Source organism: Streptomyces sp. NPDC050418, assembly GCF_044458745.1.
Lineage (GTDB): Bacteria > Actinomycetota > Actinomycetes > Streptomycetales > Streptomycetaceae > Streptomyces.
In genome coordinates this window covers 111,860-166,947 of the sequence record NZ_JBITIG010000012.1, presented here as the reverse complement: position 1 = coordinate 166,947, position 55,088 = coordinate 111,860, and the positions used below count along the sequence as shown (strand labels likewise).

Genomic DNA, 55,088 nt, shown 5'->3' with positions numbered 1-55,088 from the left:
CTCTGACGCAGGGAACCCTACCGGGGGCGCGGCGGGCGTCCGGGTGGGGAGGGTGGAGCGGTGCCACACCGTGATCTGGGGCATGGGCGGGGTCAGCTCCGCTCGGGGAACACGAGGAGCTTTCCCGTACGGGGGTGGGGCAGCACTTCGACGGGCTGGCGGTAGACGCGGCTGAGGAGTTCTCCGTCGAGGACGTCCTCGGGGGCACCCTCGGTGGCGATCGTGCCGTCGTGCAGGACGGCGACGCGGTCGGCGTACGCGGCGGCGAGGCCCAGGTCGTGCAGGACGACGACGACAGCGTCGCCCGCGGCGGCCCGCTCGCGGCAGACCCGGAGCACCAGTTCCTGGTGGCGCAGGTCGAGGGCCGCGGTGGGTTCGTCGAGGAGGAGCAGCGGGGCCTGTTGCGCGAGGACACGGGCGAGGGCGACGCGGGCGCGTTCGCCGCCGGACAGGGCGGAGAAGGGGCGGGCCGCGAACTCGGTGGCCTCGGTGGCGCGCAGCGCGGCGGCGATCACCTCGTCGTCGCGGTCGGCGAGCGGGGTGCCGGTCCAGGGCGCCCGCCCCATCCGTACGACCTCCTCGACGCGGAACGGGAAGGAGAGCGTCGCCGCCTGGGGCAGCACGGCCCGGCGCAGGGCGAGTTCGGCGGCGCTCCAGTCGGAGGCGTCCTTGCCGCAGATCCGCAGGGTGCCCGAGTCGGGGGTCAGGTCCGTGGCGAGGGCGGCCAACAGGGTCGACTTCCCGGCCCCGTTGGGTCCCACCAGCGCCAGGACCTCACCGGCCCGCGCCTCGATGTCCACGCCGCGCAGCACGTGGTGCGCACCGAGGGTGACGTGGAGGGCGTGCGCGGAGGCCAGGGTGGTGCCGGGCTCGACGGGCGCGGGCAGCTCCCGCCTGCGGACGGCGAACAGCGACCGGATCATGCCCAGCCTCCTTGCTTGCGGCGGGTGCGGCGGAGCAGCCAGAAGAAGAACGGGCTGCCGATCAGGCCGGTGAGGACGCCGAGCGGCAGTTCGGCGGGCGCGGCGATCGTGCGGGCGGTGAGATCGCAGACCGCGAGCACCAGGGCGCCGCCGAGCGCACTGCCCGGGATGAGGAAGCGGTGGCCGGGTCCGGCGAGCATCCGCAGGAGGTGCGGGACGACCAGGCCGACGAAGCTGATGATGCCGGAGACGGCGACGGCCGCGGCGGTGAGCAGCGCGGTCACGAACATCAGGACCACGCGCATCCGCTCCACGTCCACGCCGAGGTGGCGCGCGGGCCGTTCGCCGAGCGCGAGCAGGTCGAGCTTGCGGGAGTAGAACGGCGCGATCGCGAGACCGACGAGCGCCCACGGCAGGACGGCGAGCACCTTCGGCCAGGTGGCCTGGGCGAGGGAGCCGAGCTGCCAGAAGGTGATCTGGGTGACCTCGGCGTTGTCGGCGAAGAAGATGAACAGGCCGATCATCGCCATGCCGAAGGCGGTCACGGCGACACCCGTGAGGATCAGCGTCACGACTTCCGTGCGGCCGCCCGAGCGGGACATGGCGTACACGAGGAAGACCGTGATCAGGCCGCCGGTGAACGCGAACACCGGGAGCGTCCAGTTGCCGAAGAAGGTCAGGCCGAAGGCGATCGAGGCGACACCGCCGACGGCCGCGCCCGAGGAGATGCCGATGACGGCGGGCTCGGCGAGCGGATTGCCGAACACGCCCTGCATCAGGGCGCCCGCGCAGCCCAGCGAGGCGCCGACGACGAGGGCGAGGACGACGCGCGGGAAGCGCACGTTCCACAGCACGCTCTCGCCGACACGGTCGAGGGCGGCGCCGCCGAGTCCGATGCGGTGCTGCACGGAGGCGAGCACATCGCCGAGGGGTATCTCGTACGCGCCGATCCCGGCGGACAGCAGGCAGATGACGACGAGACCGGCCGCCATCACGGCGGTCAGGAGATACGGGACGCTCCGTCTGCCCTTCCGCGGCGGCGTCTTGGCCGGTGCGGGCCCGGCGGGCGAGGGGGCGGAGTCCTGGGACGGGGCCACGGTGGCGGTCACTTGGCGTCTCCGTAGAGCTGGTCGACGAGCGACGCGAGGACCTCGTCCGTGCGCGGACCGTAGTTGAGGAGCGTGCCGTCCGGGATGTCGACGACGCGGCGGTCCATGCCGGCGGGGGTCTCGGCGACGCCCGGGATCTTGACCAGGCCGTCCACGCCGCCGACCGATTCGAGTCCCTTGGTCATCACGAGGATCACGTCGGGCTGCGCCTTGGCGAGGGCCTCGGGGGTGATCGCGGTGAAGTCCTTCTTGAGGCCCGACGCGGCGCCCGCGTCGACCGCCCCGGCCGCGTCGAGCAGGGAGCCCGCCCCGGACTCGGCGCCGCCGATCAGGTAGACGGCGGCCGTGCCGCGCAGATAGAGGAACGCGACGCGCGGCTTCTTGCCGTCCTCGGGCTGCGGAATCCCCTTCTGCACGGCGGCGATCCGGTCCTCGGTGCGCCCGGTCAGCTCCTCGCCGGCCTTCTCCACGCCGAGCACTCCGGCCACTTCACCGATCCGCTTGCCCACGTCCTCCAGGCTCTTCGCGGTGTCGAGCAGCACGACGGGGATGCCCGCGTCACGTATCTGCTGCATGGCCTCGCCCGGCCCTGAGGTGGTGTCGCCGATCACGACGGTCGGCCGGAGCGAGAGCACGCTCTCCGCGGAGACGTCGTGGCCGCGGGTCACCGTCGGGAGCTTGGCGGCCTGTTCGAAGGTGGCGGTGATGTCCTTGGCCACCACGTTGTCGCCGAGCCCGAGGGTGAAGACGATCTCGTTGATGCTGCCGGTGAGCGGCACGATGCGGTCGGCCGATTTCACGGTGACCTTCTTGCCGTCGGCGGAGGTCACGGTGACGGGCAGCTTCGGCTTCGGCGTACCGGACAGCGGCTCGACCCGGTCCGGGGCCGCCTTTTGCTCCGCTTTTTCACCTTTTGCTGAAGGATTGTCCGTCTCGCCGCCGCAGCCCGTGAGGGCCAGGCAGGCGGCGGCGACGAGCGCGCCCGCCCATCTCAGGGGACGCCGCATGCGCACCGGGGTCACTCGAACTCCACCGTCCTGTCGTGCCGTTGAAAGGTCCTGCTGGGTCATCTGCGGTTTCCGGGCCGGGAGGGGTTCCGTACCAGGTCGCGCATAGTTTAGGTTAGCCTTACCTCATTGACCAGACCTTGAAGGGGGACCCGATGTCCTTGCCGAGACGCGCTGCCCACGTAGCCGCCGTAGCGGGCCTCGGTGCCCTGTTCGCCGCGCTGCTGCCGGCCACGGCGGCGCACGCGGAGGACCGCACGGTGCAGGGCGGCCGGCTCGACTGGGGCATCAAGGCCTCGTTCCAGAGCTATGTCACCGGCCCGATAGCCAAGGGCAGTTACACGCTGCAGAGCGGCGCCGCCACGGCCGGTTCGAGCCAGTTCCGCTTCCACTCGGCGAAGGGCTCGTACAACCCGGACACGGGCGCGCTGAACGCCGGCTTCTCCGGCGGCGTGCACTTCCTCGGGCACAAGAAGTCCGACGGCTCCCACGAGCTGGACCTCACCATCTCCCGGCCCACCGTGAAGATCTCCGGCGGCTCCGGGACGCTGTACGCGGACATGGTCAGCAAGGCCAAGGGCACCGGCAAGGTCACCACGGCCTCCCAGGTGCCGCTCGCCAGCCTCAGCCTGTCCGGCATCAACATGAAGGGCGGCGGCTCGCCGGTCGCCCTCAACAACGTGCCGGCGACGCTCACTTCGCAGGGCGCGAACGCCTTCGCCGGCTACTACGCGGCCGGCACCCCGCTCGACCCGGTCAGTCTGTCCACGGATGTCCTCAAGGGATCCGGCTCGTCCTCGGGCGGTTCGGACTCCGGTTCCGGCACCTCCGGTGACAAGGACAAGAAGAAGGACGACGGCAAGAAGGCGGACAAGGCGGGCCGGATCGAGGACGCCGCCGTCGACTGGGGCGTGCGCCGCACCTTCCGCGAGTACGTCGGCGGCTCGATCGCCAAGGGCGAGTGGAAGCTGTCCGACGGCGCCCAGGACGGCGGCGCACTGTTCCGCTTCCCCGAGGGCGAGGGCACGTACGACGAGAAGAAGCAGACCCTCGACGCGGAGTTCGACGGCAGTGTCCGGTTCACGGGCGAGCACGGCCTCGACATCGAACTGAGCGAGGTCGCCGTCAAGGCGAAGGACGGCGAGGCCACGCTGTACGCGGACGTCGAGAGCAAGGACTTCGACAAGAAGCAGGCCGCGCTCGTCACCTTCGCGGCCAAGGACCTGAAGGCCGCCGACGGTCTCGTCACGCTGACCGAGGTGCCCTCGAAGCTGACCGCCGACGGCGCGAAGACCTTCGACAACATGTACAAGGCCGGCACCGAGATGGACCCGGTGTCGCTCGCGGTCGCCCTCGACGACAAGGCCGAGCTGCCCGCGCTGCCCGATCTCGGCTCGGACCCGGAGCCGAGCGCCGGGGGCAAGGCCGGCAAGGAGGCCGAGCCCAAGACGCGCTCGGCCGCCGCAAGTTCCTCTTCGAGCTCGCCCGCCCTGCCGATCGGCATCGGCGCGGGAGTGCTCCTCCTCGCGGGCCTCGCGTTCGCGGTCGTACGCAAGCGGCGTACGGCTCCTGCGGCCGCCGCCGCACCCGGGGACTCGGACCCGTCCGACTCGTGAGTCCCGCCTCCCCCGTCACCTTCCCTTTCCCTCTAGGAGTACGTCCGACATGGCCCTGACCCACCGCCCCATAGCCCTGGCCGCAGCCGCGGCTACCGCGCTGACGCTTGGTGCGACCGCGCTGACCCTGCCCGCGCTCGCCGCCGACAGCGGCACCCAGGCGGCTGCCGCCCAGCAGATCAAGCTGAAGGACGGCACGCTGGACTGGGGCTTCAAGCAGTCGTTCCGGAACTACATCGCCGGCGGCGGCGAGATCAAGGTGTCCGACGGCGCCAAGCAGGCCGAGAACAACGGGGCGTTCACGTTCGTGGACGGCGTCGGCACCTACGCGATGGACGACACCCACGCCGTCGACACCACGTTCAAGGGCGGCGTCACCTTCGCGGGCGCCCACTTCACGATGGTCCTCTCCGACATCAAGGTGCAGACGTCGGGCACGTCCGGGGTCGTCAAGGCCGACATCGATCTGGACGGCGCCGTTCAGAACGACATCGATCTCGCCAAGCTGGACCTCACCGGCGTACAGCCCGGACGGGGCGCGGGCGGCTCGATGACCTACAAGGACATCCCCGCCACGCTCACCGCGGACGGCGCCAAGGCGTTCAACAACATGTACAAGGAGGGTGACGCCCTCGACCCGGCGACGCTCACCGTCACGCCGGACACCTCGGGCGGCTCCACCGGTGGCAGCACGGGTGGCTCGACGGGCGGTTCGACCGGGGGCAGCACCGGTGGGTCGACCGGCGGCAGCACCGGTGGATCGACGGGCGGTTCGACCGGCGGCGACACCGGTGGGTCGACCGGCGGCAGCACGGGCGGCTCGACCGGCGGTTCCACCGGTGGCGACACCGGCGGCAGCACCGGTGGGGACACCGAGCAGCCCGGCGACGGCATCGTCGACGGCAAGCTGACCTGGGGCGTCAAGGAGTCCTTCCGCCGCTACATCAGCGCCGGCGGCGAGGTGAAGACCGCGGGCGGCGCCAAGAAGGTCTCGTCCGGCTACGAGTTCCCGTACAAGAGCGCCGAGTTCGACGCGAAGGCGAAGAAGGTCGACGCGGCCTTCGGCGGCAGCGTGCAGTTCGCGTACAAGGCGCACGGCATCGACATGACGTTCAGCGACGTCAAGGTGAAGGCCGCCGGCGCCACGGGCACGCTGCTCGTGGACGTCAAGACGCCCGAAGGCACCCAGAACGACGTCGAGTTCGCGACCCTGGACCTGGCCAAGGCCACGTACAAGGTCAAGGACGATGTCCTGCTCCTCGACAAGATCCCGGCGAAGTTCACCGCCGCGGGCGCCGAGACCTTCGCCAACGACGAGGTCGGCTCGATCTACAAGCCCGGTGACGCCATCGACCCGGTCACGGTCGCCCTCTCCCTCGACGAGGACGCCACGCTGCCGGGCGGCAGCGGCGGCACGAACGGTTCGACCGGCGGTACGTCGACCACCGGCGGCGGGTCCGTCGGCGGCAGCGTGGGCGGTGGCGGCAACCTGGCCGCGACCGGTTCCGACGTCCCGGCCGGACCGCTGCTCGGCGCCGCGGCGGCGGTCGTCGCGGCGGGCGCGGGTGTGGTCTTCGCGGCCCGGCGCCGTCGCACGGCGGCGGACGGCTCGCAGGTCTGAACTGCCCTGTGGCACTGACGAAGACGGGCCCCGTCCGCGAAGGACGGGGCCCGTCTTCGGCGTTCACCGGGCGGTGCTTCAATGCGCGGGTGACTCAACAAGCATCGGACGTGCGCCCCGACGTGGTCCGCGTCTTCTGCGGGCCCGACGGGCGGCACGGGAACCTGCTCGGTGTCGTCCGCCGGGGTGCGGCGGTACGCGGTGAGCGGGAGCGCCTGGCGTACGCGGCCGGGCTCGGCTTCAGCGAGACGGTGTTCGTGGACGACGACGAGCGCGGTCTGATCGACATCTGGACCCCGAGCGTCCGGCTCCCGTTCGCGGGGCACCCCTGCGTCGGGGCGGCCTGGCTGCTCGATCTGCCCGAACTCGTCACGGCGGCCGGGGTCGTACCGGCGCGCCAGGACGGCGAGTTCACCTGGATCGCGGCCCGCCCGGAGTGGGCACCGCCGCGGACCCTGCGCCGGTACGGGTCCCCCGCGGAGGTCGAGGCCCTTCAGGTCCCGCCGCCGGGTGAGTGGATCTACGCGTGGGCCTGGGAGGACGAGGCGGCGGGCCGCGTCCGCGCGCGGGGGTTCCCCGGGCGGGGTGACGGGGTGGACGAGGACGAGGCCACGGGGGCGGCGGCCCTCCGGCTCACTGCCCACCTGGGCCGGGCCCTCAACGTGACCCAGGGATCGGGCTCCCAACTGCTGACGGCTCCTGGGCCGTCGGGGCTGGTGGAGGTGGGGGGCAGAGTGGCGCTGGTCGGGGGCTGATGTGGTGACGCCTGCGGCGGGCCTTCTTCCCCCACCCCGCCCCTTCCCGAAACCGGGGCTTCGCCCCGGACCCCGGATCCGAACTTCGTTCGGATGTCCTCAATCGCCAGACGGGCTGAATTAGCCCGGCCCGCGTTTGAGGCCGAGCGCGTTCAGCGCGATAAGGGGGTCTGGGGGCGAAGCCCCCAGTTTCGGGAAGGGGCGGGGTGGGGGAAAACCTACCGACCCGCCGGCCACGCCTCCGCAACATCCGCCGAAGCGTCCGCCACCCGACCACACTCATCCGTGAGGATCTCAAGCAACGTCAGCGGGTCCGGCAGGGCGAACTCCAGCCCACGGACCCAGACGACATCCACCTCACCCGGAAGGCGGGCCGGCGGAACCAGCACGTACGAGCCGCGGCAATGCCACCGCAGCCCCGGATGCTCATCCATCGTCTCCGGATGACAGTCCAGCTCGCACGGCCACCACTCGTCCTCGTCCTCCGGCGTCCCACGCGTGGCCGTGAAGAAGAGCATCCGGCCGTCGCCGGACGAGGCCACCGGACCGACCGCGATGCCCGCGGCGAGCAGCCGCTCCAGCGCGGCCTGCCCGGCGTCGAACGGGACGTCGAGGACGTCGTGGACCATGCCGGTCGCCGTGATGAAGTTCGCCTCGGGCTGGTGCCGCGCCCAGCGCTCGATCTGCGCCTTGTCGGTCGTGGACTGCGTCTGCCACGCGAACGAGACGGGGTGGCGCGCGGGTGTCGGACAGCCGATGCGGTCGCAGGAGCAGCGGTAGCCGACGGGGTGGGCGGCGGGCGCGAGCGGCAGGCCCGCCGCGGCCGCGGAGACGAGCAGGGCTTCCCGGCCGCCGTCGTCACCCGTGTCCTTCGGGCGTCGCGCACGCAGCCACTGCGAGAACCTGCTCTGTCCGCCGGAGCGGCGGCCGAACTCATCGCCCATCTGTCCCGTACCCTCGCATTCCCCTCGCCCCCGTGGCGTCCATGGTGCCACCATCCTGCTCCTCGGGTGGCCGCACCCCGCATCCGGGGCCTCCCCACCCCTTCCGGCACCCGGGTGTCGATGACGGGCAAGTCCGGATTTGTACACCTACCGTGTCGGCATGGTCACCCTCGCCGCACCGGTCACGCTCACCGCGGTCACCGCTCTCGCCGTCACGGGCCTGACCCCGGCCCCGGCGCCCGCCGCCCCCGTCTCGACCCCGGCGGGCCGCCCGCCGCTGACCGTCGACGCCCTGCCGCCGTTCGTCTACACCGCCCACCGCGGCGGCGCCCTCGAAGTGCCGGAGAACTCGATGGCGGGCCTGACCGCCGCCTACCAGCGGGGCACCGCGCAGGTGCTCGACGTGGACACACGGATGCTGCGCGACGGCACGCTCGTGGCGATGCACGACGCGACCCTGAACCGTACGACCGACGCGTCCGGACCGGTCCGCGGGCTCTCGCTCGACGAGTGGCGCAAGGTCCGCATCCGCCCGGCGACGCGGCTGCGCGCCGGCTGGCGCCCGGAGCGGCCGCCGACGATCGCGGAGGTGCTCGACAAGTTCGGCGGCCGGACCGTCCTGATGCTGGAGGCGAAGGACGCCCGGAGCCTGCGGACGCTCGCGCGGATGGTGCACCGCAGGGGCCTGTCCCGCTCGGTGTTCGTGAACTCCAACAAGCCCTCGGTCGCCCAGCGCGCCCACCAGCTGGGCCTGACAGCGCAGTTGTGGCGCTCGGCCAAGCAGATGCGCACGGACGACTTCACCCGCTTCAGGCGGTACGTGGACGTCCTCGACGTCGACTACCGGGCCAGGAACAAGGACCTGAGGCGCGCGGTGCGCTCGGGCATCCCGCGGGTGTGGGCGCACACGGTGAACACCCCGAAGCAGCGTGACCGCGTCGTACGGCTCGGCTGCAACGGCGTGATCACGGACGCGCCCGGCCTGCTCTCCCGTACGCCCGTGAAGGGCACGAAGAGGAGCAAGTCCCGCCCCCTGAGCGAGATTTAGGCCCGCGGGGCTCAGCCCTCGCGCGGGGCCAGCCCGTGCAGGGCGTAGTCGACGACCGTGTCGGTGTACGCGTGCGTGAGCGGGCCGGTCCTCTGCAGCCAGCGCTGCGCCAGCGGCGAGACGATCAGCTCCATCGCGATCCGCGGATCGAGCTCCGCCCGCACCTGCCCGGCCTTCTGCGCGGCCTCGATCCGGGCGACGTACAGCTGGAGGCCGGGTTCGAGCAGTTGCGCGACGAACTTGTCGCTCAGCTCGCGGTCGACCACGCCCTCCGCGGCGAGCGCGCGGTACGGGGCGTCGTACTTGGGGTCCATCAGCTCGTCGACGGTGAGGCGGAGCACGGTCTTGAGGTCGGCCGCGAGATCCCCCGTGTCGGGCAGCGCCTCGTACCCGGACTCTCCCCCGGCCGCCTCGGCGGCCTGTTCGCCCAGGTCGATGAAGGCTTCGAGCAGCACTTCGCCCTTGGAGGACCACCAGCGGTAGATCGTCTGCTTGCCGACCCCGGCGCGGGCGGCGATCCCCTCGATGGTGACCTTCCCGTAGCCCACCTCGCCGACCAGCGAGAGAGCGGCGTCGTAGATCGCGCGCCGCGACCGCTCGCTGCGGCGCTTGGCGTCGGGGGCGGGCTTGGCGTCGGAGGCGGGCTTGGCGGTGGACGGGGAGGACTTGGTGGCCATGGTCCGAATGTAGCAGCGAAGTGAGCCGATACGTATCGTCTCGCAAGCTCCGTCCGCCGGGCGGGAAAACACAACCCGTTCGCCACCGCGCGGAACACCACCCCACAGCGGACCATGGGCACCGACACAGCACCACCAGGCCACTCGTGAGGAGCCCTCTTTGCGTACTGCGCCCCGCAGCGCCCGACCCCGGCGCTACCTGATGTGCCCACCCGCACATTTCAAGGTGACCTACTCCATCAACCCGTGGATGGATCCCGCCAAGCCCGTCGACGTTCCCCTCGCCCTCGCCCAGTGGGAACAGCTCCGTGACCGCTACCGCGCCCTCGGCCACACCGTCGAGGAGCTCACCCCCCGCCCCGGCCTCCCCGACATGGTCTTCGCCGCGAACGGCGCCACCGTCGTCGACGGCCGGGTCCTCGGCGCACGGTTCGCGCACGCCGAACGCGCCGCCGAGGCCGCCGAGCACCTGGCCTGGTTCCGTGATCACGGCTTCGCGGACGCCGGCGTACCCACGCACATCAACGAGGGCGAGGGCGACTTCGCCGTCACCGGCGGCTGGATCCTCGCGGGCCGCGGCTTCCGCGCCAGCCCGCTCTCGCACGGCGAGGCCCAGGAGTTCTTCGGCCGCCCGGTGATCGGCCTCGACCTGGTCGACCCGCGCTACTACCACCTCGACACGGCGCTCGCGGTCCTCGACGATGCCGCGGACGACGTCATGTACTACCCGGGCGCCTTCTCGCCGGGCAGCCAGGAGGTGCTGCGCCGGCTGTTCCCCGACGCGCTCATCGCCCGCGAGGCGGACGCCGCCGCACTGGGCATGAACGCCGTCTCCGACGGACGCCATGTCCTGCTGCCGCAGGGCGCGGTGGGCCTCTTCGAGCCGCTTCGCGAGCGCGGCTACGAACCCATCGGCATGGATCTCGGGGAGCTCCTCAAGGGCGGCGGCAGCGTGAAGTGCTGCACGCAGGAACTGCGCCCGTGATCACCTGGAACTAGGCGGTGTGGGGCGGCCAGCCGTCGCCCCATTCCGCGTCGCGCGCCGCCTTGTAGAGCGCGCCGTGCCGCTTGGTGACGGTCTCGCGGCCGAGCGTCCCGTCCGCCGCGCACAGTTCGAGCAGCACCTGCCCCTTGCGGATCTGCGGCTTGCGCACGATGCGCGCCGCGACCGGATCCACGCCCGGCCCCTGCGGACCGCCGGACCGCACCGCCGCCACATAGCTGAACTTCTCGTCCTCGTACGGCAGTGACCCGCCCTTGACCTTGCGGTGCAGCGAGGACCGGCTGACCCGCGCGGAGAAATGGCACCAGTCGCGGCCCGGTTCGATGGGGCAGGCCGCGCTGTGCGGGCAGGGGGCGGCGATCTCGTATCCGGCCGCGACGAGGGCGTCGCGGGCCTCGATGATCCGGGTGTAGCCGTCGGGGGTCCCGGGTTCGACGATGACGACGACCTGGGCGGCGCGGGCGGCCGTGCTCACGACGGCGGTGCGGTCCTCGGGGGTGAGTTCCCCGAGCACGTACGAAAGGGTGACGAGGTCCGTCGCGTCCAGCGCGAGCGCCTCGCCGATCCTCGCCTTCCGCCAGTCGGCGGCGTCGAGCAGCGGGTGGGCGGCGGCGAGTTCGCGGCCGAGGGCGAGGGCGGGCTCGGCCCAGTCGAGGACAGTGACGGGGCGCTCCTGCGGCCAGGTGGCGCTCACCGCCCAGGTGGCCGCCCCGGTGCCGCCGCCGATGTCGGTGTGCCGGGCCGGTGCCCAGCCGGGGACCGCGTCGGCGAGTGCGGCAAGGGCGCCGCGTACCGCCTCGAACGTGGCCGGCATCCGGTACGCGGCGTACGCGGCGACGTCGGAGCGGTCGCGCAGGACGGGGGCGTCGGTGGGCGTGCGGCCCCGGTAGTTGGCGATCAGACGGTCGACGGCCTGGGCGGCCTGCTTGGGCGGAAGTCCGTCGAGCAGCGCCGCGAGGGCGGAGCGCAGGGCGTCGGCGGGGGTCGAGGGGGCGTTCACCCCGGGATTGTAGGCGGCGGGCCGGACACCTCTCAGCCGCGCCCGATGTACGGCATGTTCGTCGCCATCACCGTCGCGAACTGCACATTCGCCTCCAGCGGCAGCTCCGCCATGAACCGGACCTGACGCGCGACGTCCGCCACGTCCATCACCGGTTCGGGAGCCAGTTCCCCGTTCGCCTGGAGGATCCCGGACTCCATCCGCGCGGTCATGTCCGTCGCGGCGTTGCCGATGTCGATCTGCGAGGCGGCGATGCGGTACGGACGGCCGTCCAGGGAGAGGGACTTGGTCAGGCCCGTCATCGCGTGCTTCGTCGCGGTGTACGCCACCGAGTGCGGCCGCGGGACGTGCGCCGAGATCGAGCCGTTGTTGATGATCCGCCCGCCCTGCGGCGTCTGCTCCTTGAACCGGCGGAACGCCGCCTGCGCGCAGAGGAACGCACCGTTGAGGTTGGTGTCCACGACGTGCCGCCACGCGTCGTACGAGAGCTCGTCCAGCGGGACGCCGCCCGGGCCGAAGGTGCCGGCGTTGTTGAAGAGCAGGTCGATCCGGCCGAAGCGCTCGGCCGCGGCGGCGAACAGCGCGGCGACGCCCGCGGGGTCGGTGACGTCCGTCGGGACGCAGAGCACGTGCGCCGGCTCCGCCTGCGCGGCCGTCTCCTCCAGCGTCTCGTGGCGCCGTCCCGCCAGCGCGAGGGCCCAGCCGGACGCCGCCAGTTCGAGGGCCACCGCCCGGCCGATCCCGGAGCCCGCCCCGGTCACGACCGCAATCTTCGTGTGCGTCATGGCCCCGCACCCTACGTCAGCAGCCGTCATCCACCGCTCATCCATCCGCCATGTGGTTGTTCTGTACGTGACAGACGGCCGTCGTCCCCCGCCCCTCGAATTTCCCCTGACACACACGAGCCAGGGGAGGACGCGGATGACTTCCGCAGCACATCAGTCCCAGCACAGCGCCGAACTGCGCGCCGCGGCGCGCACGTTGGGCCGCCGCCGCTTCCTGACCGTCACGGGCGCCGCCGCCGCGCTCGCCTTCGCCACCAACCTGCCGGGCACCGGCGTCGCGCACGCCGCCGAACTCGACGCGCGGAAGATCACCGAGAACCCGTTCACGCTCGGTGTCGCCTCCGGCGATCCGCTGCCGGGCTCCGTCCTGCTGTGGACGAGACTCGCCCCGCAGCCGTACGCCGCCGACGGCGGGCTGCCCGCCGAGCGCGTGAGCGTCGAGTGGCAGCTCGCGCACGACGAGCGCTTCCGCCGCATCGCGCGGCGCGGCACCGCCCTCGCGCACCCCGAGTTCAACCACGCCGTGCACGTGGAGGCCGAGCATCTCGGCGAGGACCGCGTGTACTACTACCGCTTCCGCGTGGGCCGTTGGGTCAGCCCCACCGGACGGACCCGGACCGCGCCCGGCCGCGGCGCGAAGCTCACCGATCTGAGGATCGGCGCCGTGTCCTGCCAGGCGTACCACGACGGCTATTTCACGCCGTACAGGCATCTGGCCGAGGAGGACATCGATGTCGTCTTCCACCTCGGCGACTACCTCTACGAGTACGCGGTCAGCGCGGCCGGCGGGAACCGCAACTACACGGACCGCACCCTGCCCGCCCACTACAACCGTGAGACGGTCACGCTCGACGACTACCGGATGCGCTACGGCCTCTACAAGTCCGACCCGGACCTGATCGCCGCGCACGCCGCGCACCCCTTCGTCGTCACCTGGGACGACCACGAGACCGAGAACAACTACGCGGGCGAGAACCCCGAGAACTCCGTACCGCCGGAGGAGTTCCTGCTGCGCCGTGCCGCCGCCTACCGCGCGTACTTCGAGAACCAGCCGCTGCGCCGCCCGCAGCGCCCCGACGGCCCGGACATGAAGCTCTACCGCCGGCTGCACTTCGGCCGGCACGCCCAGTTCGACATCCTCGACACCCGCCAGTACCGCACCAACCAGGCGTACGGGGACGGCTGGCGCACCCCGGGACCCGAGTCCGACGACCCGGCCCGCACGCTCACCGGCGCCACCCAGGAGCGCTGGCTGATCGACGGCTGGAACGCCTCACGGGCCCGCTGGAACATCGTGCCGCAGCAGGTCGTCTTCGCCCGCCGCAACCACCCCACGGCGGGCAACACCACCGTCTCCATGGACGCCTGGGACGGCTACGCGGCCTCCCGCTCGCGGGTGCTGGCGGGTGTGGAGTCCTCCGGCATCGAGAACTTCATGGTCCTCACCGGTGACGTGCATGTCGCGTACGCCCTCGACATCCACCGCGACCCGGCCGACGCGAGCACGCCCGTCGTCGGCACGGAGATCGTCGCGACCTCGGTCTCCAGCGGCAAGGACGGCCTCGCGCAGCCCGCCAACTGGCAGGACTACCTGGCCCGCAACCCGCATCTGAAGCACTACAACGGGCAGCGCGGCTACGTCACGGTCGAACTGGCCGCCGACCATGCGCGCGCCGACTTCAAGACCGTGCCGTACGTGCTGCGGCCCGGCGCCCCGCTCACCACCTCCGCGTCGTTCGTGGTCGAGTCCGGCAACCCCGGGCTGCGTCCCGCCTGACCGGAAGGGGCCCCGGACGCGCTTCGTCCAGGGCCCCGCGGGCGGCAGCGGTCAGGGACCGACTGGTAACGAACGCCTGTTCATGACACCGTTCGCAGCCAGGGGATCTCGACGGCCCGGGAGATACGGTCCGGAAGACGACGGCCGGGGAGACGGCGGCCGGGAGATCCGGACATCGCACGGGTCGTGAAAGGGGCGGAGCGCTGAGAGCACCACGTCTGCGCGAGGGCTCCGCCGAGCGTGCCGGTCTCGATCCGGCCGGGATCGCGCGCCTGAGCGCCGAAGTCGCCGCCCTGCCCGGCACATGGTGCGCGGGCGCGGTGCTCGCCGTGGGGCGCGGCCCGTACCTCGTCGTCGAGGAGGCCTTCGGCTGGGCGGTGGCCCACCGCACCCACGACGAGGAACTCCCCGCGTACCGCAAGGTCCCGATGCACACCGGGACCCCCTTCGACCTGGCCTCGCTCACCAAGCTGTTCACGACGATCGCGGCCGTGCAGCAGATGGAGCGCGGCCGGCTCGGCCTCGACGCGCGCGTCGGCTCCTACCTGCCGGAGTTCACCGGGGCGGCCCGGCACGGCACCACGGTCCGCCAGCTGCTCACGCACACCTCGGGCCTGCGTCCCGAACTCCCGCTGTACGACTGCGAGTCCGACGCCGAGCGTCTCGATCTGCTGCGCCGCGAGGAGCCGAGCTCCGACCCCGGCTCGTATCTCTACTCCGACCTCAACATGCTGCTCGTCCAGCACGTCCTCGAACGCATCACGGGCGAGCGGCTCGACAAGCTGATCCGCGACGGCATCACGCGCCCGCTCGGCATGGCACAGACCGGCTTCGGGCCCTGCGCGTTCGCCGCGGCCACCGAGGACCAGCGCAAGCCGTGGGCCAAGGCGGACCGCGGGATGGTGCGTGGCACCGTGCACGACGAGAACGCGTTCGCGCTCGGCGGCGTGGCCGGGCACGCCGGGCTGTTCTCCACGGCGGGCGACCTCGCGGTCCTGTGCCGCGCGCTGCTCGGCGGCGGCGGATACGGGGCGGCGCGGATCCTCGGCCCCGACTACGTCGACCTCATGCTGACCCCGCCCGGCCTGGGCTTCCGGCTCGACGAGCCGTGGTTCATGGGCGAGCTGGCGGGACGGGGTGCGGCGGGGCACACCGGGTTCACCGGCACGTCCCTGGTGATCGACCCGGCGACGGACACGTTCGTCGTCCTGCTCGCCAACACGGTCCACCCGCGGCGCCCCGAGAAGCCGTCGAGCGAGCCGCGGGCGCGGGCGGCGACGCGGCTGGCACAAGCGGTGCGCTGAACTCCCTCACCGTCAGGGCTTCTTCGCGTACCCGATGAGATGGTGCACATCCCGGCTGTCGGTCCAGCGGAAGATCCCGACGTCGCCGAGATCGTGCACCGGGAGCCGTGACGCCCCGGAGAACGCGTGCGGTTCGGGCACCGCGATCCGTACGGACACGGGGGTGCCGCCGCCGTCGATCGCGTCGTCCGCGGACCGCGCGCCCGTCGCCCCGTACGCGACACCGCCGTCCGTGACCGTCGCCAGGGTCAGCGGCTTGCTGCCGCCGTCGGCCTCGAAGCAGTGCCCCGTGCCCTCCCGCAGATCGAAGGCGAGGTTCCCGGCGACCAGGTAGCGGCCGTCGGGTGAGGGGGTCGCCGCCGGGTGACGCCCGGGCCTCAGCGCCGGCTTGGGGCACTCGGCGGACGCGAGCACCTTGCCGGTGGCCCCGTCGTGCACCGCCCAGATCTCGGTCGTGGCGGGCTTCTTCTTCGCCGGCTTGCGGTCCCAGCGGGCCAGCACGTGGTCACCGGACACGGAGGTCGCGATGCCCGTACCGGTCGATTTCTTCGGGGCGGCCTTGCGCCCGTACCAGGCCCCGCGCACCCAGAACTCCCCGGCCCCGTTGACCAGCGGACCCTTGCTGGTGACGCCGACGACCTCGGTGAGCCTGCGGCAGTTCTTGCACCCCTTGGGGAACTTGAGGTCCTTCGTCCGGTACGTGGCCGTGCGCGTGGTGGCCGGATCGAGCACCGCGGCCGTGTCCGTGCCGACACCGATCACAAGGCCCGGACCCGCGGCGCTCACCGAGGCGGACCCGTCCCACGGCACGTCGACCCGCTGCCGGGCGCCGCCCGCCGCCGCGTACACATCGACCGAGACCACCCGGTCCGCCTCGCTGAGCGGGTCGTCGCCGAGGGTGCCGTCCGACCACGTGACGAAGTACTCGCGGCCGTCCTTGGCGAGCGCGGCGAGCCGCGGCACGTCGCCCGGCGCGTCGGCGAGCGGCCGCCAGGCCTCACCCGTCCACGCGGTCCTACCGCTCCGGGCGTCGACGGCCTTGACCCGGTACTTGCCGCCGCCGGCCCGCTGCAGATAGCCGATCATCCCGGCCCGGGGCGCGACCGCGTACTCCTCGGAGACCCCGGCGAGGTCCCAGCCCTTCTTCGCGTCGTACGCCTCGGGGACCTCGAACCGGGCCGCGGGCGCCTGCTGACCGCTCTTCTGCGGCTTCTTCGGCGGCTTCGCCTCGTCCTCGTCCTTCTTCTTGCCCCCGCAGGTCGCCAGGAGCAGGAGCAGCGCAAGGACCGCCGCGCCGACGACGAGCCCGACCCGCACGATCCTGTCTCCCACTGGTCCCCCTCCAGGTGATCCAGAGCAGCGTACTCAGCCCCACGGGCCCCGCGAGGCGATCCGTACGAAGTCCGGAGGCCGGCGGCGTGAACGGGGAAGAAATCGCGCCACCCGCCCGTTGTCCACCGGCATGAGCCCCGACATCCTGCGCTACACCGCCTTCTCCGACGACCCCGACGGCGGCAACCCCGCCGGTGTGGTCCTGGACGCCACCGGCCTCGACGACGCCGCCATGCTGGGAATCGCCGCCGAACTCGGGTACAGCGAGAGCGCGTTCCTCTACCCGGACAGCACGCTCCGCTTCTTCTCCCCCAAGGCCGAGGTCGCCTTCTGCGGGCACGCCACCGTCGCCACGTCCGTCGCCCTCGCCGAGCAGCAAGGCGGACCCGGCTCCTACGTGTTCAGGACGCCCGCGGGCGAGATCCCGGTGACCACCGAGCTGGTCGACGGACAGGTGCGCGCCACGCTCACCAGCGTCGAGCCGCACATCAAGGACGTCGAGGCGGCCGATCTCACCGAAGCGCTCGCCGCGCTCGACTGGGCCGCGGAGGACCTCGACCCCGCGCTCCCGCCCCGGATCGCCTTCGCGGGCAACAACCACCTCGTGCTCTCCGCCGCCACCCGCGAGCGCCTCGCGGACCTCGCGTACGACTTCGATCGGCTGAAGGCGCTGATGGAGCGGCTCGATCTCACCACCGTCCAGCTGGTGCACCGCGCGGGCGAGACCGTCTTCCACGTACGGGACCCGTTCCCCGTGGGCGGTGTCGTCGAGGACGCGGCGACCGGCGCCGCGGCCGTCGCGTTCGGCGCGTACGCACGCGAACTCGCCCTGGTGAAGGAGGAGTCGGTGCTGACCCTCCACCAGGGCGAGGACATGGGCCGCCCCTCGCTCCTGACCGTGACCCTGCGGGCCGGCGACCCGCGCGTACGGGTCGCCGGGACCGCGGTTCCGATCGGCTGAGGACGCTCGCCGGTCGGCTGAGGACGCTCGCCGGTCAGCTGAACCGGACCGGCAGGTACTTGATGCCGTTGATGAAGTCCGAGCGCATCCTGCGGTGTTCGCCCGTCAGCTCGACGTTCGGGCAGCGCCGCAGGATCGCCCGCAGCTGGGCGTTGATCTCGGTGCGGGCCAGGCCCGAGCCGAGGCAGAAGTGCGGTCCGCCGCCGCCGAACGTCACGTGGTCGTTGGGCGTGCGGCGCGGGTCGAAGACATCGGGGTTCTCGAAGATGTCCTCGTCGCGGTTGCCGGACGTGTAGAAGAGGACGGCCTTCTGGCCCTCGCGGATCTTCACCCCGCGCACCTCGGTGTCGCGGGTCGCCGTACGGCGGAAGTTGTGGATCGAGCCGTTCCAGCGCAGGAACTCCTCGGTGGCCGAGCGCCACAGCGCGTCGTCCTCCAGATTGGCGACGAGGTCCTCGCGCAGCGCCTCGTTCTGCGCGATCTCCAGCATCGCGCCGGAGAGCAGATTGCGGGTGGTCTCGTTGCCCGCCACGATCAGCGTCACGAAGAACATGTTGATCTCGTGCGTGGTCAGCTTCTCGCCGTCCACCTCGCCGTGCACCAGCGCGCTCACGATGTCGTCGCGCGGGTCGCTCTGGCGCTCCTCGGCCAGCTGGTTGCAGCGCAGATAGATCTCGGCGGCCGCGACCTGCCCGTCCTCGGGGGTCGTACGGAAGTCGGGGTCCTGGAAGCCGACCATGCGGTTGGACCAGTCGATGATGTGGTCCTCGTCCTCCGGCGGAATCCCCATCATTTCGCAGATGACCTCAAGGGGCAGCCGCGAGGCGATCTGCTCCACGAACTCGATGTCCGCACCCGGCTCGATCCTCTGCGCGAGCACGTCCGCACGCCGCTTGATGTCCTCGGTGAGCTTGCGGATCATCCGCGGCGCGAAGGCCGCGTTGACCAGCTTGCGGAAGCGGCTGTGCTTCGGCGGATCCATGCCGACCAGCGTGAGGGCGAGGCTTTCGAGGGACTGGTCCGTCTGGTCCCGTATGAAGAAGGAGCCCTTCTCGACCGACCACAGCTCCGGGTCGCGGCTCAGCTTGATGATGTCCGCGTGCTTGGTGATCGCGAAGAAGCCCTCGCCCTCGGGGTGTTCGTGCCAGTGGACGGGGTCCTCGCGGCGCAGCACCGCGAACTGCCGGTGCGGGACCTCGCGGCCCCAGGTGTCCTCGAGCAGATCGATCTCGTTCAGGTCGGGTGCCGTCATGGCCGAGCCTCCTTCGGGGGTGGGTTTCCTGCGGAGCCGTCCCGCAGCCCGAGCAGGGTGCTCAGCGCCTGGACGACCAGCTCTTGCGGTACGGCTTCGGGGGCGAGGCGGTGCTGCAGCGCGCAGCCGAGCAGCAGCCCGAGTACGAGCGCCCCGGTCTCGTCGGGCGGGTGCGGCAGTGACGTGCCGGTGGCCTCGGCCCAGTCGGCGAGCCCCTCGCCGAGCTGGCCGCGGATCTCCGCGAAGCGGCGGGCGATCAGCGGGCCGAGGACGGGGTCGCGGGCGCCGTGCTGCCACAGCTCGATCTCCAGGAGCAGCCAGGCCTCGCCGCGGTCCTCGGCAGGCGCGGTGATCGCCTCCCACATCGCGGCGAAGTGCGGTGCGGGGTCGGGCAGTTGGTGGATCTCGGCGGTGAGCCGTTCGACGGTCCGCTGCTTCCAGACCTCGAGGAGCGCGAGCAGCAGCCCTTCCTTGCCGCCGAAGTGGCTGTAGAGCGCGCCGGTGGTCCGGTCCGCCGCCTCGGCCACGGCCTCCGCGGACACGGCATGGAACCCCTTGCGCGCGAAGAGCTCCGCCGCGGCGTCGATCAGCCGGGTCCGGGTCTCGCTCTTGCGCTCGGCCTGGGTACGGCGCGTCGCCACAGTGCTCCTTCCGGGCGCCAAGTCCTTGCCGGCGAAGGCCACTTATATCGGCCCACCGACATAAGTAGAGGTACTCATATTCCTGACGGACCGTCAATCCTTCGCGCACACCGGAGTACGGGCGGCCGGCGCGGCTCGGGCGGCCGCCGGCGAACCGGGGTCCACGCACACGTGATCCACATCACTCACGAGCCGCGATGACTTTCCGCTCCGGCCCCGGTCCACCCCTCGACTTCACCGCACCACCGGACCAGGAGACGCCATGACTGCAGCGGCCAAGGGCCCCGCGAGCTACTTCCCGTCGATCGAGAAGAAGTACGGCCGCCCCGTCCAGGAGTGGATCGACCTCATCCACTCCTCTCCTCTGGAGCGCCACATGGAGCTGGTCGCCTGGCTGAAGACCGAGCACGGCATCGGTCACGGTCACGCGAACGCGCTCGTGGCGCACACGCTGAAGGAGAAGTGACCCCTGCGGGTTGCCTGACGGATACGTGATCTCCGGCACGCCCCAGAAGCGGAACCTCCACCCCCTCCTCCCCCTCTCACCAGGCGCTTCAGCAGGTGACCAGGGGGAGGACCCATGCACGACCACGTTCGCGCCGCCCGTTTCCGCAGGCCGTCCCGCCGCCGGGCCGGCGCACTCGCCGCCTCGGCGCTCGCGGCCCTCCTGTTCGTGACCGGCTGCGGTGTGGACTCCGTCGCACCAAGTGACGTACGGGACAAAGCGGGCGACGACGGCAAGGGAGCCTTCGGCAGGGTCGACTGCCGCGAGGCCAAGTGCATAGCCCTGACCTTCGACGCGGGCCCCGCCGAGGACACCCCGGAACTCCTGGACACGCTCAAGCGCGAGAAGGTCCCCGCGACCTTCTTCCTGCTCGGCAAGAACCATGTGAAGAAGCACCCGGACCTGGTGAAGCGGATGGCCGCCGAGGGCCACGAGATCGCCAACCACACCTGGACCCACGGCATCCTCACGGACCTCTCGGAGAACGAGATCCGCACCGAACTCGACCGTACGCAGCAGGCGATCAAGGACATCACGGGCAAGGAGCCCACGCTGATGCGCCCGCCGCAGGGCCGTACCGACGAGAACGTCACGAAGGTCTGCCAGGAGCTCGGTCTCTCGCAGATCATGTGGAGCGTCACGGCGAAGGACTACTCGACGAACGACTCCGCGCTCATCAAGAAGCGCGTCCTGGAGCAGTCGGACCGCGACGGCATCATCCTGCTCCACGACATCTACAAGGGCACGGTCCCCGCGGTGCCCGGCATCATCAAGGAGCTGAAGGCGAAGGGCTACACCTTCGTCACGGTGCCGCAGCTGATGGCCCCGGCGGTGCCGGAGCCGGGTGAGGTGTACAAGCCGTAGCGGCGAACTCTCCGAGCAGCCCGTCCAGTTCGGCCCTCGCCCTGCGCTGCGCACGCGGCGGGGGCAGGGGCCGGCGCCGTGCCAGGCGCACCGTGAGGAGGACGAGCGGGTGCGCGAGGAGCAGGACGAGCAGCGGCCCGAGCGGCAGCCCGGCCAGGGCGCGGCTCCAGTCGACGGCGTTCATACGGCGGACTCCTCCTGCTCGAAGACATGCCAGTCCACGAAGGCGCCGAGCAGCTCACCGGCGTCCCACTCCGGTGCCGCGGCCCCGTATCCGGAGATCTGCAGGACGGTCTTGGTCTCGAACGTCGTGCGGTAGTACGGGACCGATCCGTCCTCGGTCCATACGAGGAGCGGCTCGGGCGGGCCGGACGCGCAGGCGTCGCACGCCGCGACCTGCTCGGGGCCCGCCGCGCCGTCCCTGAAGGCGTCCGGCGGGTACGGGACGCGTGCGGTGCCGCGCTCGTGCAGTGGGTGGAAGTAGCAGGGCGGGTCGAGGACGAGAGCGCGGCCCTCGGTGAGACAGGCCAGAGCGCGCATACCGATCCGGGTGATCTCCAGGACCGCGACGACATCGGTCAGGCCGATGCCCTCCTCGGCCCTGCGGTCGTACGGGCCTCCGGTGCGCTCCTCGAACTCGGCGAGGTCCTCGGCGGTGGGCTCCACGTCCGGCGCCAGGCATTCGTCGAGCAACTCCTGCGCGGCAGTGGCCGCGAGCCACGCGTACTGCCCCTCCCGCGGACCGCCCTCCGCGAGCTTCCGCTCGAACGTGAGGTCCGCGCCGTCAGGCACGAGGAGACCCGCTTCGCGTGCGCTGCGCACGGCCCGGGCCAGCGCGTCACGGCGCCGGACCGCCAGCCCGTACAAGGCCGCGTACGAGTAGGCGGGCAGACCGGGCGCCGACCGCCAGTCGACGGCGGGCCGTTCGGGCGCGCGGCGGCGGGGCAGCAGCGGAACATCGGTGAAGCGGTACAGCACACTGAGCGTGAGGGTGACGAGCGCGGTCACCGCGGTCAGGATCAGCCCCGCACGCGTGGTGGCGTCCATCGGCCCTCCCCCTGTCGTCTGCCGGTCGTCTGTCCGAAGGAGCGACCCTACTCGGGCCCTGTCCCGTACGATCCAGGCGGTCCGGTCCACGGCCGCGCGGCCGGCCGACATCGGCCGGATGACACATCTGCGCGGCCACATGACACACATCGGGGGATGGTCATGGCGAAGAACGAGGCAATCGATCGCTACCACCCGGTGGCCGGCACAGCGCTCCTCGCGCTGACCGCCGCCAACTGGCTGACGTCGACGCGGGAGGCCGCGGACGGGTTCTACGACCGGGACACCTCACTGTGGGGGATGCTCTCGGTGGTCAACGAACACATCCACTCCATGGCCGTCCTCGCGGTCGGCACCATCGCTTTCTGCGCATTCATCTGCATGGCCTTCCCGCTGCACCGGTCCCACAAGGCCGTACTGGTCAGCGGGGTACTCATCGCCGTGCTGTCCGCCGCGATCATGCTCAACACGGACAGCGGGTTCTCGCCCGGACCAGGCGCGTGGCTCACGCTCTTCTTCAGCGTGGTGACCACGGTGACCGCGGCCGCGGCGCTCACAGTGCCGGTCAACCCGGACGGCACACCGCTGACACCGCTGACCGACTGAACCCGCGCTCTGCGGCTACCGGCCCGCGCCCTCCCGCAGCGCCTCCAGCGCCTTCTCGATCCGGCGCGCCCGGGTCTCCGGCTTCTTCGCCCCTTCGACCGCGAGGACATGCTGCCGGCGCCGCCCCTGCGGCAGCCGGTCGTACGCGGCGCGGGCCGCCGGGTCGGCGTCCAGGGCGCGCGCGAAGTCCTCGGGCTCGGCGACGACCCGCGGCTCGGTGTCGAGCAGGAGCTCCACCTCGACCTCCTCGCCGACCTCGACCCCGGCGGCCTCCCGGTTGGCCCGCGACAGACCGAGAAGATGCCGGCCGCGCATGATCGCGACGCGGCTGCGCCACGTGTGCCCGTTGACCGTGATGGTCACGGGCGGGCGCGCACCGCCGCCGAGCTCGGCGACAAGGGCGGCGGGCACCTCCAGGCCGTTCATCGGCTCGGGCGGTTCGACGAGCGTACGGAACTTCATGCCGCGCTCTCCCAGACGAATCCGTCGGGGTCGGTGAACGCCCCGAGGCCGCCCGCGAGCGCGAGCCGGTGCGAGCCGCTGCCCTCGGTCGGGATCCCGGCGACCTTGCCGAGGCCCTTGCGGGGGTAGAGGGACAGCTTCACCGGGCTGCCGGTGCCGTCGAACTCCGCGTACTTGCCGCCGAAGCTCTTCGCGACCTTGAGCCCGCGCTCCACGTAGTACTGCTTGCTGGCCCCCATGTCCGCGACGCCGAGCAGCACCACCACCTCATCGATCTTCCGGACATCGGGCCCGGTGTCCTTCTTCGACGAACTCACGAGCTGCCACACGGTCCCGTCGGGCGCCTGCACGACTCCCCCGAAACCCCACAGCGACTTCTTGGCGGGCTTCAGCTCGGTGGCACCGGCCTTCAGCGCCGCCTCCTGCAGCCCCACGACGATCGACGGCTGCGCGACGACGAGCGAAACGGTGAATCCGCGGAAGCCGGACGTCGGGGCATCGGATGCCCGTACGCGAACCTGCTTCTCGATGCCGAAGGCGTCGGCGTAGAAGCGCTGGGCGGCCGCGGCGTCGTCGGCCTCGATGGTGAGGTACTCGATGGAAGTCATGCTTTCAAGCTAGCGACGGGGTGCCCGCCCCCGCTTCTCGAATCCTGACGGATCCGTCCAGGCATCCCTCCAGGCATCCCTCCCGGCATACCTCCCTGCCGGAGCTCGTGATCACACACCGCCTCCGCCCGGTACGATGGCGGCACGGCGGACGAGCCGGCCGGGCGGCCGCGGCGGAGATCTTCGGATCCCCGGCGAGGAACGTCCGGGCTCCACAGAGCAGGGTGGTGGGTAACGCCCACCCGGGGTGACCCGCGGGACAGTGCCACAGAAAACAGACCGCCGGGAGCTTCGGTTCCCGGTAAGGGTGAAACGGTGGTGTAAGAGACCACCAGCGCCCGAGGTGACTCGGGCGGCTAGGTAAACCCCACCCGGAGCAAGGTCAAGAGGGAGCACCCCGGTGCTCCTGCGCGGACGATCGAGGGCTGCTCGCCCGAGTCCGCGGGTAGACCGCACGAGGCCGGCAGCAATGCCGGCCCTAGATGGATGGCCGCCTCCCCCTGGGCCGCAAGACCCTGGGGAGACAGAACCCGGCGTACAGGCCGACTCGTCCGCCTTTTTGGCTCTGACCTGGGGTTTTCCCTAGGCCAGAGCCATTTCTCATTTCGAGTCAGTGCCCGCTGCCAGGTCGGCAACGCGAGATTTCTGGTACTTCGCCCAGCGACTCGATGTTTCGCACCTGATCGAAACACGCACCTTCTGCCCGGCTCGCGCCACTAATGTCTCTTTCTCAAGGCCGAGCAAAGGACCCGCACATGTCATCGCCAACACGCACGACATCTCGGCTGCTGGCATCCGCAGCAGTCATGGCCGCCACACTCGTACCGCTCGCAACGGCAACCCCTGCCTACGCCGTCGCCTGCACTCATGACTCCGGCACCGGAAATTGGGCGGCCTTCTGCTCGCGCGACGGGTCGGACTCCGACCCCGGAGGAGTCAGCGGTTCCGCCAAGCTGTCGAACCTCCGCACCCCCGACTATGCGCAGATCAACTTCAAAGCCAAGGGTGAGAAGTTCACCCTGATCAACGAGACTGGCTATACCGCAATCTTCCATGCGTACTACTACTACGGCGAGCAGCGGTACCAGTTCTTCGAAGGCGTCCGCGTCGGTGCTTTCCAAAAGCAGAAGATCAACAAAACCCTTTCCGAAAACCGAAGGGTCTATGTCATGGCCTGCGTGCAAGAGCGAGGCTGCGCCGCTATTTCGACATTGCGCTCCTGACTGAGCCGTCACCGGTCCTTCCTACTGAGGACCCCCGTCCGCCGTCCCGGGGATGTGCTGCCGTGACGCGGCCACGAAGTCGTAGATGGACGCCCGCGACGTGTCCCGGATCGGCTCCAGCTCGTCCCGCGACCGTGCGTCGGGGATCCGGTCGATCTCCTTGAGTGCCTGGCGTCCCAGCCCGTGCAGGTCCGTGGAGTGGGTCAGGAGTTCCGCGCGGAACATCGCCTCCATCGCGGCTGTCCGCAGCCGCTGGGCCTCCCGCCGCATTTCGTGGAGTGTCTCCGCCTCGACGGCACGGCCGTCGTTCCGGGCGAACCAGCGGTCCATCTGCCCGCGGCGGTATTCGGTCAGGGCGCCCGCGTACGCGCTGTACGCGTCGATCCGCTCCTGCCGCAGCCGCTCGACCCGGGTGAACTGCTCGGCGCGCAACGACGTACGACGCTGGAAGACATAGGTCAGGGTGGAGCCGAGCAGCGTACCGAGCACGGCTATGAGGCTCGTGGCGACGATTTCCATGGCGTCAGCGAAGCACGGGAGCGGCCGTCGGCTCGCACCTTTTCGCGCTGACGCCGCCGGGTGGTCAAGCCCCACCCGGCGACCCGAAGCATGATGTCCACACGCGCCCTGCCCATCTCACTCCCCCTGCGCGAGCCCATGCGGGCGCGCCGCATGACGGGCCGTCGGGTTGGCGAGCAGTTGGCGAGGGTCGGTTGCCCGGGTGATGGCCGTCTCGATCGCGGTGATGCGGTCGGCGAGCAGGCCGAGGGCGGCGACCGCGCGGATGACGGGGTCCTCGTCGGAGCCGCCGAGCGTGCGGTGGCGTACGTGGGCGGACTTGATCTCGGTCCAGCGGGCGGCCTGTCCGACGGTGAGCGTGCCGCGGAGTTCGGCGAGTTTGAGGAGGTTGGCCTCGGTGTCGCTGGTGAGGGTCTGGGCCTCGGCCGTGTAGTGGTCGTCGATGACCGCGGCCAGTTCCGCGGCGTTCATCGCCGGGGAGATCCGGGCCGCGATCTTGTTCATGTTGCGGTACGAGCCCTGGAGCCGGAAGGGCGGTTCGGTGCGGGCCGAGTCGTCCTGCGCGGCCGAGGCGATGTAGGCCTCGTTGACGGCGAGGACGGTGGCGCGGGCGGTGAGCAGGTGCTTCAGGACGGCGAGGATCGCGTCGAGTTCGGCGGGTGCGTAGGGGTGCGTGAGCCGGTCCCTGCGCGCGGCCGGGTCACCCGCGGCGAGCCTGACGAGCAGGTCGAGGTCGGCGCGGTCGCGGCCGGCCAGCGGGGCAAGGTGCGGGTTCGACGTGAGGGCGTTCTCGACGAAGCTGAGCGCGAAGGCGTTCTCCTTGCCGGTCAGTACGTCGCCCAGGTTCCACACGTCGGCCCGGTTGGCCAGCATGTCGGGGATGCGGAAGCGGCTGCCGGACTCGGTGTACGGGTTGCCGGCCATGCACACGGCGAACCGCTTGCCGCGCAGGTCATGCCCGCCCAGGGTGCGGGTCGCGTCGCAGAGCGGGATGAACTTCTGCAGGAGTTCCGGCGAGACGTGCTGGATGTCGTCCAGGTAGAGGAGCGTGTTGTTGCCCGCGGCGAGCGCGAACGCGATCTTCTCCAGTTCCCTGCGGGCCGCCGCGTTCGTGGCCTCCGATGGGTCGAGTGAGGTGACGGTGTGGCCGAGGGCCGGTCCGTCGACCTTGACCAGGAGCATGCCGAGCCGTTCGGCCACGTACTCCATGAGTGTCGTCTTGCCGTATCCGGGCGGGGAGATGAGCAGCAGCAGACCGCTGGAGTCGGTGCGCTTGGCGTCGCCTGCGGCGCCGATCTGCTTGGCGAGGCTGTCGCCGATGAGCGGCAGATAGACCTCGTCCACGAGCCGGTTGCGGACGAAGGACGACATGACGCGGGGGCGGTGCGCATCGACGTCGAGCCGGGACTGCTCGGCGGCCACCAGGCCCGAGCGCGCGCGCTGGTACGCACGGAAGCCGGGCACATCGACCGCGCTGAACGCGCGGGTGCGGGCCAGGAATTCGTCGAGGCGCAGGGCGAGGCTCCGCTTGGTGATGCGCGGGTGCGTGCCGAGCAGGCCGGTGACGGTGGTGGCGCTCTCGCCGTCCGCGTCGTACCAGTCGAGGCCGGGGCAGAGTTCGACGGCGACGGCCTCGGCGAGGTCGCCTTCGGCGAGGTCCTCACCCGATGCGGAGGCATACGCGTGCAGCCAGCCCTCGACGAGCTGCTGCCGTTGAGGCAGTTCCGTCAGCGCGGCGAGGTCCTCGGCGTAGGCCGAACCGCCCACCGCGCGGCGGAACTTGTCGAGGAGCGTACGGGCGGTGACGGATACCGCGAACCCGCCCGGGGAGCCGCTGAGCTCGTCGAAGAGGTACGCGGCGGCCTCGGCGCCACCCGCGGCGTCGGCCAGTTCCGCCTCGAAGGCGGCGATGGCGGGCGAGAGGCCGAAGGTGTCGCGGGCGCGCGCGAGTGAGACGGCGCGGCGGGCCAGGGCGGCCCGCTGCTGCTCGTCGATGCCGTGCGCCCAGAACAGGGCAGCCGTCGCCCGGGCGCCGGGCGTGTGGCGCAGCTGTCCCGCCGTGTCGTGGAGGCTCAGGAGAGCCGTGAGGATCGCGGTCGTGTCGTGGTCGTGCACGCCCCGCTCGTAGCCCTCGTCGTACGCCGCTTCGGCCGCCTGCCGTACGAGGGCGGGCAGTTCGGCGCCCGCGAGCGCGCCGGCCAGTGTCTCGGCGCCGTGCTCGGCGAGGAGCCGGGCGGCCAGGTACTCGGCGCGGTAGACCTCCGTGGACTCCGAGGGCAGGTGCCGCTGCCAGTAGGTGCTGTGGGCGGCGAAGGACGGGTCGGTCACCGGGGAGCGGTAGTCGGTGCCGGTCAGCGCGAAGGCGAGCGCGTCCTCGTGCGGGATGAGGGTGAGCTCGGGCGCCTGCCGGTTGACGGCGAACCGGTGCCGGCCGAAGCGGATCGTGGCGCCGCCGTCCGCGAACAGTTCGGTGCGGTCGAGCAGGGCGCGCCCGGCTTCCTGGCGGGCGGACTTGATGCGGCCTTCGAGTTCCTCGGCCCGTACCTGGTCGCCGAGTTCGCGCAGCTCCTCGGCGGTGCGGCGCACCTTGGCGACCATCGGGTCGGAGGCGAAGTACGTGCCCACGGCGTCCGGTGAGTCCAGGGCGGCCGCGCGGCGCGCGATCGTCTGCAGGACGCGGGTGGCCGAGTCCGCGAGGTGCTGGGCGCGGCGGGCGCGGGCGTCCTGGAGGGTCTGCTTGCGGGCGGTGAACGCGTCGTAGATCTCGGTGCGCTTGGCGGTGAGTTCGGTGAGCAGGTCGTCGTGCTCGGCGAAGCGGGACTCCAGACCCTCCAACTGGCCGAGGAGTACGCCCAGTTGGTCGTCGCAGGCGTCCGGTGTGGCGGCCGCGGCGAGCGCGCCCGTGACGGACTGGCCGAGCAGGGCGAGCTCGGCGGTGAACTCGGCGCGGCCCTCGTGCTCCAGGAGTTCCTCGCGGCGCGCGGCGAGCGCGGCCCGGGTGCGGTTGACCCCGCCGAGTGCGGCGGCGATCCGCTCCAGGACGGCGGTCCGTACGGTCGCGTCGCCGATGTCGAGTCCGGTGACGACCTCGGTGAGGGTGCGCAGTCCCGTGGTGAGTGTGTCGATCCGGTCGGCGACCGGGGCCGCCTCGGCGACGGTGGCGATCCGCCCGGCCTCAAGGGTGAGGCGCTCGATGTCCTCGTCGTAGTCGGCGAAGGCGTCCTCGCGCTGGAGGAACGCGATGGCGCGGCGGGCCGCCGCGTCGATGTCGCCGGTGACGTCCTCGCTGAGGGCGTCGATGCGGTCGGCCTCCGCGTACCGCATCTCCTTCAGGGTCAGCAGGTGACCCTGGGCCTGCCGCAGTTCGGTGATCCGCGAGACCCACTCCTCGGCGGTGGCGGGTGCCTCGCCGCGGATCCGGCGGACGAGCCGGGCGATCTCGGCGGCGGACCCGGCCAGCGCCTCGGCCGCACGGCGCGTCAGGGTCTGTACGGTCTCGAACTCGGTGAGCACCTGCTCCGCGGTGGCGCGCAGCGCGTCGAGCGGCGTGCGCAGGTCACCGGCCTCCTCGTCGGCGAGCCAGTGGTGCACGTCGGCGGCACGGACACAGGACGCGGCGAGGGACTCGTACACGCCGCTGGTCGGTGTGGTCTCCAGGGCCTGGCGGGCCAGCGACAGACAGTCGGAGATACCGGCGACCAGGTCGGCGTTCCCGATGCGCGCCAGCGGTCCGCCGCCGGACGGGGCGGTGTGCGTGGCGGCGGCGTACGGGGTCTGCCAGCGCTGCAGCGGGTGCACTTGTGCGGGGCCGTCGGAGCCGGCGCGCAGTACGGTCATCGCGCCGTCGTCGAAGAGCGCGTACCCGTGGCAGGACAGGGGGTTGGGGATCTCCTTGCGGATCAGGTTGTACGGAAGGAGCAGGCTGCGGCCCTCGCCCCGCGCGTGGTACGCGTACAGCACGTCCTCGCCGTTGGGCGAGCGCACGGCACGCTCGAACTCCAGGCCCTCGGTGTCGACGTCGAAGGTCTTCACGGCGCCCGTGGACAGGCAGTAGCCGCCGGGGAAGACGATGCCCTGGCCGTCGGGCAGCCGGCGGCAGGACCGGCCGATGGCGTCGAGCCGGACGACCGCGCCGGTGAGGGTGTTGAGGACCAGGTGGCGGTCGCTGTCCTCCTTGTACGGGCGGACGCGGATGACGATCAGGACGCCGACGCGAGCGTAGGCGATGTCCGCGTCCGCGAGGGACTGCAGCGGCTCGTCCACCGGCTCGGAGTAGAGGCCCTCGGCGGTCTCCGTGTCGTCCTCGGCCTTGAGGGTGAGGGCGCCGCCCACCGTGGACACGTACAGCGCGCCGCCGTCGATGGCCACGTGCGGGTGGCGGCCGAGGATGTGGTCGTCGCGGGTGGTCGCGGTCCAGTCGAAGTCGTGCGGGGCGGGGAAGACGTGGTCGCGCTCGCCGCGCGCGTCGAGGAAGGTCACGCCGTCCGCGGTGAGAGCCCAGCGCAGCACGCGGATGTCGTCGAGCTGCTCGCCCGCCTGGAAGACGGCGAGCAGTTTGCCGTCGACGTGGCGCAGCTGGAGCAGCCGGGCTCCCTGGAAGTAGCGGTGCAGCGTCTTGAACTCGCGGACGAAGGCGGGGTCGTCGAGCAGCCCCGGCACGGCGTCGTCCGGCAGCCGGTTCAGGTCACGGTCGTACAGGGCGAGGACGTCCGCGACGGCGGGCTCGGCGCCCGGCGCGAGCGGGGTGCGGGAGCCGACGAGGAGCCGGCCCTCGATCGCGAGGACGTCACGCAGCACCCTCGGGGAGTCGGCGCTCAGCCGTTCCGTTCCCGTGAGCGTCAGCTCCGTGGAGCCGAACTCGGCGATCCGGGCCGCGTTGAGGGCCTCGGTGCGGCGGGCGAGTTCGCCGGCCTGTGCGGTGAGGCGGTCCCGCAGCACCTCGTACGTGCCGGCGTCCATGCCCCCGGCCACGCCCGCCTGCTTGCCGATCCCCATGAGAGTTCACTCCTTCGTCTGCACGTACCTGGTGAACACGGGCACGGGCGCGGTGGGACGCCTGGTGCCCGGTCAGCACAGGTGCCGGAGCTGCCGCCCCCCGTGCGGCAGCTCCGGCACCCTGACCGCTCCCCCGGTGGGCGGTCAGCCTTGGGGTCCTGTACGGACCTGGGTCCGTAAAGGACCTACGTGGCCTTCCCGTTGAGCGAGGCAGGCCGCGGGGCGGCGAGTTCGCTCACCGGGACGTCGGCGAGACCCAACTGCCCGGCCTTCTCCAGGAGTTCACCGAGCGGCCCGGACTGCGCGCCGCCGCCGCTCTTCATCAACTGCATCAGCAGCGCCGAGACCGTCAGGTTCTGCACATCTCCCGTGGACACCGACCCGAGCACCTTGGTCAGGTCCTCGGTGAACGAACCCGAACCGTCCAGCCACGGGCCGGCCAGCGCCTGCGCGGTCTGCGAGTTCTGCACGAACCCGTCGACGCTCTTGCCGAGGGCGATGGAGGACATGAGGCGGTCGAAGAAGACCGCCTCGCCGCCGACGATGCTGATGTCGGCGCTCTCCAGGCCGGTCGCGAGGACCGTGGCCTGTGCCTCGGCGACCTGCCGCTGCACGTCCAGACCGGCGAGGCGGATGTCCTTCTCCGCCTCCAGGCGCAGCCGGTACTCCTCGTGCCCGCGGGAGGCCTCGTCCAGGGCGGCCATCGCGACAGCCTTCTGGTTGATGCCCTCGGCCTCGGCCTTCAGCTTCTCGCCGATGCCGGTCGCCTCGGCCAGCGCCTTCGCCCTGGCCCCCTCGGCCTCCGCACGCAGCCGCGCCTCGGTGGCCTCGGCCTCCGCGCGGCCCGCCTTCTCGATCGCGTCCGCTTCCTTCTCGCGGACCTGCACGGCGGCGAGTCCTTCGGCCGCCGCCTCGGCCTGAATACCTTCGGCGAGCCGGGTCTTGGCACGGGATTCGAGGTCGGCGGCCTTCACGCGTGCCTCGGCGAGCGTGACCTCCTCCTGCGCCCGGTGCACGGCCGCGGCCTCGGCCGCCTCGGCGGCCTTGATGTCCTTGACAAGCTTCTCCTGCGCCTCGGCCTCGGCCGCGATGATGACGGCCTGCCGCTGCCGCTCGGCCTCCTCCACGGCCCGCAGCTTCTTGATGGACTCCTCCTGCTCGGCGACCGTACGGTCCACGGCGACCCGCTCCCGTACGACCTCGGCGATGTCCCGCTTCTCCGTCTCGACTTCCTTGTCGGCGGCGATCCGGGTCAGCTGCGTCTCCCGCTCGCGGGCGATCACTTCGAGCATGCGGTCCTTCTCGATCCGCTCGTTCTCGATCGCGATGACGCGTTCCTTGTTCTTCGCCGCGACGGCCACCTCACGCGCCTGGTTCTCACGCTGCACGCCGAGCTGCTCCTCGGTCCGCAGGAACGCCGCCTGCGCCCGCAGCCGCTCCTCCTCGACGACCTTCGCCGTCTCGGCCTCCTCACGGGCCCGTACGGTCTCGATCTCGCGGCGCTGCTTGATCTCCGCGTCCGCCTGCCGGCGCTCCAGTTCCAGGATCGCCTCGCGGGCGTCCACGTCCTGGCGCGTGATCTCCTTCTGCTCGTGGCGCTGCGCCTCGTTGGTGCGGACGTGCTCGACCGCCGTCAGCTCGGTGATCTTCCGAATGCCCTGGGCGTCGAGGACGTTGGCCGGGTCGAGCTGCGTGAGCGGGGTCTGCTCCAGGTAGTCGATCGCGGCGTCCTCGAGGTGGTAGCCGTTGAGGTCGACACCGATCAACTCGATGATCTTGTACCGGAGTTCTTCGCGCTTGGTGTAGAGGTCCGTGAAGTCCATCTGCTTGCCGACGGTCTTCAGGGCCTCGGAGAACTTCGCGTGGAACAGCTCCTGCAGCGTGTCCCGGTCGCTGGCCCGCGCGGTGCCGACGGCCTGCGCGACCTTGATGACGTCATCGGCGGTCTTGTTCACCTTGACGAAGAACGAGATCCGGATGTCGGCCCGGATGTTGTCCCGGCAGATCAGACCCTCGCGGCCGGCCCGGGTGATCTCGATGGTCTTCACCGAGATGTCCATCACCTCGGCCTTGTGCAGGACGGGCAGCACGACCTGCCCGGTGAAGGTGACATCCACCTTGCGGAGCTTGGAGACGATCAGCGCCTTGCCCTGTTCGACCTTACGGAACAGACGGCTGAGCGCGAAGAGTACGACTACGGCGACGAGCAGGACGACGGCAGCGGACAAGCCGATGCCCATGGTGGTGGCATCCATATGAGATCCCCGATGGTGAGACGAGCAAAGAGGAAGGCCGGGACGCGCCAGTGCGCTCCGGCGCGACCGCGAGCACGGAATGCGAGCACGGAAATGTCGCGCAGGACAGCGCGAGGGAAGGCTGACGACGTAGGTCAGGCGCTACGACGAGTGCGGTCGGCGGACATCGAACGGTCCGCCCCGGGTTCGTCAGGAGGGAGAGCGGACCGGCGCGTCAGAAAGACGAGAGGCATGCGGGAGGTGATGACGCCGTCGATGCCGAAGTGCTCGCTCATGGTCCCCTCCTCGCCCTCACGCTCCCCGCTGCGGGGAACCGCGCTTGCTGCTATCCGGCACCGGAACTCCCTCGGCGCCGCTCCGTGGGCACTATCGCATGAGGTCCCGCGCAGCTTCATTGCCGTTGACCGGCAGTCTTAACGCGTCTTTAATGCCGGGAGCACTCATACGGAAGGAGGGCGGGAATGACGGTGCTTGATATATCTCAGGAGTATCTGGCCGAGAATGCCCAGTGCTTGAGGGATGCCTGCACGACCGGCAGGCGCCTGACCCGCGAAGAGCTCGACGCGCACCGGGCCCGCGGCGAGCAGGCGGCGGAGGCCGGGCTCGGTCTGCGGGCGCTGGTCCGCGCGCATCTGACGGCCGCGGAGGAGCTGCGTCTCTCGCTGCCCGCCGCACAGGCCGCGCATCTGCTCGCCGCGGTGGCCCAGGCGGTGGACGCCTCCGCGGAGGGACATGAGCGCGCACAGCGCCTGGCGATCCGTCAGGAGGAGGGCATCCGGCGGGAGTTCATCGACGACCTGCTGTACGGCCGCAGCGATCTGGGCCGCCTCGCGCAGCGCGCCGAACGCTTCGGGCTGCTCCTGTCCCACGCGCACGCGGTCGCCGTGGCGCAGGGGCCGCAGCCCTACGCCGAGGGCTCACCCGTGAGCCGGCAGATCGAGGCGGCGCTCACGGCCCGCTTCGCGAGCCGCAGCATCCTTCTGACCACCAAGGACGACCGGCTGATCTGCATCGCCCCCGGCGACCAGACCGATGTGCTGCGGCACTTCGCCAAGCAGGCGTACGCGGCCACGGAGGGCGCTCTCGTCGGCATCGGCCGCGCCCACCCGGGCGCCGGCGGCGTGGTCCACTCCTACGAGGAAGCCCTCAGCACTCTCGATCTCGCCGAGCGCATGGAGCTCGACGGACCGGTTCTGTACGCGGCCGACCTGCTGGTCTACCCCGTTCTCGCCCGCGACCGGCAGGCCCTGACCGACCTGGTCGACAGCGCGCTCGGCCCGCTCGACCAGGCACGCGGTGGCGCCCAGCCCCTCATCGACACACTGACCGCGTACTTCGACAGCGGTTGCGTCGCCGCCGAGGCGGCACGCCGGCTGAGCCTGAGTGTGCGCGCCATGACGTACCGCCTCGAACGGATCCACTCACTGACCGGTTACGACCCCGGCAATCCCACACACCGCTACACCTTGCAGACGTCAGTCATCGGGGCGCGACTGCTCGGGTGGCCGGGCGCGGCGGGCTGAACCGGGCGCCGGGGGCGCCGAACGCGCCCACGCCGCCGGATCAGGGGTGTTCGCCCACCGCGGGGTGGTTCGTGTACGCCGCGGATCCCAGGGCCGCGCGCTCACCACGGCCGCGCAGACCGCCGCCGCGAAAGCCGATGTGAGGCCGACGACGGAGACGAGGGGGTCGGCCGGTGAGCGGGGCAGGGGTTGGTCCGTCGGCTCGACCACACCGGCCGCGTCGAACACCATGGGGGTCAGATCGCCCACCTGTGTGGTCGCGTCACAGCCTGCCCGAGCCTGAACGGGGGTGCCGTCGAGCAGTGCGACCGAGCAGCTGTACGAGCTGTAGTTGCGGGACTCGTAGTGCTTGACGTGGACCTCGGTGATCTCCACCGTGCGCTGTTCACCCCGTACGACCAGGACCAGTTGGGCCCCGGCCGAGGAGCCCAGCCAGGACAGGGCCAGGCCCAGGCCGACGGCCGCGAGGACGAAGGCGTGGCCCGCGCGCATCGTGAGCAGGCTCAGGGCGGTGCCCACGACCAGCACCGTGGCGGCGCCCGAGCCCAGCCCTCGGTGGCCGGTCAGCAGACCCGCCGCCACGCTCGCGGCGACGAGTCCGGTGGCGAGCAGGCCCGCCGTGGCACCCGTGAGCAGCAGCCTGCGCGACGGTCTGCCGTCGAGGTCCGCGCGGCCCCACCACTGCGCGACGCCGGCGCTCACGGGACGTCCGGAAGCTTCAGCCCCGTGCACTGTTCCCGCCGCACCTCGTCCTCGGCGAACGCGGCCACGTACTCCCGCAGTTGCACCCGTTGCCGGTGCTTCTCCGCGGCGGTCGGCGGTTCGTACGGGCCGTCCGCCTCGCGTTCGGCCGACGTGCGGTTGTCGTAGCCCCAGTGCGCGGCGAAGCCCGTGTTCTCGCCGTCGCAGCGGGCGACGGCCCAGGCCCGGTGCTCGGTCAGGGCCGGCTTCCAGGTCCTGCCGGACATCGGCAGGGGGCCGGGGCCCGAGCCCGGCTCGTGGAGGGCCGGGCTCCATTCGCCGCGCCACGTGGTGAGTTCGACCAGCGGACGGCCCAGGCGCTTCTCCCCGAAGGAGTCCTCGGTGCGCGGTGCGTACAGCGTGCACCGCCCGACGATTCCGCCCCGTGCGATCGCGATCCGCACCTCGCCGTCGCGTCCTTCCTCCGGAACGCTGCGGGTGGCGAGCACATCGCACGCGGTGCCCTGCGCGCGGGCGCGCGGCACGATGCTGCCGGTGTCGGGGACCGCGCCCTTCTTCGGCGCGGGCAGCGGCTCGGCGTCGCAGCCGAGCTTGTCCGCCATCCTGTTCGTCATCGTCACGGCGAGGCGCAGCATCGCGGCCTTCTCCGCGCGGCTCTCGGCGAAGTAGGTCCAGGTGTCGACCAGGAGCCTGCGGTTCGCGCCGAGCGGATCCCCGGGGAGGCCGGGGCACTCGGGCCGGAGCAGGACGCGGCTGTTCTGCGCCTCGAAGCCCGGCAGACCGCCCGGCAGTACGGCGTGCGGCGGCACCGCGGATCCGACGAACCGCAGCTCCTCGCGCTGAGCGGACCCGGGCGGGAACGCGTTGACGGCCACGATGACCTTGCCCTCGTCGTTGCGCAACGCGCAGTGGTACGCGCCGGTCCGCTCATCGGAGGTCTCCTCCTCGGACCCGAGCCGCTCCCCGGACCGCACCGCCTCGACGTCAGCGCCCGGCAGCATCCCGCCACACGCCTCCCGCGCCAGCCACCACTCCTTGACCGGCGCGCGGACCGCGAACCCGACGATGACCAGGACCACGGCGGAACACCCCACGCTCCACAGCCACTTACGGTGCCGTATCGCCCGATCCCCCACGAAAACCCCCGCTGTCTCACCCGTACCGGCGCGATCCTCGCACAGGGCGCACGGCCCGTCGGCGCTGCACCCCACGTCACTGCGGGCGGCGCTTGCTCCGCTCCGTCGCGGTGAGGCGGGCGAAGAACAGGACGAGCACGGCGTTGATCACCGCGTAGATCCACTGGCCGTGGGTCAGTGCGGTCAGGAGCCCCGTCGAGCTGACGACGATCATCGCCCCGTACAGGAGGAGTACGGATCCGGCGGAACGCATGTCAGTACTGGTCCAGGATGCGCTGAGCCACCCGCCGTACGTCCGTGTCGAGTTGGGACGCGGAGGGGTCGTGCCAGCGTTGGAGGGACACGTACACGATCAGGTTCTCCTTGCGGAGGGTCAGGCTGTGGGTGCGGCTGACCGAGGTCTCGCCGCGGAACGTGTCGCGTTCCAGGCGGCCCTCGTCGCCGAGGCCCCGGACCTTCCGGCCCTCCGCCTCGGCGATCTCGGACTCGGCCCTGTCCTGTGCGCTCTCACCGGTCAGCGGTGAGTCGGGTATCGCCACCACGCGGACCGTCAGTTCCGGCGCATAGTCGTCCGTCTCCCACTCGCAGCCGGCGGCCCGGCCGTCGGCGCGCCCGGGTGTGGTGTCGATGACCTTCGCGCCCGGCACGAGCGCCGCCCCCTGCGAACGCAGCCGCGCGCACACGGGCTCGACCTCCGTCGTGGTGCCGCCCTGGGGCGGCCCGGCGCGCTCGGGGATCCGGCCGTCGAGCCGCTCGACCACATCGGCGGCCGCCCGCTGCGCGGCGGCCTCCACCTGGTGGCGGGGCGGCACCTCACCCCACACCGTCGACAGTCCCACCTCGGTTCGCGCCTTCACGCGCACGATCACGTTGCGGTGACGGACCATGACGTCGGCCCCGGTCTTCCGGGACCCCTGAACCGTGCCGAACGCGGCCGACTTCGCCTCGTCGCCGAGACCTTCGAGCCGGTGTCCGTCCACGAACGCCTCGTCGTCCTTGTCCTCGTTCTCGATCGTGCCGCGCCCGGCCTCGTCGTAGGCCTTGCGTGCCAAGGCGACCGCCGACGCGGGTTTGCGGGCGGTCGTGCCCGAGGGGTCCGGCGCGTCGGGCGAGTACGCCCGCACCCGCACCTCCAGCGTGCGCTCCGCGTGCCGGGGCGCGTTCCGCTCCTGCCATGTGCAGTCGACGGGCGGCGGCATCCCCTTGCGGTACGTCCCGATCGCGCGCTGTGCCTGAGGGGAGACCGCCTCGCACGCGGTGGCGACCTCGTCCGGCCGCAGATCCCCCTTGCGCCAGGCCGGTTTCGCCTCCGCTCCGGGCTTCGAGAACGCCTCGGGGTCGTACGTACGCCGCTCACCTCCGGAGGGCGGCAGCGGGTAGGCGACGATGCTGGAGCCCGTCGAGTCGGACATGCGGCTGAGATAGATCCGTTCGTCGTCCCAGGCGGCCGTGAACTGCGCTTGCACCCGGCTCTCCGCGATCCGGCCGATCGTGCGCTCCTTGCCGTCGCTCATACCGAACGACACCAGCCACCACACCGGTTGCTGCCCGGGGCCGGTGACCTGGCGTGCGGCAAGCAGCCGGTCCTTCCGGACCCCGATCAGATGCGCCTCGTCCTGCCGCTTCTGCCAGCGCACCTTGCCGGTGTCCAGGTCGTACGCGTACAGGGCGGGGTCCCTTTGATAGCCGATGACCAGCGTGTTCCCCTGGATGAACGGGCCTGCCGTGACCGGCTCGGCCAGGGTGCCGATCTGACTCAGGCGCTTGCCGATGGTCTGCACGGGCTTTCCGTCGGCGTCGTACGTCTGGAGCAGCCGGTGGCCCGCGCGGCTGATGTCGAGGATCAGCGGGTCGTCCGAGACGATGCCGTGCAGTTCGTCCCCGATCTTCCGGGCCTTGGTGCGCCACAGCGGCTTGGTGGCGGCGCCTTCGTAGAGCGCGAAGCTCGCCGGGGCGCCGTCCTCCGCGTGGATCCAGCCGGGTACCAGCTCCTTCGCCTGGCCCACCGGGTCTTCCTTGACGGCGAGATGACGTCCGGTGAGCGACACGTCGTGCGCACAGGCCTTGTCGCCCTTGAGGCGTGAGCCGAGCGGTTTGCCGTCGCTCACCCGGAACTGCTCGACGCCGTTGCAGTACACCGTGACGGTGACCGCGTCGTCGCCGATGCTGATCTTGTTGCCGCTGATGCCCTCGTTCGACCGGCCGATGGAGCGGGACCACTGCACGCGGCCGTCCGCGAGGTCGACGACTCCCGCGTAATTGCAGCCTTCCTTCTTCCCGTCGGTGAAGTACAGCGCGCCGAGCCCGGCCGCGTTCGCCTGCTCGGAGGCGCCGCAGACGGCGCTCATCCCCTTGGGGAGCCGCAGGGTCCAGCGCTTGTCGCCCGTCCTGGCGTCGTACCCCTCGGTCCGCTCCTTGTCGTGCAGCACGACGGTGTCCCGGCCGGTCCAGAGGACCCTGCTGCTGCCCACGGATCCTGGGACGGGCAGCTCCCAGAGCTTCTTCACCTTCGGCGGCTGCGCGGCCGCCCGCCGCTCCCCCTGCCCGTCCTTCCCGCCGTCGCCACCCGTGCAGGCGGCGCTCGCGAGCAGCGCGCACAACAGGCCGAGAATGACAGCCATACGAAAACGCAAATGACGAAGACGCGTACGTCGAGCCATGAGTGGTATCCCCCGATTCCCCTGAGCAGGCAGGCTAGGGGGGCGCGGAGCACCGCTGTCAAGGAATGACACCAAACCGCGTCTCAGCCCTCGAAGGCGTCCGCGCCGGTCTCCCACGCCCGTGCGAGTTCCGCATCGGCCGGAAACCGGTCGTTGAGCTGCAGGATCACCATCCCGTGCGCGAACGCCCAGGCTGCGCGGGCGGTGTCGGCATCACCGCCGCAGACGCGCAGGAGCGGGGCGGACGCGCGGGCTTCGAGGCCCTCGGGCAGGGACGCGCGCGGGAGCGGGCGGTCCGTGTTGAGGCGGTAGAGGTGGGGGTGGGCGAGGGCGTAGTCGCGGTAGGCCTGCAGGAGCGTGGCCAGGGAGCCGTCGGCCTTCTCCAGGGTGTCGGCGATCTCCTGGAAGCTGAGCACGATCAGCTCCAGCTCCAGGGCCGCCTTGTCGGGGAAGTGCTTGTAGAGCGAGGGCGCCTTGATGCCGAGGCGGTCGGCGAGGGCGCGCATGGTGAGCGCCGTGGGGCCGTGCTCCTCCAGAATCGCGCGCGCCTCGGTCACGATCTCGCGCTTGCGGGGGGTGAGCCGGTCGGTGGGGTTGCCCTCAGGCACGCTGGAACCCTTCCTTCGTCCGCAGTCCGTAGCCGAAGGCGCGATCGTACGAGATGTGGGCGAGCCAGCCGCACAGGCCCGCGAAGAGTGCGGGCGCGTCCACCGGCAGGAACGGGAACACGAGCATCAGGCCGAAGGGGACCAGCGCCCGGTGCGCCCAGTTGTAGTACGGGACGGCGCGGGGCGAGAGGCCGCCGCGGGGCATCTTCGCGGAGCCCTGGACGTCGATGAAGAGCGCGAAGTCCGGGGCGAGGAGGAAGGCGAAGGCGACGCCGGCCGCGAGCCAGCCGTGGTTGACACCCTCCACGATCGCGAACGCCGTCCAGAAGAGCGCTCCGGCGAGCCAGGCGGCGCGGCGGAGTTTGGTGCTCAGGGGGCGGGAAGGGGTGGAGGTGGGAGTGGGGGTCGAGATCGCGGTGCTCATGGCTGTTCCCTTCGGAGCGAGGACCGGATGGCTAACCTTGTTAGCCACAACAGTAAGGCTAACGACGTTAGCCGTCAAGGTTCCGGGATCCGCACCGCTTGACCTTGCCGCAGCGTCAGGGTTTCTACTGATCCCATGCGAATCGGCGAGATCGCCGCACTCGCCGGGGTCACCCCGCGCGCCGTGCGGCACTACCACCATCTGGGGCTGCTGCCCGAACCCGAGCGGCTGCCCAACGGCTACCGCGACTACGGCGTACGGCACGCCGTGGCCCTCGCGCGGATCCGGCGGCTGACCGAGCTGGGGCTCGGCCTCCCCGAGGTACGCGATGTGCTCGCCGACGACGAAGGGCGCGAGCTCACCGAGGTCCTGGAGGAACTGGACGAGGACCTCGCGCGGCAGGCAGCCCGGATCGAGGAGCGGCGGGCGCGGCTGCGGGTCCTGCTCGACCAGGCGCGGGCGGGGACGCTGCCCGCCGAGGGCCCGGTGTCACCGGGGCTCGCGGAGCTGCTCGGCGCCTTCGCGCCGACCGCTTCGCGCAGCGCCGCCAAGGACCGCGAGCATCTGACGCTGATCGACTCGATGGCACCGTCCGAGGAACGCGACCGGCTGCTCGCCGCGCTGCGCCCGCTCGCCGAGGACCCCGAACTGACCGCCCGGGTCCACACGTTGTACGAGCGGCTCGACGACCTGGAGCACTCGGCGGCGGACGATCCGCGGATCGGTCCGCTGGCCGAGGAGTTCGCCGCGGCCGTACCGGACCCGCTGCTCGCCCTGTTCGCGGGAGCGGGCGTGGGCGAGGCGAGCCGGGAGCACCCGTACGGACAGGCCATGCTCGACGATTTCGCGCCGGCGCAGGCCGCCGTGATCGAGCGGTTCATCGCGGCGCTGATGCTGCGAGGAGGGGGTACGCCATGAGGAACAGCAACTGGTGGCGGGTGCTCAAGCGGCTCACCGTCCATGAGTTCAAGGCCTTCCGCAGCCTCTGGCTGTGGCTCACGCGGCGGCGTCACGAGGTCGGGCCCGGGGCGCTCGGCGCCGGGTACACGCAGGCGCAGACCGCGCTGATCTTCGGGTTCCTGTTCGTGGCGGTCGTGGAGACCGTCGTCCTCGCGTTCCTGATCCCGTGGCCGACGGTGCACGCGATGGTGACCTTCATCGATGTGTACGGAGTGCTGCAGATCCTCGCGTTCCACGCGGCGTGCGTGACCCGCCCGCACGTGGCGGAGGCGGACGGTTCGCTGAGGCTGCGCTACGGGGCTCTGTTCGACCTGCGGATCCGGCCCGAGAACCTGCGTACCGTACGCGTGGAGCGCCGCTACCCCGGAGGCAAGCACTTCCAGCTGGACGACGACGGCCTCCTCGACGTGATCATCGGCGGGCAGACGACGGTGACGGTGGAGCTGGCCGAACCGGTCGCCTTCGTCCGCCCGTTGGGCAGGACCGGGCAGGCGCGGACGATCCGCTTCAACGCGGACGACCCGGCGGCGCTCGTGGCCGCGCTCAAGAAGGGCGCCGGGAACGGGAGCCGGAGCGGGGTCACGCAGGCGCGAACTGCACCTTCGCCTGCCCCGGATCCGCTTGCGTGAGGCGCACCCGCAGCCGCTCCCCCAGCGGCAGATCGGCCTCGCCGCCCTCGATCCGGGCGACCACGGCGGGCTCCTCCAGGTGCACGGTCCCGACGGCCGGCTGGTGCTCCTTCACATCGACCACGTACGCGTCGAAGATCTCGCCGACCCGGTCCTTGAGCAGCGCGGCCTCGACGATGTCGACGCACTCGCGCTCGACACCGTTGGCGCGCCGGCTGCCGTCGGCCATCTCCTGCGGCAGCGCGTCGAGGGCGGTGAGCACCCACTCGGGCGGCTCCTGCCCGGCGACCGCGGCGACGCAGATCTCGCCCGCGTAGCGGTCGACGAGGCGGCGCAGGGGTGCGGTGCAGTGCGTGTACTCGTCGGCGACGGCCGCGTGGATCCGGGGGTCGGGGAGCACTCCGCCGGTGAAGGCCGTGTAGCCCGCGCCGCGCAGCAGCGCCGTGCACTCCTGCAGGAACGCGGCGTGGTTGCTGTTGTGCGGGTCGAGGCCGCGGACGACGTCGGCGTACGAGACGTGGTGCGGCCAGTCGACCCCGAGGGCCTTCGCGCAGCGGCGCAGCCGGCCGACCGCGCCCTGCGGTGCGGCGGGCAGGGTGCGCAGGATGCCGGTGCCGTGCTCGACCATGAGGTCCGCGGCGACGGCGCCGGTGAGCAGGGAGATATGGGCGTTCCAGCCGTCGGCGGGCAGCGGGGCACGGTACTCCAGGTGGTAGCCGTCGGGCCGCTCGACGATCTCCTGCTCGGGGACGTTCAGCGAGATGCCGCCGCGGGCGATCTCCTGGCGGTCGCGCAGCAGCCCGATCTCCTCGAGCAGCGAGAGCGGCTCCTCGGCGGTGCCGCTGTCGATGGCCCGCTGCACCCCGTCGTAGTCGAGCTTGGCGCGGCTGCGGACGAGGGCGCGGTGGACGTCCGTCGCGACGGCGAGCCCGTCCGCGTCGAGGTCGATGGTCCACAGGAGGGCCGGGCAGTCCTGGTCGGGCAGCAGGCTCGCGGCGCCCTCGGAGAGGGACGCCGGGTGCAGCGGGACCTTCTCGTCGGGAAAGTAGAGCGTGGTCACGCGGGCGTGCGCCTCGCGGTCGAGCGCGCCGCCGGGCGTGACCCAGGCGGCGACGTCGGCGATGGCGTACCGCACACGGAAGCCGCCGCCGTCGCGCCGCTCCAGGAACATCGCCTGGTCCAGGTCACGGGACGTGGGCGGGTCGATCGTGAAGAACGGCACGTCGGTGGCGTCCCGGTGGCCGCTCAGATCCGGCGACTTGACGACCTCGGCGGCCTCCGCGAGCACGTCGGCCGGGAAGTCCGCCGGCACCTCCAGGCGCGTCCGCAGTTCGCGCAACGCGGCCCGCAGAGGGGCCTCCGCTGCGCCGGTCACATGCATCTGGCGGCGGGGCATGCACCGAGCGTAGGGCGGGGGCGGGCGGTGCGCGCGGCGGTCGTCGCCGTCGGGGCCCGCGCGCTGGGTACCCTGCAGCGGGGCCGCACCCCCGCCTCGTACCGCAAAAGGAGTTCGATCGTGCTCGTGCTGTTGCCGCCGTCCGAGGGTAAGGCCGACTCGGGCCGTGGCGCCCCGCTCAAGCCCGAGTCGCTCTCCCTGCCGGGCCTCGCCGAGGCGCGCGCGGCCGTGCTCGACGAGCTGGTCGAGCTGTGCGTGACCGACGAGGAGAAGGCACGCGAGGTGCTCGGCCTCAGCGAGGGGCTGCGCGGCGAGATCGCGAAGAACACGGAGCTGCGCGTGGCGGGCGCGCGCCCGGCCGGGGACATCTACACCGGCGTCCTCTACGACGCGCTGGGTCTGGCGACGCTGGACGCGGTGGCCAAGCGGCGCGCGACGAAGGCGCTGCTCGTGTTCTCGGGGCTGTGGGGCGCCGTCCGGATCAACGACCGCATCCCCTCCTACCGCTGCTCGATGGGCGTCAAGCTGCCCGGGCTCGGTGCGCTCGGCGCGTACTGGCGCGGGCCGATGGCCGAGGCGCTGCCCGAGGCGGCGGGCGACGGTCTGGTGCTCGACCTGCGCTCGTCGGCGTACGCGAACGCCTGGAAGCCCAAGGGCGAGCTCGCGGAGCGGACGGCGACCGTGCGGGTGCTGCACGCGCAGATGGTGAACGGTGTCGAGAAGCGCTCGGTCGTCAGCCATTTCAACAAGGCGACCAAGGGCCGTCTCGTACGGGACCTCCTGATGGCCGGCGCCAAGCCTGCCGGGCCGGGTGAGCTGGTGACGGTGCTGCGGGACCTCGGGTACGTGGTCGAGGCGGAGGCTCCGGGGCGGGCGGGGCGGGCCTGGGCGCTCGATGTGGTGGTGACGGAGATTCACTGAAGGGCCACCCTCCCCCGGGTGGTTGCACCCTGCGCAACGCGCTTTGCGCAGAGTGCGGCGGGGCGGCAGGATGAGCGCATGCCTTCCGACTCCGTGCTCGATCTCGCCCCCGTCGTCCCCGTCGTCGTCATCGAGGACCTCGCCGACGCCGTGCCGCTCGCCCAGGCCCTCGTCGCCGGCGGGCTGCCCGCGATCGAGGTCACGCTGCGGACGCCCGTCGCCCTCGACGCGATCCGCGCCATCGCCGAGGCGGTGCCGGACGCGGTGGTCGGCGCGGGCACGGTGATCTCGGCGCGGGGCGTCGAGGAGTCGGTGGCCGCCGGGGCGCGGTTCCTGGTCAGCCCGGGGTGGACGGATGCGCTGCTGGACGCGATGAAGGCGTCCGGGGTGCCGTTCCTGCCGGGGGTCTCGACGACGTCCGAGGTCGTGGCGCTGCTCGAACGCGGGGTGCGCGAGATGAAGTTCTTCCCGGCCGAGGCCGCCGGCGGCACCGCGTATCTGAAGTCCCTCGGCGCGCCGCTCCCCCAGGCCCGCTTCTGCCCGACGGGCGGCATCACCCCCGCCTCCGCACCGAGCTACCTCGCACTGGCCAACGTCGGCTGCGTGGGCGGCAGTTGGATGCTCCCGGCGGACGCCGTCGCCGCCAAGGACTGGGCGCGGGTGGAGAAGCTGGCGCGGGAGGCGGCCGCGCTGCGGTGAGCCGCCCGCGGTGCCGCCTTCGTACTACGGGCGCAGATGGGCCGTGTCGTTGAAGAGCCGCACGCTCGCGTTGCCGTCGCGGTAGTACGCGATGGCGGAGAGCGAGGCCGCCGAGAGCTCCATCCGGAACAGGGACTCGGGCGGGGCGCCCAGGGCGAGACGGACCAGCGTCTTGACCGGGGTGACATGGGTGACGAGCAGGACCGTACGGCCCGCGTACCGCTCGACGAGCCGGTCCCGCGCCTCGGCGACCCGCACGGCCACCTCGGCGAAGGACTCGCCGCCCGGGGGCGCGGTGTCGGGCGAGGCGAGCCAGGCGTCGAGCTCGGCCGGGAAGCGCTCCTTGGCCTCGCCGAAGGTGAGCCCCTCGAAAGCGCCGAAGTCCGTTTCGCGCAGGCCCTCGTCGATGTGGACGTCGAGACCGAGCCGGGCCGCGACGGCCGAGGCGGTCTGGCGGCAGCGGGTCAGCGGTGAGGAGACGACCGCCTCGATCGTGCCGCGCGCGGCGAGGGCCGCGGCGACGCGCTCGGCCTGCGCGAGCCCGATATCGGAGAGCGCGGGATCACTGCCGCCGCTCCCGGAGAACCGCTTCTGGGGCGTGAGCGCCGTCTCACCGTGCCGCAGGAGGACGAGGGTGGCGGGGGCGCCGAGATCGGGGGCGGACCAGCCGGGGGCCGCCGGTGCGCCGGACAGTCCCCTCCCGCCCGGGGGCCGAGCCCCTTTCAGGCTATCGGCCCCCACTGACAACGCCGACGCCACAGCCGCCCCCGGCTCACTCGCAACATTGCGCGCCGCCCGGGCATCCAGCTCCGCCGTCGAACCCGACGGATCCCACTGTTCCCCCCGCTTGCCCGCGTCCATCGCCTCGTTCGCCAGGCGGTCCGCGTGCTTGTTCTCCTCGCGGGGGATCCACTCGTACGTCACCGCATCGGGCGGGAACACCGAGCGGGCCTCGGCCGCGAGCGGCTTCATGTCCGGGTGCTTGATCTTCCAGCGGCCCGACATCTGCTCGACCACGAGCTTGGAGTCCATCCGGACCGCGACCGTGCCCGCCGGGTCCAGGGCGTGGGCCGCACGCAGGCCCGCGATCAGGCCGCGGTACTCGGCCACATTATTGGTCGCGACGCCGATGAACTCGGCGCGCTCCGCGAGCACTTCACCGCTGTCGCCGTCGATGACGACCGCGCCATAGCCCGCGGGCCCCGGGTTGCCCCGGGACCCGCCGTCCGCCTCGACCACAAAGCGCATCGCGAGGAGCCTTTACAGCCCGGACTCCGACGTACGGACGAGAATCCTGCGGCAGTTCTCGCAGCGCACGATCGCGTCGGGCGCCGCGGCCCGCACCTCGTTGAGCTCCGTGATGTTGAGCTCCAGACGGCAGCCCTCGCAGCGGCGCTGGAAGAGACGGGCCGCACCGACGCCGCCCTCCTTCTCGCGCAGCTTGTCGTAGAGCTTCAGGAGATCGGCCGGTACGGAACCGGCGACGACCTCGCGCTCCTTGGTGACCGTGGCCCTCTCGCCGTCGATCTGCTCGAACGCGGCGTCACGGCGGGCCGTGGCGTCGTCGACCTTGCCCTGCACCGAACCGACCCGCTCGGTCAGCTCGCCCACGCGCTCCTGCGCGGACTCGCGGCGCTCCATGACCTCGAGGACCACGTCCTCCAGGTCGCCCTGGCGCTTGGCGAGCGAGGCGATCTCGCGCTGCAGGTTCTCCAGGTCCTTCGGCGAGGTGACCGCGCCGGAGTCCAGGCGCTGCTGGTCGCGGACGGCGCGCTGGCGCACCTGGTCCACGTCCTGCTCGGCCTTGGTCTGCTCGCGGGCGCAGTCGCCCTCCTCGGTCGTCGCGGCGACGAGCAGGTCGCGCAGCTGCGCGTGGTCCTTGGTCAGCGACTCGATCTCGGCGTGCTCGGGCAGCGCCTTGCGCTTGTGCGCGAGCTGCGACAGGCGGACGTCGAGGGCCTGGACGTCGAGGAGTCGGATCTGGTCGGCGGGCGCGGCGTTCAGTTGGGGGCTCCTGCTGTCGTGGTGGTGGTGGCCGCGTGGGCGGTCCAGGGGTCGGTGACCGTCTTCGAGACGTGGACCCGAAGGCCCCAGCCGTGACGGTCCGAGATCTCGTCGAGCTGCGCCGCGGCCAGTTCGCACCAGGGCCACTCGGTGGCCCAGTGCGCGGCGTCGAGCAGCGCGAGCCCGGTCTGCTGCACGGCCTCGGAGGCCGGGTGGTGCCGCAGATCGGCGGTGAGGAAGGCGTCGACGCCCGCCTCGCGTACGTACGGGAAGAGGCTGTCGCCGGAGCCGCCACTGACGGCGGCCGTGGTGATGAGCGTCGCCGGGTCGCCGGCGGCGCGGATGCCCTGCGCGGTGGCGGGCAGGCGCTTGGCCGCGTACGCGGCGAACTCGCTCAGCGGCATGGGGTGCGGCAGTTCGCAGATCCGGCCGAGGCCCCGGCGCCCGGACGGGTCCGACGCATCGGGGACCAGCGGCCGCAGGACGCGCAGGTCGAGGGCGCCGGCAAGGGCGTCGGAGACGCCGGGGTCGGCGGTGTCCGCGTTGGTGTGGGCGACGTGCAGCGCGATGTCGTTCTTGATCAGGTCGTGGACGACGCGGCCCTTGAAGTGGGAGGCCGCGACGGTCGTCGTCCCGCGCAGGTAGAGCGGGTGGTGCGTGACGAGCAGGTCGGCGCCCAGTCCCACGGCCTCGTCGACGATCTCCTGCACGGGGTCGACGGCGAACAGGACCCGTCCCACCTCGGCGTCCGGATCCCCGCAGACCGTACCGACGGCGTCCCAGGACTCGGCGCGGTCCGGGGGCCAGAGGGCGTCGAGGGCGGAGAGGACTTCGGTGAGGCGGGGCACGGCAGCGATGCTACCTGGGGAGCGGCGGTGTCGGCCCCCTGCGGGGAGGACGCCGGCGGGATGGGCGGGGGCTCGGGGCGGAGCACCGTAGAACGGCGGGCGCTCCCCGAAGGGAACGCCCGCCGTCCGGACTCGCTCGGCGCGACCGTTGCTTGACGAGGAGCCGCTACTTGACGAGGTAGCCGCGCAGGTCGTCGAGCACCTCGTGCGCCGCCGTCACGCCGAGGCCCAGGTACCAGGTCTCGTCCGGGACGTCCTTGGCCTGGCCGTTCTTCACCGCGCCGAGCTTCTTCCAGAGCGGGTTGTCCTCGGCGGTGTCGCGCTTGGTCTTGTTGACGTCGCCGTAGACGCCCGTGAAGATCCAGTCCGCGTCGGCGTCGTCGATCTTCTCGGGGCTGATCTCCGTGGCGAGGTCGTTGATCTGCTGGTTCTTCGGGCGCGGGACGCCGACGTCCTCGAGGATCGTGCCGATGAACGAGGCCTTCGCGTAGAGGCGGATGCGGTCCGGCATGTAGCGGAGCATCGTGACGGTCGGCTTCTTGTCGCCGAGCTCCGCGCCGAGGTCCTTCGCCTCCTTCTCGTACGCCGCGATCTTCTCCTCGGCCTCGGCCCGCTTGTCGAGGGCGGTGGCGTTGAGGAGGTAGTTCTCCTTCCAGGTGAAGCCCGGGCGGATGGAGAACACGGTCGGGGCGATCTTCGAGAGCTGCGGGTAGAGCTTCTCCGCGCGCAGCTGCGAGCCGAGGATCAGGTCCGGCTTGAGGCCCGCGATGGCCTCCAGGTTGAGCGAGTTGATGGTGCCGACGTTCTTGGGGCTGCCGGCGGCCTTGCTCAGGTACTCGGGGATGCCGTCGTCGCCCTCGGTGGGGGCGTAGCCGACGGGCTTGATGCCGAGCGAGACGACGTTGTCGAGCTCGCCGACGTCGAGCACCACGACGCGCTTGGGCTGCGCCTTCAGCTCGGTCTTGCCGAGGGCGTGGGTGAGGGTGCGCGGGTACTCGCCGGGCTTGGCGTCCGTGCCCATCTTCGCGGTCTCCTCGGCGGCCTTCGCGAAGTCCTCGCCGCCGGTCGCGACCTTCTTGCTGCCCGAGCCGTTCTCCGACTTCTCCTTGCCGCCGTCCCCGCTGTCGGCGGAGCAGGCGCCCAGGGTCAGCGCGGCGGCTACGGCGAGGGCTGCGGCGGCGGTGCCGCGGCGGCGAAGGGACATCGGCGCTCCAGAAGGCAGGCGTGCGCAGGGGTCATACGCACACAGGTTTTGCTTAGGTAACCCTCACCTTACGCAACCGGTATACCGGGGTGCACACGACCCCCCTCGCCCTCAGGCGAATCAGGACATCGCCACCCTTTGGTGTGAAGCGCGCGGCGGCGCGTCCCACGCCAGCGCGTACGAAAACTAGCTTTCGCTGCGGAGGTGGAGGCTGGATGACGACGATGACGGCGCGTACCACGGAGGACCCCACGGAACGTGGCGGCGGTACGGCGGGTCACGGCGGCGCGCAGGACGCGCCGCGTCCGGGGTTCACGATCGCAGCCGACGGTTCCTATGCCGCGCGTCTCGCCCCGTACGGCGAGGTGTGGTGCCCCGAGCGCTGGAGTCTGGACGGCCCCGAGCCGTACGCGGTGCCGCTCCCGCTCGACCAGCCGGAGGAGCCCGGCACCGAAGTGCTGCCGCTGGCCGACGGGCGGGTGCTCGTGCGCCGCGCCGTGGACGGCCGCCATCTGTTCTCGCTGCTCTACCCGACCGGTCCGGGCACGGGGCAGCTGCAGCTCGGCGCCGTCGAGACGGCCGATCTGACGCTGCTGCCGCCGTCACCCAGCGGCAGTTGCGCCTACGCGCTCGCGCCCGGCGAGCGGTCGAGTTCCGTGTGGCTGGTGGCGGGGGGCGCGTTCGGGCCCGAGCTTGTCGCGCAGGTGCCGGGCCGCTGCTCGGGCGGGGTGTGGCTGGACCGTACGGGCCGGATGCTGGCGCTCGACCGCACGCTGGACGGGCGCACCAGGACGGTCGCCGTCGATCTGGAGCGCGGGGGTGAGGTCTCACCGCTGCTCCAGATCGGCGACGACTCCGACGACCGGCTGCTGCTCGCCGACCCCGGCAGCGGTGTCATCCTCGTCCGCTCCGACGCGCCCGGCCACGAGCGGCTCGGCTGGGGCCAGTTGGGCTCCACACTCCCGGTCCGCTTCCCGGAGGCGCTGTGCCTGGAGGACTGCGTGGTGACACCGCTGGCCCTGCAGCCCGGCCAGATGCTCGCCCCCGAGGCCTGCACGGTGGCGCTCCGGATCGAGGCGGCGGACGGAGCGCCGGGGACGGCGGACGGGGGTTCGTGGCTGGGCGTCTGGTCGCCGCGGCAGCGCCGCACGCAGCTGCTGCCCGCGCCGTACGGGTGGCTCGGCTGCGGCCTGTGGTCCCCGGATCAGGAGCTGCTGCTGCCGTACGTCACCGACGACACCCCGTGCGGCCTGGCCCGCGTCACCCCGCCGCCCCCGGACGAGCCCCGCGTCCTGGAGCCGCTCACGGCGCCGGCCGACGCGGCGGCCCTGGCCCCGGCGGCGCCACGGCCTGTTTCGCTGCAACAGGCGCAGCTCACCGGTCGGTTGGCGGCGCGCTGAGAGGGCCCCGCCCGGCGCCTGCCCGGCGCACGCGAGGGCCGACCGGAACGCAACCCGGTCGGCCCTCCACGTACGAACGATCCGTCTCAGCCGTGCTTGAGACCCAGCACTTCCGACGCCGCGAAGGTCTGACCCGCCGGACGGTCCGCGTACCACCCCGTGAGGCACTCGTCGAGCTCCTCGTACGTGAACGCCTCCTTCGCGGTGTCGAACTTCGCCGCCACCTTGGGCCGTTCGACGATCGCGACGATCCCGCCGTGCACCACGAGCAGCTGCCCGTTGACCTGCGCGGCGGCCGGTGAGGCGAGGTAGCCGACGAGCGGGGCCACGTGCTCGGGCGCCAGCTTGTCGAGCGCGCCGTCCGTCGGCTCCTGGAAGCCGGCGAAGACGTCCTCGGTCATCCGGGTCCTGGCACGCGGGCAGATGGCGTTCGCCGTGACGCCGTACTTGCCGAGCGCGAGCGCGGTCGACGTGGTCAGGCCGACGATGCCGCCCTTCGCGGCGGCGTAGTTGGGCTGGCCCGCCGAGCCCGCGAGGAAGGCCTCGGACGAGGTGTTGACGATCCGCCCGTAGACCGGGCCGCCGGCCGCCTTCGACCGTTCGCGCCAGTGCACGGACGCGAAGTGCGTGGTGTTGAAGTGGCCCTTGAGGTGGACGCGGATCACCGAGTCCCACTCGTCCTCGGACATCGAGAAGACCATGCGGTCGCGCAGGATGCCCGCGTTGTTGACGAGGATGTCCAGCTTGCCGAACTCGTCGACCGCCAACTGCACGAGCTGCCGCGCCTGCTCGTGGTCGGACACGTCACCGAGGTGCGCGACGGCCTGGCCGCCCGCCGCCCGTATCTCGGCCGCGACCTCCTCCGCGGGGGTCGCGGAGGCCTCGCCGGAGCCGTCCCGGCCCGGCTGCCCGTAGTCGTTGACCACGACGCTCGCGCCGAGCCGCGCCAGCTCCAGGGCCTCGGCCCGGCCGAGGCCGCGTCCGGCTCCGGTGACGATCGCGGACAGTCCGGCAAGTGGCTGTGACATCAAGGGTCCTCTCGGATGTGCCTGTGTACCTGGTGCCCGGTCTCAGATCTCGATGCAGGTGCGCAGCGCCACACCGGTGCGCATCTGCTCGATGGCCTCATTGATCTCGCTGAGCTGCACGCGGTGCGTGATCAGCCCTTCGAGGTCGATACGGCCCGCGCGCCACAGGGCGATGGCCCGCTCGTACGAGGCGATCACGTCACCGCCGCCGTACATGGACGGCAGGATCTTCTTCTCGTCGAAGAACAGCTCGAACATGTTGAACTGCAGGAAATCGTCGAGCGCGCCCGCGCCGACCACGATGAGGCTGCCGCCGCGGCGGGTGGTCTCGTACGCCTTGCGGGCGGTCGCGGACTTGCCGACGACCTCGAAGACGTAGTCGAAGCCCTCGCCGCCGGTGACGTTCTGCTTGGCGTCGTCGAGCTCGTCGGGCGAGATCGCCTTGGTGGCGCCGAACTTGAGGGCGGCCTCGCGCCGCGACTCCACCGGGTCCACGGCCACGATCTCGGCGGCGCCCTTGAGCTTGGCGCCCTGGATCGCGGAGATGCCGACGCCGCCGCAGCCGATGACGGCGACCGACGAACCGGCTTCCACATTGGCGGTGTTGAGGGCGGCGCCGAGGCCGGTGGTGACACCGCAGCCGATGAGCGCGGCCACATCGAAGGGCACGTCGTCGGGGATCGGCACGGCGCAGCCCGCGGCGACGACGGTCTCCTCGGCGAAGGTGCCGGTGCCCGCGAAGCCGAAGACATCGCCGCCGGCCCGCTTGTAGTTGGGCACGCCCGCGTTCATGAACCCGGCCAGACACAGCTGCGTCTGGCCTCGCTTGCACGACGGGCACTCCCCGCACGCGGGCAGCCAGCACACCAGGACGCGGTCGCCGGGCTTGACGTGGGTGACGCCCTCGCCGACCTCGAGGATCTCGCCGGCGCCCTCGTGCCCCGGGATGAACGGTCCGGGCTGGGGCAGCACACCGCTCATCGCGGACAGGTCCGAGTGGCACAGGCCGGTGGCCCGCATCCGGATCTTCACCTTGCCGGGGCCGAAGCCGGTGGTCTCGAAGTCGTCGAGCACTTCCAGCTTGTCCTGGCCGATCTCGTGCAGTACGGCTGCGCGCATGGTGCGGCTCCTTGTCGGATGCGGTGCGGGAAGAGGAGGTGGAACAGGGTTCAGGAGTGCTCGACCACGGTGTCGGCCAGCACGGGAGCGTCGTCGCGTTCGGCCGCTGTCACCGACACCTGCGCCTTGCCGTCCGCGAGCTGCCAGATGCGGATACGGAGGGTCTCGCCGGGGAAGACGACGCCGGCAAAGCGGGTGGTGTACGAGCGGACGCGGGTGACGTCCCCGTCGAGGAGGCTGTCGACGACGGCCTTCAGGGTCATCCCGTACGAGCACAGGCCGTGCAGGATCGGCTTGTCGAAGCCGGCCAGCTTGGCGAACTCGGGGTCGGCGTGCAGCGGGTTCCAGTCGCCGGACAGGCGGTAGAGCAGGGCCTGGTCCTCGCGGATGGTCTTCTCGACGGTCTTGTCGGGGGCGCGGTCGGGCAGGTCGAGGCGGTTGGAGGGGCCGCGTTCGCCGCCGAAGCCGCCCTCGCCGCGGACGAAGATCTGGGTGTCGCAGGTCCACAGCGGGCCCTCGTCGTCGGACACGTCGGAGCGCATCACGATCACGGCGGCCTTGCCCTTGTCGTACACGGCCGGGATCGTCGAGGTCTGGACCGCCTTGCCCTGGACGGGGATCGGGCGGTGCAGGGTGACGGTCTGGCCGCCGTGCAGGACGGCCGCGAGGTTGACGTCGATGCCGGGCGCCGAGAGTCCGCCCGCGGCGGCCATGCCGCCGCCGGCCACCGTGGCGAAGCTCGGCAGGACCTGCAGCTTGGATTCGAGGGTGTAGCGCAGCTCGTCGGGGTCGGTCGCCGGGACTCCCGCGCCGAGACCCAGGTGGTAGAGCTGGATGTCCTTGTGGTCCCAGGTCAGGTCGGTGCTGCGCGGCTCGGCGGAGACGGCCTTTGCGGCATCAATGGGCATGGGGACGCTGCTCCTTGGGTCGTTCATGTGCGTGAGCTGTGCGGATCACGCACGTGGAAGACCTCGGTGCGGCCGTCCGCACCGTCGGCCGCACCGAGGTCGCATCGGACCGGCCGCGAGGCGTTCCGACCGGGTCCGGAAGGGCCCGTTCTAGAACGCGTTCTAGCCGGTGATCCCCATGTATAACGCAGCCCCTGACAGTTGGGAAGGGTTCCGGCGGCAAGTTCTGACGCCACGTCAGATGACTGGCCGGGAACGCCGACCACGCGCGGGCCGCACTGTCATACCGCCACCCATGACATTTGTCCTACGGAGGTCCTGACAGGAGGTTCTACTGGGCCGACCCCCCTGCTCCGTACGGTCGTTCCATGACAACGACCCCGCAAGCCGTGGACCTGAACCAGGTGGTCAGGGCCTTCCCCGCCGTCCGTGCCGTGGACGGTGTCGACCTCGGCATCGCGCGCGGCGAGACCGTCGCGCTGCTCGGCCGCAACGGCGCAGGCAAGTCCACGACGATCTCGCTGCTGCTCGGCCTCGACGAGCCCGACGAGGGCTCGGTCAGGCTGTTCGGCATGAGCCCCGAGCGCGCCGTGCGCCAGGGCATGGTGGGCGCGATGCTGCAGGACGGCCGGCCCATCCCGCGGGTCACGGTGCGCGAGCTCGTCACCTTCGTGGGCCGCACCTACCCGGACCCGATGCCGGTCGCCGAGGCGCTCGCGCTCGCCGATCTGAACGAGGTCGCCGACCGCCGCGTCGACAAGCTCTCGGGCGGTCAGATCCAGCGGGTACGGTTCGCCCTCGCGCTCGCCGGCAACCCCGGCCTGATCGTGCTCGACGAGCCGACCGCCGCCCTGGACGTGGAGGCGCGCCGCTTGTTCTGGGAGGCGATGCGGGGCTACGCGCGGCGCGGCAACACGGTTCTCTTCTCGACGCATTACCTCCAGGAGGCCGACGCCAACGCGGACCGGATCGTGGTCATCGACCGCGGCCGGATCGTCGCGGACGGCTCGGCCGACGACCTCAAGCGGATGGCCGGCGGCACGCTCGTCTCGTTCGACCTGGCCGGGCAGGGCTCCGGCCGGCTGGGCGGCCTGCCGGGTGTCACGGCCGTGGAGATCCGCGGCGACCGCGCGAGCCTGCGCAGCGACGACTCGGACGCGACCGTGATCGCCCTGGCCGGGCAGGGGGCGATCCGGGGCCTCCGGGTCGAGCCGACCTCCCTGGAGACCGCGTTCCTCGACCTGACCACCGGCCGGGACGACAACCCCTCCCAGCCGACCGACGTGATGGAGTCCGTGTGATGCTGCTCGACTACCTGCGCCTCGAGATCCGCCGCACCCTGCGCGACACCGGCTTCGTCGTCCTCGGCATCGGCATGCCCGTCATGATGTACCTGCTCTTCACGAACCTCGGCATGGCCGGTGACGAGGCCGCCGCGTACAAGGTCTCGGCCATGGTCGGCATGGCGGCCTACGGTGCGCTCGGCGCCGCGCTCGCCACCGGCGGCGCCGTGGCCGAGGACCGCTCGGCCGGCTGGCTGCGCCAGTTGCGCGTCACGCCGCTCACCCCGCGCCAGGCCGTGACGGGCCGCGCGCTGAGCGGTTCGGTGACGGTCCTTCCCGCGATCACCGCCGTGCTGCTCGCGGGCGCCCTCGTCAATGGCGTGCGGATGGACGCCTGGCAGTGGATCGCGCTCGTCCTGCTCCTGTGGCTCGGAGCCCTGCCGTTCACCCTGCTCGGCCTCGGCAACGGCTACCGGCTCAGCACCCAGGTCACCGGTGTGGCGAACATGATCTGCAACATGGGTCTCGCGGTCATCGGCGGCCTGTGGTTCCCGGCCGACCTCTTCCCCGCCTGGCTGCGCGCCGTGTCCGACTACACGCCCGCGCACAGCTTCGCCGACCTCGGCTGGGCAACCACGGAGGGCACCGCCCCCGGTCTCACCACCGTCGCCGTACTGCTCGGCTGGCTGCTCCTGTTCGGTACGTATGCCGCCCGTTCCTATCGTCGTTCGGCCCGGACGGTGTGACGATGGCCCCCGTGACGACCTCGGAGAGCATCCGCCGCGCGCCCCGCAGGA

Annotated in this window: 51 protein-coding genes, 1 other RNA gene and 1 pseudogene (1 of these 53 cut by a window edge); 22 read left to right on the top strand and 31 right to left on the bottom strand. The window is 71.7% G+C overall.

Annotation, left to right across the window (positions count from 1 at the left end):
- Positions 1-92: 92 nt before the first annotated feature.
- Genes ACIBI4_RS27800 through ACIBI4_RS27790 form a run of 3 tightly spaced genes read right to left on the bottom strand, consistent with a single transcriptional unit; the run spans position 93 to position 3,039 of the window.
- Complete coding sequence (locus ACIBI4_RS27800) at positions 93-929, bottom strand: heme ABC transporter ATP-binding protein (RefSeq protein ID WP_399206928.1); 837 nt, start codon at positions 927-929, stop codon at positions 93-95.
- Positions 920-2,032 carry a FecCD family ABC transporter permease gene (locus tag ACIBI4_RS27795; protein ID WP_399206811.1) on the bottom strand — a complete coding sequence of 371 codons (1,113 nt, stop codon included), beginning with the start codon at positions 2,030-2,032 and terminating at the stop codon, positions 920-922. The genes ACIBI4_RS27800 and ACIBI4_RS27795 overlap by 10 nt, the downstream gene beginning before the upstream one ends.
- Positions 2,029-3,039, bottom strand: a complete 1,011-nt coding sequence (locus ACIBI4_RS27790) for a hemin ABC transporter substrate-binding protein (RefSeq protein WP_399206810.1) — start codon at positions 3,037-3,039, stop codon at positions 2,029-2,031. Before ACIBI4_RS27790 ends, ACIBI4_RS27795 begins: the two co-directional genes overlap by 4 nt.
- 155 nt (positions 3,040-3,194) lie before the next feature.
- On the opposite strand from ACIBI4_RS27790, the gene ACIBI4_RS27785 reads away from it, so the two are divergent.
- The 3 genes from ACIBI4_RS27785 (at position 3,195) to ACIBI4_RS27775 (ending at position 7,031) form a co-directional block, all read left to right on the top strand.
- Positions 3,195-4,655 (top strand): HtaA domain-containing protein, encoded by a 1,461-nt coding sequence (locus ACIBI4_RS27785; protein ID WP_399206809.1) that lies wholly within the window; start codon positions 3,195-3,197, stop codon positions 4,653-4,655.
- 49 nt (positions 4,656-4,704) lie between these two features.
- A complete protein-coding gene (locus ACIBI4_RS27780; protein WP_399206808.1) occupies positions 4,705-6,276 on the top strand; it encodes an HtaA domain-containing protein in 1,572 nt (523 codons plus the stop codon).
- Between the two features lie 89 nt (positions 6,277-6,365).
- Positions 6,366-7,031: a PhzF family phenazine biosynthesis protein gene (locus ACIBI4_RS27775; RefSeq protein WP_399206807.1), complete on the top strand. Its 666-nt coding sequence runs from the start codon at positions 6,366-6,368 to the stop codon at positions 7,029-7,031.
- A gap of 218 nt (positions 7,032-7,249) precedes the next feature.
- On the opposite strand, the gene ACIBI4_RS27770 is transcribed toward ACIBI4_RS27775, so the two are convergent.
- Positions 7,250-7,975, bottom strand: coding sequence for a bifunctional DNA primase/polymerase (locus tag ACIBI4_RS27770; protein WP_399206806.1), 726 nt, complete (start codon positions 7,973-7,975; stop codon positions 7,250-7,252).
- 160 nt (positions 7,976-8,135) lie between these two features.
- On the opposite strand from ACIBI4_RS27770, the gene ACIBI4_RS27765 reads away from it, so the two are divergent.
- On the top strand, positions 8,136-9,023 hold the full coding sequence (locus ACIBI4_RS27765) for a glycerophosphodiester phosphodiesterase (RefSeq protein WP_399206805.1): 888 nt from the start codon (positions 8,136-8,138) through the stop codon (positions 9,021-9,023).
- A gap of 11 nt (positions 9,024-9,034) precedes the next feature.
- Here the strand turns inward: ACIBI4_RS27765 and ACIBI4_RS27760 are convergent, their stop codons facing one another.
- A complete protein-coding gene (locus tag ACIBI4_RS27760) occupies positions 9,035-9,700 on the bottom strand; it encodes a TetR/AcrR family transcriptional regulator (protein WP_399206804.1) in 666 nt (221 codons plus the stop codon).
- Between the two features lie 139 nt (positions 9,701-9,839).
- Here ACIBI4_RS27760 and ddaH point away from each other — a divergent pair.
- Positions 9,840-10,685 (top strand): annotated as a pseudogene (gene ddaH, locus ACIBI4_RS27755) (dimethylargininase); the annotation flags it as partial.
- A gap of 10 nt (positions 10,686-10,695) precedes the next feature.
- Here ddaH and ACIBI4_RS27750 read toward each other — a convergent pair.
- Positions 10,696-11,703 (bottom strand): small ribosomal subunit Rsm22 family protein, encoded by a 1,008-nt coding sequence (locus tag ACIBI4_RS27750; protein WP_399206802.1) that lies wholly within the window; start codon positions 11,701-11,703, stop codon positions 10,696-10,698.
- Positions 11,704-11,735: 32 nt separating this feature from the next.
- Positions 11,736-12,488, bottom strand: a complete 753-nt coding sequence (locus ACIBI4_RS27745) for an SDR family oxidoreductase (protein WP_399206801.1) — start codon at positions 12,486-12,488, stop codon at positions 11,736-11,738.
- 136 nt (positions 12,489-12,624) lie between these two features.
- On the opposite strand from ACIBI4_RS27745, the gene ACIBI4_RS27740 reads away from it, so the two are divergent.
- Both ACIBI4_RS27740 and ACIBI4_RS27735 read left to right on the top strand, forming a co-directional pair.
- Complete coding sequence (locus ACIBI4_RS27740; protein WP_399206800.1) at positions 12,625-14,265, top strand: alkaline phosphatase D family protein; 1,641 nt, start codon at positions 12,625-12,627, stop codon at positions 14,263-14,265.
- Positions 14,266-14,468: 203 nt separating this feature from the next.
- Positions 14,469-15,569: a serine hydrolase domain-containing protein gene (locus ACIBI4_RS27735; RefSeq protein ID WP_399206927.1), complete on the top strand. Its 1,101-nt coding sequence runs from the start codon at positions 14,469-14,471 to the stop codon at positions 15,567-15,569.
- A 12-nt stretch (positions 15,570-15,581) separates the two neighbouring features.
- Here ACIBI4_RS27735 and ACIBI4_RS27730 read toward each other — a convergent pair whose 3' ends face one another.
- Positions 15,582-16,901: a hypothetical protein gene (locus tag ACIBI4_RS27730; protein WP_399206799.1), complete on the bottom strand. Its 1,320-nt coding sequence runs from the start codon at positions 16,899-16,901 to the stop codon at positions 15,582-15,584.
- Between the two features lie 130 nt (positions 16,902-17,031).
- Here ACIBI4_RS27730 and ACIBI4_RS27725 point away from each other — a divergent pair, with 130 nt between their 5' ends.
- The gene (locus ACIBI4_RS27725; RefSeq protein ID WP_399206798.1) at positions 17,032-17,862 is read left to right on the top strand and encodes a PhzF family phenazine biosynthesis protein; all 831 of its coding nucleotides are present in this window, start codon (positions 17,032-17,034) and stop codon (positions 17,860-17,862) included.
- 34 nt (positions 17,863-17,896) lie between these two features.
- Here the strand turns inward: ACIBI4_RS27725 and ACIBI4_RS27720 are convergent, their stop codons facing one another.
- Both ACIBI4_RS27720 and ACIBI4_RS27715 read right to left on the bottom strand, forming a co-directional pair.
- Positions 17,897-19,114 (bottom strand): cytochrome P450, encoded by a 1,218-nt coding sequence (locus ACIBI4_RS27720; protein WP_399206797.1) that lies wholly within the window; start codon positions 19,112-19,114, stop codon positions 17,897-17,899.
- The gene (locus tag ACIBI4_RS27715) at positions 19,111-19,755 is read right to left on the bottom strand and encodes a TetR/AcrR family transcriptional regulator (protein ID WP_399206796.1); all 645 of its coding nucleotides are present in this window, start codon (positions 19,753-19,755) and stop codon (positions 19,111-19,113) included. Before ACIBI4_RS27715 ends, ACIBI4_RS27720 begins: the two co-directional genes overlap by 4 nt.
- Before the next feature lie 262 nt (positions 19,756-20,017).
- On the opposite strand from ACIBI4_RS27715, the gene ACIBI4_RS27710 reads away from it, so the two are divergent.
- Both ACIBI4_RS27710 and ACIBI4_RS27705 read left to right on the top strand, forming a co-directional pair.
- Complete coding sequence (locus tag ACIBI4_RS27710) at positions 20,018-20,221, top strand: DUF4287 domain-containing protein (RefSeq protein ID WP_399206795.1); 204 nt, start codon at positions 20,018-20,020, stop codon at positions 20,219-20,221.
- Positions 20,222-20,335: 114 nt separating this feature from the next.
- A complete protein-coding gene (locus tag ACIBI4_RS27705) occupies positions 20,336-21,124 on the top strand; it encodes a polysaccharide deacetylase family protein (RefSeq protein ID WP_399206794.1) in 789 nt (262 codons plus the stop codon).
- A gap of 180 nt (positions 21,125-21,304) precedes the next feature.
- Here the strand turns inward: ACIBI4_RS27705 and ACIBI4_RS27700 are convergent, their stop codons facing one another.
- The gene (locus tag ACIBI4_RS27700; RefSeq protein ID WP_399206793.1) at positions 21,305-22,171 is read right to left on the bottom strand and encodes a hypothetical protein; all 867 of its coding nucleotides are present in this window, start codon (positions 22,169-22,171) and stop codon (positions 21,305-21,307) included.
- 162 nt (positions 22,172-22,333) lie between these two features.
- On the opposite strand from ACIBI4_RS27700, the gene ACIBI4_RS27695 reads away from it, so the two are divergent.
- Positions 22,334-22,777 carry a hypothetical protein gene (locus ACIBI4_RS27695; protein WP_399206792.1) on the top strand — a complete coding sequence of 148 codons (444 nt, stop codon included), beginning with the start codon at positions 22,334-22,336 and terminating at the stop codon, positions 22,775-22,777.
- A 15-nt stretch (positions 22,778-22,792) separates the two neighbouring features.
- Here the strand turns inward: ACIBI4_RS27695 and ACIBI4_RS27690 are convergent, their stop codons facing one another.
- Together ACIBI4_RS27690 and ACIBI4_RS27685 are read right to left on the bottom strand one after the other, a co-directional pair.
- Complete coding sequence (locus ACIBI4_RS27690) at positions 22,793-23,239, bottom strand: YdeI/OmpD-associated family protein (RefSeq protein WP_399206791.1); 447 nt, start codon at positions 23,237-23,239, stop codon at positions 22,793-22,795.
- On the bottom strand, positions 23,236-23,847 hold the full coding sequence (locus ACIBI4_RS27685; protein ID WP_399206790.1) for a glyoxalase: 612 nt from the start codon (positions 23,845-23,847) through the stop codon (positions 23,236-23,238). The genes ACIBI4_RS27690 and ACIBI4_RS27685 overlap by 4 nt, the downstream gene beginning before the upstream one ends.
- Before the next feature lie 152 nt (positions 23,848-23,999).
- On the opposite strand from ACIBI4_RS27685, the gene rnpB reads away from it, so the two are divergent.
- Together rnpB and ACIBI4_RS27675 are read left to right on the top strand one after the other, a co-directional pair.
- An RNA gene (gene rnpB, locus ACIBI4_RS27680) (RNase P RNA component class A) lies at positions 24,000-24,401 on the top strand.
- Between the two features lie 252 nt (positions 24,402-24,653).
- A complete protein-coding gene (locus tag ACIBI4_RS27675; protein ID WP_399206789.1) occupies positions 24,654-25,070 on the top strand; it encodes a hypothetical protein in 417 nt (138 codons plus the stop codon).
- Positions 25,071-25,091: 21 nt separating this feature from the next.
- Here the strand turns inward: ACIBI4_RS27675 and ACIBI4_RS27670 are convergent, their stop codons facing one another.
- The 4 genes from ACIBI4_RS27670 to ACIBI4_RS27655 all read right to left on the bottom strand — a co-directional run bounded on the left by ACIBI4_RS27670 (position 25,092) and on the right by ACIBI4_RS27655 (position 33,114).
- On the bottom strand, positions 25,092-25,589 hold the full coding sequence (locus ACIBI4_RS27670) for a hypothetical protein (RefSeq protein WP_399206788.1): 498 nt from the start codon (positions 25,587-25,589) through the stop codon (positions 25,092-25,094).
- Between the two features lie 117 nt (positions 25,590-25,706).
- Positions 25,707-30,584 (bottom strand): DNA repair ATPase, encoded by a 4,878-nt coding sequence (locus tag ACIBI4_RS27665; protein WP_399206787.1) that lies wholly within the window; start codon positions 30,582-30,584, stop codon positions 25,707-25,709.
- 185 nt (positions 30,585-30,769) lie between these two features.
- On the bottom strand, positions 30,770-32,839 hold the full coding sequence (locus ACIBI4_RS27660) for an SPFH domain-containing protein (RefSeq protein WP_399206786.1): 2,070 nt from the start codon (positions 32,837-32,839) through the stop codon (positions 30,770-30,772).
- Between the two features lie 134 nt (positions 32,840-32,973).
- The gene (locus tag ACIBI4_RS27655) at positions 32,974-33,114 is read right to left on the bottom strand and encodes a hypothetical protein (RefSeq protein ID WP_399206785.1); all 141 of its coding nucleotides are present in this window, start codon (positions 33,112-33,114) and stop codon (positions 32,974-32,976) included.
- 186 nt (positions 33,115-33,300) lie between these two features.
- Here ACIBI4_RS27655 and ACIBI4_RS27650 point away from each other — a divergent pair, with 186 nt between their 5' ends.
- On the top strand, positions 33,301-34,362 hold the full coding sequence (locus tag ACIBI4_RS27650) for a PucR family transcriptional regulator (RefSeq protein ID WP_399206783.1): 1,062 nt from the start codon (positions 33,301-33,303) through the stop codon (positions 34,360-34,362).
- On the opposite strand, the gene ACIBI4_RS27645 is transcribed toward ACIBI4_RS27650, so the two are convergent.
- The 6 genes from ACIBI4_RS27645 to ACIBI4_RS27620 form a co-directional block, all read right to left on the bottom strand.
- Entirely contained in the window at positions 34,315-35,064 is a 750-nt protein-coding gene (locus tag ACIBI4_RS27645; protein WP_399206782.1) for a hypothetical protein, read from the bottom strand. The genes ACIBI4_RS27650 and ACIBI4_RS27645 overlap by 48 nt on opposite strands.
- Positions 35,061-36,143: a hypothetical protein gene (locus tag ACIBI4_RS27640; protein WP_399206781.1), complete on the bottom strand. Its 1,083-nt coding sequence runs from the start codon at positions 36,141-36,143 to the stop codon at positions 35,061-35,063. The genes ACIBI4_RS27645 and ACIBI4_RS27640 overlap by 4 nt, the downstream gene beginning before the upstream one ends.
- A 133-nt stretch (positions 36,144-36,276) precedes the next feature.
- Positions 36,277-36,453, bottom strand: a complete 177-nt coding sequence (locus ACIBI4_RS27635; protein WP_399206780.1) for a hypothetical protein — start codon at positions 36,451-36,453, stop codon at positions 36,277-36,279.
- Position 36,454: 1 nt separating this feature from the next.
- The gene (locus ACIBI4_RS27630; RefSeq protein WP_399206779.1) at positions 36,455-38,821 is read right to left on the bottom strand and encodes a PQQ-binding-like beta-propeller repeat protein; all 2,367 of its coding nucleotides are present in this window, start codon (positions 38,819-38,821) and stop codon (positions 36,455-36,457) included.
- A 122-nt stretch (positions 38,822-38,943) separates the two neighbouring features.
- Positions 38,944-39,468 carry a TetR/AcrR family transcriptional regulator gene (locus tag ACIBI4_RS27625; RefSeq protein WP_399206778.1) on the bottom strand — a complete coding sequence of 175 codons (525 nt, stop codon included), beginning with the start codon at positions 39,466-39,468 and terminating at the stop codon, positions 38,944-38,946.
- The gene (locus ACIBI4_RS27620; RefSeq protein WP_399206777.1) at positions 39,461-39,892 is read right to left on the bottom strand and encodes a DUF4260 family protein; all 432 of its coding nucleotides are present in this window, start codon (positions 39,890-39,892) and stop codon (positions 39,461-39,463) included. Before ACIBI4_RS27620 ends, ACIBI4_RS27625 begins: the two co-directional genes overlap by 8 nt.
- A gap of 135 nt (positions 39,893-40,027) precedes the next feature.
- Here ACIBI4_RS27620 and ACIBI4_RS27615 point away from each other — a divergent pair, with 135 nt between their 5' ends.
- Positions 40,028-40,810: a MerR family transcriptional regulator gene (locus ACIBI4_RS27615; protein ID WP_399206776.1), complete on the top strand. Its 783-nt coding sequence runs from the start codon at positions 40,028-40,030 to the stop codon at positions 40,808-40,810.
- Positions 40,807-41,481 (top strand): hypothetical protein, encoded by a 675-nt coding sequence (locus tag ACIBI4_RS27610; RefSeq protein ID WP_399206775.1) that lies wholly within the window; start codon positions 40,807-40,809, stop codon positions 41,479-41,481. The genes ACIBI4_RS27615 and ACIBI4_RS27610 overlap by 4 nt, the downstream gene beginning before the upstream one ends.
- On the opposite strand, the gene ACIBI4_RS27605 is transcribed toward ACIBI4_RS27610, so the two are convergent.
- Positions 41,432-42,877, bottom strand: coding sequence for an RNB domain-containing ribonuclease (locus tag ACIBI4_RS27605; RefSeq protein WP_399206774.1), 1,446 nt, complete (start codon positions 42,875-42,877; stop codon positions 41,432-41,434). The genes ACIBI4_RS27610 and ACIBI4_RS27605 overlap by 50 nt on opposite strands.
- A 120-nt stretch (positions 42,878-42,997) precedes the next feature.
- Here ACIBI4_RS27605 and yaaA point away from each other — a divergent pair, with 120 nt between their 5' ends.
- Both yaaA and ACIBI4_RS27595 read left to right on the top strand, forming a co-directional pair.
- Entirely contained in the window at positions 42,998-43,798 is an 801-nt protein-coding gene (yaaA, locus tag ACIBI4_RS27600) for a peroxide stress protein YaaA (RefSeq protein ID WP_399206773.1), read from the top strand.
- A gap of 78 nt (positions 43,799-43,876) precedes the next feature.
- Complete coding sequence (locus ACIBI4_RS27595; protein WP_399206772.1) at positions 43,877-44,497, top strand: bifunctional 4-hydroxy-2-oxoglutarate aldolase/2-dehydro-3-deoxy-phosphogluconate aldolase; 621 nt, start codon at positions 43,877-43,879, stop codon at positions 44,495-44,497.
- Between the two features lie 24 nt (positions 44,498-44,521).
- Here the strand turns inward: ACIBI4_RS27595 and ACIBI4_RS27590 are convergent, their stop codons facing one another.
- The 4 genes from ACIBI4_RS27590 to ACIBI4_RS27575 all read right to left on the bottom strand — a co-directional run bounded on the left by ACIBI4_RS27590 (position 44,522) and on the right by ACIBI4_RS27575 (position 48,553).
- A complete protein-coding gene (locus tag ACIBI4_RS27590) occupies positions 44,522-45,745 on the bottom strand; it encodes a bifunctional RNase H/acid phosphatase (RefSeq protein WP_399206771.1) in 1,224 nt (407 codons plus the stop codon).
- A gap of 12 nt (positions 45,746-45,757) precedes the next feature.
- Positions 45,758-46,501, bottom strand: coding sequence for a zinc ribbon domain-containing protein (locus tag ACIBI4_RS27585; protein ID WP_399206926.1), 744 nt, complete (start codon positions 46,499-46,501; stop codon positions 45,758-45,760).
- Positions 46,498-47,349 (bottom strand): Nif3-like dinuclear metal center hexameric protein, encoded by an 852-nt coding sequence (locus ACIBI4_RS27580; protein WP_399206770.1) that lies wholly within the window; start codon positions 47,347-47,349, stop codon positions 46,498-46,500. The genes ACIBI4_RS27585 and ACIBI4_RS27580 overlap by 4 nt, the downstream gene beginning before the upstream one ends.
- A gap of 166 nt (positions 47,350-47,515) precedes the next feature.
- Positions 47,516-48,553: an ABC transporter substrate-binding protein gene (locus tag ACIBI4_RS27575; RefSeq protein WP_399206769.1), complete on the bottom strand. Its 1,038-nt coding sequence runs from the start codon at positions 48,551-48,553 to the stop codon at positions 47,516-47,518.
- Positions 48,554-48,768: 215 nt separating this feature from the next.
- On the opposite strand from ACIBI4_RS27575, the gene ACIBI4_RS27570 reads away from it, so the two are divergent.
- Entirely contained in the window at positions 48,769-49,953 is a 1,185-nt protein-coding gene (locus ACIBI4_RS27570) for a hypothetical protein (protein ID WP_399206768.1), read from the top strand.
- An 86-nt stretch (positions 49,954-50,039) separates the two neighbouring features.
- On the opposite strand, the gene ACIBI4_RS27565 is transcribed toward ACIBI4_RS27570, so the two are convergent.
- The 3 genes from ACIBI4_RS27565 to ACIBI4_RS27555 are packed head-to-tail and all read right to left on the bottom strand — an operon-like array spanning position 50,040 to position 53,008.
- Positions 50,040-50,981, bottom strand: a complete 942-nt coding sequence (locus ACIBI4_RS27565; RefSeq protein ID WP_399206767.1) for a 3-oxoacyl-ACP reductase — start codon at positions 50,979-50,981, stop codon at positions 50,040-50,042.
- A 42-nt stretch (positions 50,982-51,023) separates the two neighbouring features.
- Entirely contained in the window at positions 51,024-52,100 is a 1,077-nt protein-coding gene (locus ACIBI4_RS27560) for a Zn-dependent alcohol dehydrogenase (protein ID WP_399206766.1), read from the bottom strand.
- A gap of 50 nt (positions 52,101-52,150) precedes the next feature.
- Positions 52,151-53,008 carry a MaoC/PaaZ C-terminal domain-containing protein gene (locus ACIBI4_RS27555; protein ID WP_399206765.1) on the bottom strand — a complete coding sequence of 286 codons (858 nt, stop codon included), beginning with the start codon at positions 53,006-53,008 and terminating at the stop codon, positions 52,151-52,153.
- 368 nt (positions 53,009-53,376) lie between these two features.
- On the opposite strand from ACIBI4_RS27555, the gene ACIBI4_RS27550 reads away from it, so the two are divergent.
- The 3 genes in view from ACIBI4_RS27550 to ACIBI4_RS27540 are tightly spaced (at most 2 nt apart) and all read left to right on the top strand, a layout consistent with a single transcriptional unit that may run on beyond the window.
- Positions 53,377-54,309: an ATP-binding cassette domain-containing protein gene (locus tag ACIBI4_RS27550; RefSeq protein ID WP_399206764.1), complete on the top strand. Its 933-nt coding sequence runs from the start codon at positions 53,377-53,379 to the stop codon at positions 54,307-54,309.
- Between the two features lie 2 nt (positions 54,310-54,311).
- A complete protein-coding gene (locus ACIBI4_RS27545) occupies positions 54,312-55,037 on the top strand; it encodes an ABC transporter permease (protein WP_399206925.1) in 726 nt (241 codons plus the stop codon).
- Between the two features lie 2 nt (positions 55,038-55,039).
- Positions 55,040-55,088 carry the start of a sensor histidine kinase gene (locus ACIBI4_RS27540; RefSeq protein WP_399206763.1) on the top strand. 1,118 nt of this gene lie beyond the right edge of the window, so only the first 49 of its 1,167 coding nucleotides appear in the window; the start codon lies at positions 55,040-55,042; its stop codon lies off the right edge, out of view.

What these genes read in the sequence shown, in the direction of transcription:
- ACIBI4_RS27790 (WP_399206810.1), bottom strand. Translation starts at nt 3,039, where the DNA reads ATGCGGCGTCCCCTGAGATGGGCGGGCGCGCTCGTCGCCGCCGCCTGC.
- ACIBI4_RS27785 (WP_399206809.1), top strand. Translation starts at nt 3,195, where the DNA reads ATGTCCTTGCCGAGACGCGCTGCCCACGTAGCCGCCGTAGCGGGCCTC.
- ACIBI4_RS27780 (WP_399206808.1), top strand. Translation starts at nt 4,705, where the DNA reads ATGGCCCTGACCCACCGCCCCATAGCCCTGGCCGCAGCCGCGGCTACC.
- ACIBI4_RS27770 (WP_399206806.1), bottom strand. Translation starts at nt 7,975, where the DNA reads ATGGGCGATGAGTTCGGCCGCCGCTCCGGCGGACAGAGCAGGTTCTCG.
- ACIBI4_RS27765 (WP_399206805.1), top strand. Translation starts at nt 8,136, where the DNA reads ATGGTCACCCTCGCCGCACCGGTCACGCTCACCGCGGTCACCGCTCTC.
- ACIBI4_RS27760 (WP_399206804.1), bottom strand. Translation starts at nt 9,700, where the DNA reads ATGGCCACCAAGTCCTCCCCGTCCACCGCCAAGCCCGCCTCCGACGCC.
- ACIBI4_RS27745 (WP_399206801.1), bottom strand. Translation starts at nt 12,488, where the DNA reads ATGACGCACACGAAGATTGCGGTCGTGACCGGGGCGGGCTCCGGGATC.
- ACIBI4_RS27740 (WP_399206800.1), top strand. Translation starts at nt 12,625, where the DNA reads ATGACTTCCGCAGCACATCAGTCCCAGCACAGCGCCGAACTGCGCGCC.
- ACIBI4_RS27725 (WP_399206798.1), top strand. Translation starts at nt 17,032, where the DNA reads ATGAGCCCCGACATCCTGCGCTACACCGCCTTCTCCGACGACCCCGAC.
- ACIBI4_RS27720 (WP_399206797.1), bottom strand. Translation starts at nt 19,114, where the DNA reads ATGACGGCACCCGACCTGAACGAGATCGATCTGCTCGAGGACACCTGG.
- ACIBI4_RS27710 (WP_399206795.1), top strand. Translation starts at nt 20,018, where the DNA reads ATGACTGCAGCGGCCAAGGGCCCCGCGAGCTACTTCCCGTCGATCGAG.
- ACIBI4_RS27705 (WP_399206794.1), top strand. Translation starts at nt 20,336, where the DNA reads ATGCACGACCACGTTCGCGCCGCCCGTTTCCGCAGGCCGTCCCGCCGC.
- ACIBI4_RS27700 (WP_399206793.1), bottom strand. Translation starts at nt 22,171, where the DNA reads ATGGACGCCACCACGCGTGCGGGGCTGATCCTGACCGCGGTGACCGCG.
- ACIBI4_RS27695 (WP_399206792.1), top strand. Translation starts at nt 22,334, where the DNA reads ATGGCGAAGAACGAGGCAATCGATCGCTACCACCCGGTGGCCGGCACA.
- ACIBI4_RS27690 (WP_399206791.1), bottom strand. Translation starts at nt 23,239, where the DNA reads ATGAAGTTCCGTACGCTCGTCGAACCGCCCGAGCCGATGAACGGCCTG.
- ACIBI4_RS27685 (WP_399206790.1), bottom strand. Translation starts at nt 23,847, where the DNA reads ATGACTTCCATCGAGTACCTCACCATCGAGGCCGACGACGCCGCGGCC.
- ACIBI4_RS27675 (WP_399206789.1), top strand. Translation starts at nt 24,654, where the DNA reads ATGGCCGCCACACTCGTACCGCTCGCAACGGCAACCCCTGCCTACGCC.
- ACIBI4_RS27670 (WP_399206788.1), bottom strand. Translation starts at nt 25,589, where the DNA reads ATGGAAATCGTCGCCACGAGCCTCATAGCCGTGCTCGGTACGCTGCTC.
- ACIBI4_RS27665 (WP_399206787.1), bottom strand. Translation starts at nt 30,584, where the DNA reads ATGGGGATCGGCAAGCAGGCGGGCGTGGCCGGGGGCATGGACGCCGGC.
- ACIBI4_RS27660 (WP_399206786.1), bottom strand. Translation starts at nt 32,839, where the DNA reads ATGGATGCCACCACCATGGGCATCGGCTTGTCCGCTGCCGTCGTCCTG.
- ACIBI4_RS27655 (WP_399206785.1), bottom strand. Translation starts at nt 33,114, where the DNA reads ATGAGCGAGCACTTCGGCATCGACGGCGTCATCACCTCCCGCATGCCT.
- ACIBI4_RS27650 (WP_399206783.1), top strand. Translation starts at nt 33,301, where the DNA reads ATGACGGTGCTTGATATATCTCAGGAGTATCTGGCCGAGAATGCCCAG.
- ACIBI4_RS27635 (WP_399206780.1), bottom strand. Translation starts at nt 36,453, where the DNA reads ATGCGTTCCGCCGGATCCGTACTCCTCCTGTACGGGGCGATGATCGTC.
- ACIBI4_RS27630 (WP_399206779.1), bottom strand. Translation starts at nt 38,821, where the DNA reads ATGGCTGTCATTCTCGGCCTGTTGTGCGCGCTGCTCGCGAGCGCCGCC.
- ACIBI4_RS27620 (WP_399206777.1), bottom strand. Translation starts at nt 39,892, where the DNA reads ATGAGCACCGCGATCTCGACCCCCACTCCCACCTCCACCCCTTCCCGC.
- ACIBI4_RS27615 (WP_399206776.1), top strand. Translation starts at nt 40,028, where the DNA reads ATGCGAATCGGCGAGATCGCCGCACTCGCCGGGGTCACCCCGCGCGCC.
- ACIBI4_RS27610 (WP_399206775.1), top strand. Translation starts at nt 40,807, where the DNA reads ATGAGGAACAGCAACTGGTGGCGGGTGCTCAAGCGGCTCACCGTCCAT.
- ACIBI4_RS27605 (WP_399206774.1), bottom strand. Translation starts at nt 42,877, where the DNA reads ATGCCCCGCCGCCAGATGCATGTGACCGGCGCAGCGGAGGCCCCTCTG.
- ACIBI4_RS27595 (WP_399206772.1), top strand. Translation starts at nt 43,877, where the DNA reads ATGCCTTCCGACTCCGTGCTCGATCTCGCCCCCGTCGTCCCCGTCGTC.
- ACIBI4_RS27590 (WP_399206771.1), bottom strand. Translation starts at nt 45,745, where the DNA reads ATGCGCTTTGTGGTCGAGGCGGACGGCGGGTCCCGGGGCAACCCGGGG.
- ACIBI4_RS27575 (WP_399206769.1), bottom strand. Translation starts at nt 48,553, where the DNA reads ATGTCCCTTCGCCGCCGCGGCACCGCCGCCGCAGCCCTCGCCGTAGCC.
- ACIBI4_RS27570 (WP_399206768.1), top strand. Translation starts at nt 48,769, where the DNA reads ATGACGACGATGACGGCGCGTACCACGGAGGACCCCACGGAACGTGGC.
- ACIBI4_RS27565 (WP_399206767.1), bottom strand. Translation starts at nt 50,981, where the DNA reads ATGTCACAGCCACTTGCCGGACTGTCCGCGATCGTCACCGGAGCCGGA.
- ACIBI4_RS27560 (WP_399206766.1), bottom strand. Translation starts at nt 52,100, where the DNA reads ATGCGCGCAGCCGTACTGCACGAGATCGGCCAGGACAAGCTGGAAGTG.
- ACIBI4_RS27555 (WP_399206765.1), bottom strand. Translation starts at nt 53,008, where the DNA reads ATGCCCATTGATGCCGCAAAGGCCGTCTCCGCCGAGCCGCGCAGCACC.
- ACIBI4_RS27550 (WP_399206764.1), top strand. Translation starts at nt 53,377, where the DNA reads ATGACAACGACCCCGCAAGCCGTGGACCTGAACCAGGTGGTCAGGGCC.